This window comes from Demequina maris (genome assembly GCF_000971155.1).
GTDB classification, from domain to species: Bacteria; Actinomycetota; Actinomycetes; order Actinomycetales; family Demequinaceae; genus Demequina; species Demequina maris.
Genome location: NZ_BBLX01000015.1, coordinates 1 through 55,145, shown reverse-complemented (window position 1 = coordinate 55,145; position 55,145 = coordinate 1). Strand labels below are relative to the sequence as shown.

55 protein-coding genes and 3 tRNA genes (1 of these 58 running past the window's edge) are annotated in these 55,145 nt (G+C 73.0%); 21 read left to right on the top strand and 37 right to left on the bottom strand.

From position 1 onward, the window contains the following. The 4 genes from yicI to AOM02_RS13470 all read left to right on the top strand — a co-directional run. Positions 1 to 2,246, top strand: the 3' portion of a protein-coding gene (gene yicI, locus AOM02_RS13485) for an alpha-xylosidase (RefSeq protein ID WP_062300155.1). Its footprint begins 25 nt before the window's first position; only the last 2,246 of its 2,271 coding nucleotides appear in the window; its start codon lies off the left edge, out of view; its stop codon occupies positions 2,244 to 2,246. A 198-nt stretch (positions 2,247 to 2,444) separates the two neighbouring features. Beyond that, positions 2,445 to 3,662 (top strand): O-succinylhomoserine sulfhydrylase, encoded by a 1,218-nt coding sequence (gene metZ / locus AOM02_RS13480; RefSeq protein ID WP_062300153.1) that lies wholly within the window; start codon positions 2,445 to 2,447, stop codon positions 3,660 to 3,662. Between the two features lie 67 nt (positions 3,663 to 3,729). Continuing rightward, complete coding sequence (locus AOM02_RS13475; RefSeq protein ID WP_062300150.1) at positions 3,730 to 4,338, top strand: hypothetical protein; 609 nt, start codon at positions 3,730 to 3,732, stop codon at positions 4,336 to 4,338. After that, complete coding sequence (locus tag AOM02_RS13470; protein ID WP_062300148.1) at positions 4,335 to 5,480, top strand: PrsW family intramembrane metalloprotease; 1,146 nt, start codon at positions 4,335 to 4,337, stop codon at positions 5,478 to 5,480. The genes AOM02_RS13475 and AOM02_RS13470 overlap by 4 nt, the downstream gene beginning before the upstream one ends. A 9-nt stretch (positions 5,481 to 5,489) precedes the next feature. Here the strand turns inward: AOM02_RS13470 and AOM02_RS13465 are convergent, their stop codons facing one another. Both AOM02_RS13465 and AOM02_RS13460 read right to left on the bottom strand, forming a co-directional pair. After that, a complete protein-coding gene (locus AOM02_RS13465; protein WP_062300146.1) occupies positions 5,490 to 7,817 on the bottom strand; it encodes a heavy metal translocating P-type ATPase in 2,328 nt (775 codons plus the stop codon). Positions 7,818 to 7,826: 9 nt separating this feature from the next. Continuing rightward, positions 7,827 to 8,246: a heavy metal-responsive transcriptional regulator gene (locus AOM02_RS13460; protein ID WP_062300144.1), complete on the bottom strand. Its 420-nt coding sequence runs from the start codon at positions 8,244 to 8,246 to the stop codon at positions 7,827 to 7,829. A gap of 87 nt (positions 8,247 to 8,333) precedes the next feature. Between AOM02_RS13460 and AOM02_RS13455 the strand changes: the two genes are divergently transcribed. Further along, positions 8,334 to 9,035, top strand: coding sequence for an aspartate/glutamate racemase family protein (locus AOM02_RS13455; RefSeq protein ID WP_062300142.1), 702 nt, complete (start codon positions 8,334 to 8,336; stop codon positions 9,033 to 9,035). Between the two features lie 45 nt (positions 9,036 to 9,080). Here AOM02_RS13455 and AOM02_RS13450 read toward each other — a convergent pair whose 3' ends face one another. Both AOM02_RS13450 and AOM02_RS13445 read right to left on the bottom strand, forming a co-directional pair. Beyond that, on the bottom strand, positions 9,081 to 10,751 hold the full coding sequence (locus AOM02_RS13450) for an amidohydrolase (RefSeq protein ID WP_062300140.1): 1,671 nt from the start codon (positions 10,749 to 10,751) through the stop codon (positions 9,081 to 9,083). 4 nt (positions 10,752 to 10,755) lie between these two features. Next, positions 10,756 to 11,739 carry a GNAT family N-acetyltransferase gene (locus AOM02_RS13445; protein ID WP_062300138.1) on the bottom strand — a complete coding sequence of 328 codons (984 nt, stop codon included), beginning with the start codon at positions 11,737 to 11,739 and terminating at the stop codon, positions 10,756 to 10,758. Between the two features lie 181 nt (positions 11,740 to 11,920). Between AOM02_RS13445 and AOM02_RS13440 the strand changes: the two genes are divergently transcribed. Then, a complete protein-coding gene (locus AOM02_RS13440) occupies positions 11,921 to 12,949 on the top strand; it encodes an LLM class flavin-dependent oxidoreductase (RefSeq protein WP_169746640.1) in 1,029 nt (342 codons plus the stop codon). 50 nt (positions 12,950 to 12,999) lie between these two features. After that, entirely contained in the window at positions 13,000 to 13,356 is a 357-nt protein-coding gene (locus tag AOM02_RS13435) for a hypothetical protein (RefSeq protein ID WP_062300133.1), read from the top strand. Here AOM02_RS13435 and AOM02_RS13430 read toward each other — a convergent pair. From AOM02_RS13430 to purS, 3 genes are all read right to left on the bottom strand, one after another. After that, a complete protein-coding gene (locus AOM02_RS13430; RefSeq protein ID WP_062300131.1) occupies positions 13,329 to 13,628 on the bottom strand; it encodes an antibiotic biosynthesis monooxygenase family protein in 300 nt (99 codons plus the stop codon). The two genes, AOM02_RS13435 and AOM02_RS13430, sit on opposite strands and share 28 nt — an antisense overlap. Positions 13,629 to 13,731: 103 nt before the next feature. Beyond that, positions 13,732 to 14,436 (bottom strand): phosphoribosylformylglycinamidine synthase subunit PurQ, encoded by a 705-nt coding sequence (purQ, locus tag AOM02_RS13425; protein ID WP_062300129.1) that lies wholly within the window; start codon positions 14,434 to 14,436, stop codon positions 13,732 to 13,734. Then, positions 14,433 to 14,690: a phosphoribosylformylglycinamidine synthase subunit PurS gene (purS, locus tag AOM02_RS13420; protein ID WP_062300126.1), complete on the bottom strand. Its 258-nt coding sequence runs from the start codon at positions 14,688 to 14,690 to the stop codon at positions 14,433 to 14,435. Before purS ends, purQ begins: the two co-directional genes overlap by 4 nt. A gap of 64 nt (positions 14,691 to 14,754) precedes the next feature. Here purS and AOM02_RS13415 point away from each other — a divergent pair, with 64 nt between their 5' ends. Further along, positions 14,755 to 15,462, top strand: coding sequence for a trimeric intracellular cation channel family protein (locus AOM02_RS13415; RefSeq protein WP_062300124.1), 708 nt, complete (start codon positions 14,755 to 14,757; stop codon positions 15,460 to 15,462). Between the two features lie 14 nt (positions 15,463 to 15,476). On the opposite strand, the gene AOM02_RS13410 is transcribed toward AOM02_RS13415, so the two are convergent. Genes AOM02_RS13410 through purD form a run of 3 tightly spaced genes read right to left on the bottom strand, consistent with a single transcriptional unit; the run spans position 15,477 to position 18,168 of the window. Next, complete coding sequence (locus AOM02_RS13410; RefSeq protein WP_156156234.1) at positions 15,477 to 15,932, bottom strand: hypothetical protein; 456 nt, start codon at positions 15,930 to 15,932, stop codon at positions 15,477 to 15,479. A 44-nt stretch (positions 15,933 to 15,976) separates the two neighbouring features. Next, on the bottom strand, positions 15,977 to 16,873 hold the full coding sequence (locus tag AOM02_RS13405; protein WP_062300119.1) for a phosphoribosylaminoimidazolesuccinocarboxamide synthase: 897 nt from the start codon (positions 16,871 to 16,873) through the stop codon (positions 15,977 to 15,979). Next, entirely contained in the window at positions 16,873 to 18,168 is a 1,296-nt protein-coding gene (gene purD, locus AOM02_RS13400) for a phosphoribosylamine--glycine ligase (protein ID WP_062300117.1), read from the bottom strand. Before purD ends, AOM02_RS13405 begins: the two co-directional genes overlap by 1 nt. 308 nt (positions 18,169 to 18,476) lie before the next feature. Here purD and AOM02_RS13395 point away from each other — a divergent pair, with 308 nt between their 5' ends. The 4 genes from AOM02_RS13395 to AOM02_RS13380 are packed head-to-tail and all read left to right on the top strand — an operon-like array spanning position 18,477 to position 22,528. Next, entirely contained in the window at positions 18,477 to 18,794 is a 318-nt protein-coding gene (locus tag AOM02_RS13395) for an ArsR/SmtB family transcription factor (RefSeq protein ID WP_062300116.1), read from the top strand. Between the two features lie 43 nt (positions 18,795 to 18,837). Beyond that, positions 18,838 to 19,473: a TetR/AcrR family transcriptional regulator gene (locus tag AOM02_RS13390; RefSeq protein ID WP_062300114.1), complete on the top strand. Its 636-nt coding sequence runs from the start codon at positions 18,838 to 18,840 to the stop codon at positions 19,471 to 19,473. After that, positions 19,470 to 20,198: an ABC transporter ATP-binding protein gene (locus AOM02_RS13385; protein WP_062300112.1), complete on the top strand. Its 729-nt coding sequence runs from the start codon at positions 19,470 to 19,472 to the stop codon at positions 20,196 to 20,198. Before AOM02_RS13390 ends, AOM02_RS13385 begins: the two co-directional genes overlap by 4 nt. Before the next feature lie 5 nt (positions 20,199 to 20,203). Further along, complete coding sequence (locus AOM02_RS13380; protein ID WP_082105107.1) at positions 20,204 to 22,528, top strand: ABC transporter permease; 2,325 nt, start codon at positions 20,204 to 20,206, stop codon at positions 22,526 to 22,528. Between the two features lie 79 nt (positions 22,529 to 22,607). Here the strand turns inward: AOM02_RS13380 and AOM02_RS13375 are convergent, their stop codons facing one another. The 13 genes from AOM02_RS13375 to AOM02_RS13315 form a co-directional block, all read right to left on the bottom strand. Continuing rightward, entirely contained in the window at positions 22,608 to 23,108 is a 501-nt protein-coding gene (locus AOM02_RS13375) for a hypothetical protein (protein ID WP_062300107.1), read from the bottom strand. Between the two features lie 217 nt (positions 23,109 to 23,325). Next, entirely contained in the window at positions 23,326 to 24,621 is a 1,296-nt protein-coding gene (locus AOM02_RS13370; protein ID WP_062300105.1) for an adenylosuccinate synthase, read from the bottom strand. Positions 24,622 to 24,794: 173 nt separating this feature from the next. Beyond that, positions 24,795 to 25,814 (bottom strand): class II fructose-bisphosphate aldolase, encoded by a 1,020-nt coding sequence (fbaA, locus tag AOM02_RS13365; protein ID WP_062300103.1) that lies wholly within the window; start codon positions 25,812 to 25,814, stop codon positions 24,795 to 24,797. Between the two features lie 143 nt (positions 25,815 to 25,957). Further along, the gene (locus tag AOM02_RS13360) at positions 25,958 to 26,590 is read right to left on the bottom strand and encodes a TrmH family RNA methyltransferase (RefSeq protein WP_228373858.1); all 633 of its coding nucleotides are present in this window, start codon (positions 26,588 to 26,590) and stop codon (positions 25,958 to 25,960) included. Then, positions 26,587 to 27,810, bottom strand: coding sequence for an ABC transporter permease (locus AOM02_RS13355; RefSeq protein ID WP_062300099.1), 1,224 nt, complete (start codon positions 27,808 to 27,810; stop codon positions 26,587 to 26,589). Before AOM02_RS13355 ends, AOM02_RS13360 begins: the two co-directional genes overlap by 4 nt. Next, positions 27,807 to 28,703, bottom strand: coding sequence for an ABC transporter ATP-binding protein (locus tag AOM02_RS13350; RefSeq protein WP_062300097.1), 897 nt, complete (start codon positions 28,701 to 28,703; stop codon positions 27,807 to 27,809). The genes AOM02_RS13355 and AOM02_RS13350 overlap by 4 nt, the downstream gene beginning before the upstream one ends. 19 nt (positions 28,704 to 28,722) lie before the next feature. Continuing rightward, positions 28,723 to 29,418, bottom strand: a complete 696-nt coding sequence (locus AOM02_RS13345; RefSeq protein WP_062300095.1) for a DUF2786 domain-containing protein — start codon at positions 29,416 to 29,418, stop codon at positions 28,723 to 28,725. Between the two features lie 21 nt (positions 29,419 to 29,439). After that, positions 29,440 to 30,645: a formate-dependent phosphoribosylglycinamide formyltransferase gene (purT, locus tag AOM02_RS13340; protein WP_062300093.1), complete on the bottom strand. Its 1,206-nt coding sequence runs from the start codon at positions 30,643 to 30,645 to the stop codon at positions 29,440 to 29,442. A gap of 75 nt (positions 30,646 to 30,720) precedes the next feature. After that, positions 30,721 to 31,434, bottom strand: coding sequence for a hypothetical protein (locus AOM02_RS13335; RefSeq protein WP_062300091.1), 714 nt, complete (start codon positions 31,432 to 31,434; stop codon positions 30,721 to 30,723). Positions 31,435 to 31,439: 5 nt separating this feature from the next. Continuing rightward, complete coding sequence (locus tag AOM02_RS13330; protein ID WP_062300089.1) at positions 31,440 to 31,997, bottom strand: LemA family protein; 558 nt, start codon at positions 31,995 to 31,997, stop codon at positions 31,440 to 31,442. Between the two features lie 56 nt (positions 31,998 to 32,053). After that, positions 32,054 to 32,962 (bottom strand): hypothetical protein, encoded by a 909-nt coding sequence (locus tag AOM02_RS13325; RefSeq protein WP_156156233.1) that lies wholly within the window; start codon positions 32,960 to 32,962, stop codon positions 32,054 to 32,056. Positions 32,963 to 33,017: 55 nt separating this feature from the next. Continuing rightward, positions 33,018 to 33,584 carry an orotate phosphoribosyltransferase gene (pyrE, locus tag AOM02_RS13320; RefSeq protein WP_062300085.1) on the bottom strand — a complete coding sequence of 189 codons (567 nt, stop codon included), beginning with the start codon at positions 33,582 to 33,584 and terminating at the stop codon, positions 33,018 to 33,020. Positions 33,585 to 33,744: 160 nt separating this feature from the next. Next, positions 33,745 to 34,509: an SDR family NAD(P)-dependent oxidoreductase gene (locus AOM02_RS13315; protein ID WP_062300083.1), complete on the bottom strand. Its 765-nt coding sequence runs from the start codon at positions 34,507 to 34,509 to the stop codon at positions 33,745 to 33,747. Between the two features lie 44 nt (positions 34,510 to 34,553). Here AOM02_RS13315 and AOM02_RS13310 point away from each other — a divergent pair, with 44 nt between their 5' ends. Then, positions 34,554 to 35,342 (top strand): exodeoxyribonuclease III, encoded by a 789-nt coding sequence (locus AOM02_RS13310; protein ID WP_062300081.1) that lies wholly within the window; start codon positions 34,554 to 34,556, stop codon positions 35,340 to 35,342. Further along, a complete protein-coding gene (locus AOM02_RS13305) occupies positions 35,342 to 35,944 on the top strand; it encodes a septum formation family protein (protein ID WP_062300078.1) in 603 nt (200 codons plus the stop codon). Before AOM02_RS13310 ends, AOM02_RS13305 begins: the two co-directional genes overlap by 1 nt. A 1-nt stretch (position 35,945) precedes the next feature. On the opposite strand, the gene AOM02_RS13300 is transcribed toward AOM02_RS13305, so the two are convergent. After that, complete coding sequence (locus AOM02_RS13300; RefSeq protein WP_062300076.1) at positions 35,946 to 36,374, bottom strand: septum formation family protein; 429 nt, start codon at positions 36,372 to 36,374, stop codon at positions 35,946 to 35,948. Between the two features lie 18 nt (positions 36,375 to 36,392). Beyond that, positions 36,393 to 36,851: a variant leucine-rich repeat-containing protein gene (locus AOM02_RS13295; RefSeq protein ID WP_156156232.1), complete on the bottom strand. Its 459-nt coding sequence runs from the start codon at positions 36,849 to 36,851 to the stop codon at positions 36,393 to 36,395. Positions 36,852 to 37,102: 251 nt separating this feature from the next. On the opposite strand from AOM02_RS13295, the gene AOM02_RS13290 reads away from it, so the two are divergent. Genes AOM02_RS13290 through AOM02_RS13280 form a run of 3 tightly spaced genes read left to right on the top strand, consistent with a single transcriptional unit; the run spans position 37,103 to position 39,982 of the window. Continuing rightward, positions 37,103 to 37,753: a response regulator transcription factor gene (locus tag AOM02_RS13290; RefSeq protein ID WP_062300071.1), complete on the top strand. Its 651-nt coding sequence runs from the start codon at positions 37,103 to 37,105 to the stop codon at positions 37,751 to 37,753. A gap of 13 nt (positions 37,754 to 37,766) precedes the next feature. Beyond that, positions 37,767 to 38,939, top strand: a complete 1,173-nt coding sequence (locus AOM02_RS13285; protein WP_062300068.1) for a sensor histidine kinase — start codon at positions 37,767 to 37,769, stop codon at positions 38,937 to 38,939. Then, positions 38,936 to 39,982 (top strand): DUF8320 family protein, encoded by a 1,047-nt coding sequence (locus AOM02_RS13280; protein ID WP_062300066.1) that lies wholly within the window; start codon positions 38,936 to 38,938, stop codon positions 39,980 to 39,982. Before AOM02_RS13285 ends, AOM02_RS13280 begins: the two co-directional genes overlap by 4 nt. A gap of 40 nt (positions 39,983 to 40,022) precedes the next feature. Here AOM02_RS13280 and AOM02_RS13275 read toward each other — a convergent pair whose 3' ends face one another. From AOM02_RS13275 to AOM02_RS13265, 3 genes are all read right to left on the bottom strand, one after another. After that, a complete protein-coding gene (locus AOM02_RS13275; RefSeq protein WP_062300063.1) occupies positions 40,023 to 40,412 on the bottom strand; it encodes an SHOCT domain-containing protein in 390 nt (129 codons plus the stop codon). A 93-nt stretch (positions 40,413 to 40,505) separates the two neighbouring features. After that, entirely contained in the window at positions 40,506 to 41,051 is a 546-nt protein-coding gene (locus AOM02_RS13270; RefSeq protein ID WP_062300061.1) for a DnaJ family domain-containing protein, read from the bottom strand. 90 nt (positions 41,052 to 41,141) lie between these two features. Further along, positions 41,142 to 41,217 (bottom strand) — tRNA-Arg (locus AOM02_RS13265). 245 nt (positions 41,218 to 41,462) lie between these two features. On the opposite strand from AOM02_RS13265, the gene AOM02_RS13260 reads away from it, so the two are divergent. Together AOM02_RS13260 and AOM02_RS13255 are read left to right on the top strand one after the other, a co-directional pair. Beyond that, entirely contained in the window at positions 41,463 to 42,449 is a 987-nt protein-coding gene (locus tag AOM02_RS13260) for an NAD-dependent epimerase/dehydratase family protein (RefSeq protein ID WP_062318676.1), read from the top strand. A gap of 84 nt (positions 42,450 to 42,533) precedes the next feature. Then, complete coding sequence (locus AOM02_RS13255; RefSeq protein WP_062300057.1) at positions 42,534 to 43,193, top strand: TetR family transcriptional regulator C-terminal domain-containing protein; 660 nt, start codon at positions 42,534 to 42,536, stop codon at positions 43,191 to 43,193. A 43-nt stretch (positions 43,194 to 43,236) separates the two neighbouring features. Here the strand turns inward: AOM02_RS13255 and AOM02_RS13250 are convergent. The 7 genes from AOM02_RS13250 to AOM02_RS13220 form a co-directional block, all read right to left on the bottom strand. Next, positions 43,237 to 43,326 (bottom strand) — tRNA-Ser (locus AOM02_RS13250). Between the two features lie 77 nt (positions 43,327 to 43,403). Next, positions 43,404 to 43,491, bottom strand: a tRNA-Ser gene (locus AOM02_RS13245). A 21-nt stretch (positions 43,492 to 43,512) separates the two neighbouring features. Then, positions 43,513 to 43,932, bottom strand: coding sequence for a PIN domain-containing protein (locus AOM02_RS13240; protein WP_156156231.1), 420 nt, complete (start codon positions 43,930 to 43,932; stop codon positions 43,513 to 43,515). A 140-nt stretch (positions 43,933 to 44,072) separates the two neighbouring features. Next, positions 44,073 to 44,675, bottom strand: coding sequence for a GTP-binding protein (locus AOM02_RS13235; RefSeq protein ID WP_062300051.1), 603 nt, complete (start codon positions 44,673 to 44,675; stop codon positions 44,073 to 44,075). After that, positions 44,656 to 45,054 (bottom strand): DUF742 domain-containing protein, encoded by a 399-nt coding sequence (locus AOM02_RS13230; RefSeq protein WP_228372746.1) that lies wholly within the window; start codon positions 45,052 to 45,054, stop codon positions 44,656 to 44,658. Before AOM02_RS13230 ends, AOM02_RS13235 begins: the two co-directional genes overlap by 20 nt. Positions 45,055 to 45,056: 2 nt before the next feature. After that, the gene (locus AOM02_RS13225) at positions 45,057 to 45,497 is read right to left on the bottom strand and encodes a roadblock/LC7 domain-containing protein (RefSeq protein ID WP_062300049.1); all 441 of its coding nucleotides are present in this window, start codon (positions 45,495 to 45,497) and stop codon (positions 45,057 to 45,059) included. Positions 45,498 to 45,560: 63 nt separating this feature from the next. Continuing rightward, a complete protein-coding gene (locus AOM02_RS13220) occupies positions 45,561 to 50,393 on the bottom strand; it encodes a sensor histidine kinase (RefSeq protein ID WP_062300047.1) in 4,833 nt (1,610 codons plus the stop codon). A 173-nt stretch (positions 50,394 to 50,566) separates the two neighbouring features. Between AOM02_RS13220 and AOM02_RS13215 the strand changes: the two genes are divergently transcribed. Further along, entirely contained in the window at positions 50,567 to 51,529 is a 963-nt protein-coding gene (locus AOM02_RS13215; RefSeq protein ID WP_062300045.1) for an NAD(P)H-quinone oxidoreductase, read from the top strand. 7 nt (positions 51,530 to 51,536) lie between these two features. Here AOM02_RS13215 and AOM02_RS13210 read toward each other — a convergent pair whose 3' ends face one another. Next, positions 51,537 to 52,391 carry an HAD family hydrolase gene (locus tag AOM02_RS13210; protein ID WP_228373857.1) on the bottom strand — a complete coding sequence of 285 codons (855 nt, stop codon included), beginning with the start codon at positions 52,389 to 52,391 and terminating at the stop codon, positions 51,537 to 51,539. A 76-nt stretch (positions 52,392 to 52,467) separates the two neighbouring features. Beyond that, on the bottom strand, positions 52,468 to 53,739 hold the full coding sequence (gene serS, locus AOM02_RS13205; protein WP_062300042.1) for a serine--tRNA ligase: 1,272 nt from the start codon (positions 53,737 to 53,739) through the stop codon (positions 52,468 to 52,470). 38 nt (positions 53,740 to 53,777) lie between these two features. Here serS and AOM02_RS13200 point away from each other — a divergent pair, with 38 nt between their 5' ends. After that, positions 53,778 to 55,097 (top strand): diacylglycerol/lipid kinase family protein, encoded by a 1,320-nt coding sequence (locus tag AOM02_RS13200; RefSeq protein WP_062300039.1) that lies wholly within the window; start codon positions 53,778 to 53,780, stop codon positions 55,095 to 55,097. Positions 55,098 to 55,145: the final 48 nt, after the last annotated feature.

Below are 55,145 nucleotides of genomic sequence, written 5' to 3'. Positions count from 1 at the left end.
AGCGCCGGCCCGGCGTCGACGCCCTCTACGCGGAGGAGGCCTACGACGTCTGGGCGGAGGGCGACACCCTCACGGTGCACGCGCCCACGCGGGTCATCCGGTCGCGCGGCGACGTCCTCAACCGGGCGATGCTCACCGTCACCCTCACGTCCCCGCTCGAGGGCGTCATCAAGGTGCGGATCGACCACCACCAGGGCGCGCATCGTTCCCCCGGCTTCCGCATGCCGGGCGCCGTCGAGGGCGCGGGCACCGCGCAGGTCGACGATGCGGGGGGCACCCTCACGTCGGGCCGCCTCACCGCGCGCATCGCCAAGGGCGCGCCGTGGCGCCTCGACTTCGAGGTGGACGGCGAGCGCATCACCGGCTCGGGCCACCACTCGGTCGGCTACATGACGCTCGCGGACCACGCGTCGGTCTCCGCGGAGCCCACCGGCGCGACCGGTTACAGCGCGACCGGCCTCGCCCCGCATCGTGCCTACGTGCACGAGCAGCTCGACCTCGACGTCGGCGAGACCGTCTACGGCCTAGGCGAGCGCTTCGGCCCGTTCGTCAAGAACGGCCAGAGCGTCGACATCTGGAACGCCGACGGCGGCACCAGCTCCGAGCAGGCGTACAAGTCGGTGCCGTTCTACCTGTCCTCCAAGGGCTACGGCGTGCTGGTCAACCACCCCGAGCACGTGAGCTTCGAGGTGGGCTCCGAGGCGGTCGAGCGGGTCCAGTTCTCGACCGCGGGCGAGTCCCTCGAGTACCTGGTGTTCGCCGGCCCCACGCCCGCCGAGGCGGTGTCGCGGTACACGCAGCTCCTGGGCCGCCCGCCGCGCGTGCCGGACTGGTCGTTCGGCCTGTGGCTGTCAACGTCGTTCACCACGGACTACGACGAGGAGACCGTGACCTCGTTCGTGGACGGCATGCGCGAGCGCGACATCCCGCTGTCGGTGTTCCACTACGACTGCTTCTGGATGCGCGAGTTCAACTGGACCGACGGCGTGTGGGACGAGCGCGTGTTCCCCGACCCCGACGGCATGCTCCGCCGCATGCACGAGGACAAGGACCTCCACGTGTCCGCGTGGATCAACCCCTACATCGCGCAGCGCGGCCGCATGTTCCGCGAGGGGATGGAGAACGGCTACCTGGTCAAGCGCGCCGACGGCACCGTCTGGCAGTGGGACCAGTGGCAGGCCGGCATGGGGCTGGTGGACTTCACCAACCCCGAGGCGCGGGCCTGGTTCCAGGACTTCATCCGCACCCTGGTCCGCCAGGGCGTCGACGCGATCAAGACGGACTTCGGCGAGCGGATCCCCACCGACGTGGTGTGGCACGACGGCTCGCGCCCCGAAACCATGCACAACCTCTACACGCAGCTCTACAACGAGGCCGTGTGGGAGGCGCTGGTCGAGGAGAAGGGCGAGGGCGAGGCCGTGCTGTTCGCGCGGTCCGCGACCGCGGGCGGCCAGACGATGCCGGTCCACTGGGGCGGCGACAACACCTCGTCGTACGTCTCGATGGCGGAGACGCTGCGCGGCGGCCTGTCGCTCATGAGCTCGGGCTTCGGCTACTGGAGCCACGACATCGGCGGCTTCGAGGGCACCCCCGACGCGGGCGTCTTCAAGCGCTGGCTCGCGTTCGGCCTCATGTCCACGCACTCGCGCCTGCACGGCAGCGGCTCGTACCGCGTGCCGTGGGCCTTCGACGACGAGGCGGTGGACGTCGCGCGGCTGTTCACCAAGCTCAAGCTGTCGCTGATGCCGTACCTGTACGCCGCATCGGTCCAGACCACGCGGACCGGCCTGCCGATGATGCGCCCGATGTTCCTCGCCTTCCCCGGCGACCCCGCCACGCAGCACCTCGACCGGCAGTACCTGCTGGGCGACTCGCTGCTGGTGGCGCCGGTGATGTCGGCGTCGGGCGAGGTGACGTTCTACCTGCCCGAGGGCACGTGGACGTCGCTGCTCGACGGCTCTCGTGTGGAGGGCGGCCGCTGGGTGCGCGAGACGCACGGCTTCGACTCGATGCCGCTGTACGTGCGCCCCGGCACCGTGCTCGCGCGCGGCACCCGCGACGACCGTCCCGACTACGACTACCTCGACGAGGTCGAGCTGGTGGTCTACCCCGGCGGCTCCGACGAGAGGACCGTCGAGCTCCACGCGTCCGATGGCTCGAGCGACACCGTCACCGTCGTGTCCCGCGACGGCTCGCTCACGGCCACCGGCGCCTCCGGTCGCGCGTACGCGGTCCGCGAGGCCTGAGGACGATGCGGCGGCCGGGCCCCACTCCTTCCTGGCCGCCGCATCGTCCTCCCCGTCGCATCCCCGCCGCGCTGCGGGGAAGTGAGCGACGGTTCTGAGAGGTTCTGGACTCCTGCGGGGAGCTGAGCGACGCGCGCGCTGAAAGAGGGGTGCCATCGAGGGCTGGGGCGGCCCGCGACGCGCCGGTAGCCTGAGCCCATGACCTCGGAAGACGCCCCGCAGCTCCGTCCCGACACCCTCGCCGTGCGCGCCGGCCACGTCCGCACGCCGTTCGACGAGATGTCCGAGGCGATCTTCATGACGCAGGGCTACGTCTACCCCACCGCGCGCGAGGCGGAGGCGGCCTTCGCGGGCGAGATCGAGCGCTACCAGTACTCGCGGTACGCGAACCCGACGGTCACGATGTTCGAGACCCGCCTCGCCGCGATCGAGGGCGCCGAGGACTGCTTCGCTACCGCGACCGGCATGGCGGCCGTGTTCGTCGCGCTCGCGTCGATCCTGCGCCAGGGCGACCGGCTGGTCGCGTCGCGCGCGCTGTTCGGCACCTCGATCGCGACGTTCGACGAGTACTTCGCCGGCTGGGGCATCCGCATCGACTACGTCGACGGCCACGTCAACGAGGACTGGGAGCGCGCGCTGGCCGAGCCCGCGACCGCGGTCTTCTGCGAGTCCCCCACCAACCCCATGCAGGACGTCGTGGACCTGCCGTTCGTGGCGGGCCTCGCGAGGAAGGCGGGCGCGCTGTTCATCGTCGACAACGTCTTCGCGACGCCGCTCGGGCAGAAGCCGCTGCAGCTGGGGGCGGACGCGGTCGTGTACTCCGCGACCAAGCACATCGACGGCCAGGGCCGCGTGCTCGGCGGCGCGGTGCTCGGCACCAAGGAGTACGTCGACAAGGTCCGCCAGATGGTCCGCACCATGGGTGCCACGATGTCGCCGTTCACCGCGTGGGTGCTCGGCAAGTCCCTCGAGACGCTCGCGGTCCGCGTCAAGGCACAGGCCGCCTCGGCCCTCGACCTCGCGCAGTGGCTCGAGGCGCACCCCAAGGTCGCGATCGCGCGCTACCCGCTGCTGCCCTCGCACCCCCAGCACGAGCGCGCGAAGAACCAGATGACGCTCGGCGGCACGCTCGTCACCATCGACATCGCGCTGCCCGAGGGCGTCGACCCGCACGGCCCCGAGGCCAAGGCCGCCACCTTCCGCTTCCTCGACGCGCTCCAGGTCATCGACATCTCGAACAACCTCGGCGACGCCAAGTCGATCGCGACGCACCCCGCCACCACGACGCATCGCAAGCTCGGCGCGGAGAAGCGCGCCGCCGTGGGCATGTGCGAGGCGACGGTGCGCCTCAGCATCGGACTCGAGGACGTCGAGGACCTGCGCGAGGACCTCGCGCGGGCGCTCGACGCCATCTGACGCGCGCCCGACGTGGGAGGCCACGGCACCCGGAGAGGGCACGGCCCCGCGTGCTAGCGTCGCGAGCATGAGCAGCGGCGCCTCTTCCGCCGCTGATGCGGCCTCCCAGGGCCAGGCCCAGCCGCTCTCCGTGCGGCTCATCGGGCGCGGCTCGCTCGCGGGCGCCGTCGTCATCGTCGCCGTCGCGCTGATCTACGCGGTGGTGCTGCCCGCGGTCGCCGACGTCCTGTCCGCGCCGCCCCCGCCGCAGGTCATCGACATCGGCGCCGGCGCGACCGTCACCACCTCGGAGGACTGGTCGGTGTCGGTGTCGCACCCGGGCGTCACCACCCTGACCCAGGACGGCGCCACGCTCGCGATCACCACCCCCCACGCCTCGGACCTGCACCCGGCGCAGTCGATCGCGACGGTCACCGAGCAGTGGGTCGCGCGGGCGCAGGCCGACGGCCAGGGCATCGTCGCGCCGCAGCCGCGCGCCTTCACCACCACCGCGGGGGACGATGCGGCGACGGTCACCCTCCAGGAGCCGCTGCAGACCCGTCAGGCCTGGGCCGTGTCGGACGGGTCCCAGCAGGTGCTCATCCTGCTGACGGCGCCGCCGGCCGCGTGGGAGAGCACCAACGCGTCCGCGCAGTCGCTCGTGCGGTCGCTGCGCTTCGCGGAGGCGACGCCATGACGACCGCGCCGCGCACGCGCGGCACGTTGCCCCGGCCACGCACCGCGACCTTCATCGACACCCGCTCGTGGGTGTTCTGGACATCGATCGCGCTGGGCGTCGGCGCGTTCGCGCAGGTCGCGCCGCTCGTGCTCGAGTCGCTGCTCGCGAACCCCGCGTCGGGCGCGCTGTCCGCGGCCCTGTGGACCGCGTACGGCCTCGTCTTCGCGACGACGGTGTACCTCCTCGAGCTGTACGAGAGGCGGCAGCTGGTCAACGTCGTCGGGGCCCTGCTGTGGGGCTCGATCGTCGCGGTCGGGGTGTCGCGCATCGGCGGGCCGGCGATGCACTCGATCGTCGGCGACTGGCTCGGTGACGGCTCCTCGTGGGTCTCCGCGATCGCGGCGCCGCTGGTCGAGGAGCCGCTCAAGGCGCTCGGCATCGTCGCGCTCGCGCTGATCCCCGGCGCGCGCATCCGTACCGTCGCGGACGGCGCCTTCTACGGCGGCATGATCGGGCTGGGCTTCCAGGTGGTCGAGGGCTTCCTCTACACCGCCCGCACGGCCGCGCTGTCCGGCGACGCGATGGACACGGTGTGGCAGATGTTCGTGCTGCGCGGCGTCGTCGCGGGCCTGTGGAGCCACGCCGCGTTCTCCGCGATCGCGGGCGCCGGCATCGCGTACTTCTTCGTCTCGACCGGTCCCGCGTGGCGCCGCTGGACCCTCGCGCTCGGGTCGCTGGGCGCGGCGATGATCCTCCACGGCTTCCTCAACTCGCCCCTCATCCACGGCTCGCAGGTGACGGCGGCGCTCATCAAGGGCGTGCCGATCGTCATCGTGCTCGCGACCACCATCCACGTGGGCCGCCTGCGCGAGCGCGCGATCTTCGCGCGGATGGCACGGGTCACGGTGCCCGACCACCTGGTGAGCCCCGCGGACTTCGAGATCCTCTCGACCCGCGGACGCCGCCGCCACGCGCGCGCCGACATGCGCGAGCGGCACGGCGCGCAGGCCGCGCGCGACCTGCATCAGCTGCAGCGGGCGCAGCTCGCGCTGCTCGTCGCCGCGCACTCGGACGGCATGGTCTCCGCCCGTGCGGCCGAGGCCGCCGGCCGGGTCACCGCCGCGCGCTCGGCGCTCGCGTGGTCCGTCGTGGGGCGCTGAGCGCGGGAGTCACCGCCGCTGGAAGCCCCGCAGCCGCAGCGAGTTGCCCACGACGAACAGGCTCGAGGCGCCCATCGCGGCCGCCGCGAACATCGGGTCGAGCACGCCGACCGCCGCGAGCGGGATCATGCAGACGTTGTACGCGAACGCCCAGAAGAGGTTGCCGCGGATGGTCGCGTAGGTGCGGCGCGACAGCGCGATCGCGTCCGCCGCGGCGCGCGGGTCGCCGCCCACGATCGTGAGGTCGGAAGCCTCGCGCGCGACGTCCGCGCCGGTGCCGATCGCGATGCCCAGGTCCGCGGCCGCGAGCGCGGGGGCGTCGTTGACGCCGTCGCCGACCATCGCGACCCGCCGGCCGCCGTCCTGCAGCGACCGGATCACGTCCTCCTTGTCCGCCGGCAGCACTTCCGCGATCACCCGGTCGATGCCGAGCGACGCGCCCACGGCCTCGGCGGCCCGCCGGTTGTCACCGGTGAGCAGCGCCACGTCGACGTCGAGCGCGTGCAGCGCCTCGACGGCCTCCGGCGCGGTGTCCTTGATGCGATCGCGCACGGCGATCGCGGCCTCCGCCGCGAGCGCGGTGCGGGTGAGGGTGGACGATGCGCCGGGGGCCGAGCCGCCGAGCAGGCCCCCGCCGAGGGGCGCCTGGCGTCCCGCGAACACGACCGTCTCGCCGCGCTCCTCGCGCTCGACGGCCCACGCGGCGAGCGCGGGCGACAGCTCGTCGAAGAGCCGTCGCGACCCGACCGTCACGTCGGCGTGCGCGCCGTCGGCGCCGGCGCGCTGCACGGTCGCGGTGACGCCCTGGCCGGGCGTCGAGCGGAAGCCCTTGAGGGGGATCCGGCCCTCGCGGGAGGCTGCGATCGCGACGGCGACCGGGTGCTCCGACCGCGCCTCGACGGAGGCGACGGCGTCGAGCAGCGCGGCCGCCGCATCGTCCCCCAGCCCGGGCGCCGTGGAGGCGACGACCTCCATGCGCCCCTCGGTCACGGTGCCGGTCTTGTCGAGCACGACGGTCTGGAGCGAACGCGCGTCCTCGAGGGCCTGCGCGCCGCGCACGAGGATCCCGAGCTGGGCGCCGCGGCCGGTGCCGACCATGATCGCGAGCGGCGTCGCGAGCCCCATGGCGCACGGGCAGCTGATGATGAGCACCGCGACGGCGGCGGTGATCGCCGCGGCGACGTCGCCGGTGACGGCGAGCCAGGCGAGCAGGGTGACGGCGGCGATCCCGATCACCGCGGGCACGAACAGCGCGGAGACGCGGTCCGCGAGGCGCTGGAGCCTAGCCTTGCCGGCCTGCGCCTCGTCGACCATGCGGGAGATCTGCGCGAGCATCGTCTCCTCGCCCACGCGGGTCGCCTCGACCGTGAGGGCACCGTCCGCGGCGAGCGTGCCGCCGACCACCTCGGTGCCCGCGCGTGCGGCGACCGGCACGGGCTCGCCGGTGACGAGGCTCGCGTCCACGGCCGCCTCGCCCGCGACCACGATGCCGTCCGTCGCGATGGCCTCGCCCGGGCGGACGAGGAAGCGCATGCCCACGCCGAGGTCCTCGCGCGGGATCTCCGTGCCGTCCTCGAGGGTGACGGTCGCACTCTGGCGGGCGCCGAGCGCACGGATCGCGTCGCCGGCGCGCGCGGTGGAGCGCACCTCGAGCCACTTGCCCAGCAGGATCAGGGCGACGATCACGGCGCCGGTCTCGAAGTAGACGTGCGCGTGCGCGGGGCCGGCCACGAGCGTCCACATCGACCACAGCCACGCCACCGAGGTGCCGAGGCTCACGAGGGTGTCCATCGTCGTGGTGCGGTGGCGCGCGCCCTTCCATGCCGACACGTGGAACGGCCAGCCGGACCACCACACGACCGGCGTCGCGAGCGCCGCGGCCCACCACTCCCAGCCCGGGAACTGGAGCGCGGGCACCATCGACAGGAGCATCACGGGGATCGCGAGCGCGGCGGCGACCAGGAAGCGGCGCCGGTAGTCGGCGATGCGGCGCGCGTCGTTGGCGGCCTGCGCGGCGGCCTCGTCCTCGCGGGACAGGGGACGATGCGCGGCGTCGTCGGCCTCGCCGGCCGCCGCACCCGCGGGCCGGGTGAGCACCTGGTAGCCGAGGCCGGTGATCGCGGCGCGCATCGCGTCCTCGAGCTCGTCGCGGTCGAGCGTGCCGTCGGGCCGGACGGTCGCGCGCCGGGTGGCGATGTTGACGGCGGCGTCGCCGACGCCGGGCAGCACCGCGAGGCCGCGCTGGATGCCGGAGGCGCAGCCGGCGCAGGTCATGCCGCCGACGGCGAGGTCGATGGTCGGCTCGGCCGGGGTCTCGGGGGCGGTGTCGGTGCTCATGCGGGCAGGCTAGACCTTGCCGTGGGCGGGAAGGTCAACCGCGAGCACCTGGCAGCGGTTCGGGTCGGTGCAGTCGGCGGGGTCGAGCGACTCCGCGCGGCGGGCCAGCGCGGTCAGCTCGGCCTTCGCGGCGAGCAGGCTCGCGATCTGCGCGTCGATGTCGTGGAGATGCCGCTCCAGCGTCGCGCGGCTATGCGCGCACGTGCTCTCGCCGCGCTCCTTCATGTGGAGGATGCCGCCGGTCTCGGCGAGCGTCAGCCCCGAGGCCTGAGCGTCGCGGACGAAGCGCAGGCGCTCGAGCGCGTCCTCGTCGTACTCCCGGTAGCCGTTCGAGCGGCGGTCGGGCGCGGGCAGCAGACCGATGCTCTCGTAGTACCGGACGGTCTTGGCGGTGACGCCTCCGCGCGAGGCGAGCTCTCCGATCTTCATCGTTACAGCGTACTGGAGGGTTGCGCGGCCGCCTAGGGGCCAACGGCCCGCCCCGTGGCACCGGGGTGCGTCGCTAGGGTCGGGAGCATGCGCACCGCTCCCCGCCGCATCGGCCTGCTCGGCGGCATCACCTGGCACTCGACGCTCGCCTACGAGTCCCTGCTGCACGAGGGCGTGGCCGCGGCCCTGCCCGGGCGCACCGCGGACCTCGTGATCCGCCACTACGAGTTCGGCGGCGTGGCCGCGGCGCAGGAGGCGGGCGACTGGGACGGCCTCGCCGCGAAGTTCGGGCGCGACGCGCGATGGCTGGTCGACGGCGGCGCCGAGGCGATCCTCATCTGCGCCAACACGATGCACGTGATCGCGGACGAGGTGCAGGAGGCCGCCGGGGTGCCCGTGATCCACATCGTCGACGAGACCGCCGCGGCGATCCGGGCCGCCGGGCTCGACACGGTGGCGCTGCTCGGCACCGGCTTCACGATGCGCATGCCGTTCTACCGCGAGCGCCTCGCGTCGCGCGGGGTCGCGGCGATCGTCCCGGACGAGCCCCGGCTGACCGAGCTGCACGACCTCATCTACGGCCGGCTCGCACGAGGCATCGTGGACGACGCGGGCCGCGCCCTCGCGCGCGAGGCCACCGACGAGCTCGTGGCGAGAGGCGCGCAGGGCGTCATCGCGGGCTGCACCGAGATCCCCATGGTGATGACCGCGGACGACGTCGACGTGCCGTACTTCGACGCGCTCGCGCTGCACGCCGAGGCGGCCGTGAGGTTCGCGCTGGCGGACTGACCGGGTCGCGCCGGGTGCCCGCAGCCGGGTGCCCCAGGGCACCCGTCAGGCCGGCGCCGGCTCCGCGGCCTCACGGTGGACGATGCGGCCGCCGAGCACGGTCGCGACGGTGCGGGTGGTGGCGATGTCGCGCGGGGCGCCCGCGAACGGGTCCCGCGAGGCGACGCACAGGTCGGCCCGCGCGCCCTCCTCGAGCACGCCCGAGCCGTCGAGCCCGAGCAGGCGGTGCGAGCCCGCGGTGTACGCGCGCAGCGCGACGTCCAGGGACAGCGCCTCGTCGGGAAGGAGCGGGTCGCGGTCGGAGCCGGGGTACTGGCGGGTGACCGCGACGTGGATCGCCTGCCAGGGGTCATAGGTCGACACCGGCCAGTCCGAGCCCATCGCGAGCGCGGCACCGGCGCGCGCGAACGACGCGAAGGGGTACTGCCACGCGGCGCGGCGCTCGCCGAGCACCGGGATCGTGAGGTCGTTCATCTGCTCGTCGTGGCAGGCCCACAGCGCCTGCATGTTGACCGTCACGCCGAGCGCAGCGAAGCGGGGGACGTCGGCGGGGTCGACGACCTGCACGTGCGCGATGTGGTGGCGGCGCAGGCCGCGCAGCCCCTCCGGGAGCGCCGCGACGGCGTCGAGCGCGTCGGTGACCGCGCGGTCCCCGATCGCGTGGAAGTGCAGCGCGAAGCCCTCCGCGGCGACCGCGGCGGCCACCGCGGACAGCACGTCGCGGCCGAAGTACGCGATGCCGCGCCCGTCGCCGTCGTCAGCGCCGCAGTCGCAGCCGTCGACCAGGTACGGCTCGGCGAGGGCCGCGGTCCGGTTCTCCGCGACCCCGTCGACCATGATCTTCACGGTCGAGGTGTCGAAGCCGCGCGCCGCGTCCCGGTCGCGGCGACGGACGAGGTCCGCGACCAGCGCGGGCACGCCCTCGAGGGTGACGTCGCGCGGGATCCACAGCGCCCCCGACACGCGCGCCGTGAGCGCGCCCGTCTCGATGAGGTCGCCGTAGGTGGGCGAGGCGTCGACGTGGCCGCCGTAGTCGCCCACGATCGCCTCCTGCCAGGCCGTCACGCCCGCGCGCAGCAGCGCGTCGGCGCCGGCGGCGAGACCGGCGCGCAGCTCGTCGTCGGTGTGCGCGGGCAGCAGCGCCGAGACCAGGGACATCGCGCCCTCGTGCAGCGTGCCCGTCGGGTGGCCGTCCGCGTCCCGCTCGATGCGCCCGTCCTCGGGGTCGGGCGTGGAGGCGTCGATGCCGGCCGCCCGCAGCGCGGCGCTGTTGACCCATGCGCCATGGTGATCGGCGTTGACGAGGAAGGCGGGCACGTCGCCGGTGACCGCGTCGAGCGCCGCGGCGGTCGGGGTGCCGCCCGCGTAGTCGAACATGTGCCAGCCGCCGCCGACGATCCAGCCGCCGTCGTGCGTGGCGGCGTAGGCGGCCACCCGCGCGAGGCACGCCTCCTCCCCGTAGGCGGCGCTCACGTCGAGGCCGATCGCCTCGAGGCCGCCCATCGCGGTGTGGACGTGCGCGTCGGCGAAGCTCGGGTGGACCAGGCCGCCCGCGGCGTCGACGACGTCGGCGCCCGCCGCATCGTCCCGCGCGGCCAGCGCGTCGCCGTCGCCGAGCGCGCGGATCACGCCGTCCACGACCAGGACGGCGTCGCCGTCGAGGCACGCGCCGTCGGACCAGAGCACGCCGTCCCTGATGAGCAGGGCGTCCGTCATCGCGTCACCATCCCGCCGCGTCGAGGGCCTCGGCGGCGGACTCCGCCGGCATGCGTCCGCTGTTGTCCACCACCGCGTCCTCGATCCCGAGCGCCTCGAGCTCGTCGCCCTGCTCGGCGGTGCGCGGCACCGCCCAGTCCAGCCACCTGGCGGACGTCTCGCGCCGGCGCAGGCGCGCGACGCGCTCCTCCAGGGGCGCCGTCACCCGCACGACGGTCACGTCGGCCGGCCCGCCGGGACCCGCGAGCGCATGCGCGATCGCGACCCGGTCCGCGGCATCCTCGAGGATCCGCGGCATCACCAGGAGGCCGTAGCCGCGCCCCCGGTGGACGGGCGCGAGCGCGGCCAGCGCCTCCATGAGCAGCGCCTGGTTGACCATGTCCCCGGGCGGCGACGGGTACGCCTCGCACAGCGTGTCCGCGTCGATGAAGACGGTGCGCGCGCCGCGTAGCGCGAGCTCCGTGTGCGCGGCCTCGGCGACCGCGGTCTTCCCCGCCCCCATCGCCCCGGTGAGCACGAGGACCCGGACCGGCAGGTCGAGCGCGTAGCAGACGGAGTCCGGCTCGTCCTTGTACTCCCCGTACGAGGCGATCCGGTCGTAGCCGAGGCGCTCGTAGAGCGCCAGCGCCTCGGGCTGCGCGGTCCCGGTCTCGAGGACGATGCGGGTGGCGCCCGCGCGGCGGGCGATGGCCTCCGCGGCACCCATCATCACCTTCGAGTGGCCGTGCCCGCGGTGCCCGGGCCGCACGAACAGCCGCTTGAGCTCGAGCGAGCCCGCGCCGGTGGCGTACGGCGACCAGCGCAGCACGACGCTTGCGACGGGCTCGCCGTCCTCGGCGTAGCCCACGAGCGAGTCGACCATCGTGGGGAACGTCGTCTCGAGCACGAGGTCCGGGCTGTCGTAGCGGCGCGCGAGGTCCTCCTGCTGCTCGGCCCACAGCGCGTGCGCGTCGGGATGGTCGGGCGCGACACGGTGGACGGAGATCATGCGCTCAGGCTAGCGACGGACGCCCGCCCCGCCCGAGGACATTCCGCACGGAGTTGGCCGCGACATGCCGCGGATCGCGCGGAAGAATGGGCAGGGAGGCGGCGTGTCGCCCCGGAATCCGTGCGCACCGTCGGGCGTTGCGGTGCACACGAAGATGACACGTCAACCAGAGGAGGCGCGCGTGCGCAAGGTCGGGTTCCTGAGCTTCGGGTGGTGGTCCGCCGCGCCGGGCTCCAAGGTGCGCACCGCCGGCGACGTCATGCAGGACACGATCCGGCTCGCCGAGGCCGCGGAGGACGCCGGCATGGACGGGGCCTGGATGCGGGTGCACCACTTCGAGCAGAACACGTCATCGCCCTTCCCGCTGCTGGCCGCGATGGGGGCACGGACGTCGCGGATCGCGCTCGGCACCGGGGTCATCAACATGCGCTACGAGAACCCGCTGTACATGGCCGAGGCGGCCGCGACCGCGGACCTCATCGCGGGCGGACGGCTCGAGCTCGGCGTGTCGCGCGGCAGCCCGGAGCCCGCCGACGACGGCCCCGCGGAGTTCGGCTACCCGCTCGGGTTCGGCGACAGCCCCTCCGCCGACGCCGCGCGCCGGATCGCGCGCTTCCGCGAGGCGATCTCGGGTGTCGGCATCGCGCCGGCGGGGCCGCGGGCACACGTCCGCGCGGGCGAGCTGCTGCCGATCCAGCCGCACTCCCCCGGGCTGTCGCGGCGCATCTGGTACGGCGCCGGCGGCATCGAGTCGGGCCGCCGCGCGGGCGAGCTGGGCATGCACCTCATGTCCTCGACCCTGGTGCTCGAGGCGACGGGCGAGCCGCTCGGCGTCGTGCAGGCACGGCAGATCGAGTCGTTCCGCGCCGCGTGGCGCGAGGCCGGCCACGACGGCGAGCCGCAGGCGTCGGTGTCCCGCAGCATCATGCCGATCGTCGACGACGCCACGCACACCTACTTCAACCCGTACCTCGAGCGCGACCGCCTCGGCGGCAACCGCGACCAGATCGGCGAGATCGACAACACCGTCTCGACCTTCGGGAAGACCTACGTGGGCGACCTCGACAAGCTCGAGCGCGAGCTGCGCGAGGACGATGCGGTGATGACCGCCGACACCCTGCTCGTGACGATCCCGAACCAGCTCGGGGCGGACTTCAACCGCGTGACCTTCGGTGCGCTCGCCGAGCTCCGGGACCGGCTCGCGCGCTGAGCGCGCATCCGACCCTTGAGCCAGGGACGATGCGCCGCTAGCGTCGGAGCATGATCGCAGCGATGGAGCGGCTCACCGGACCGCTCGCGGCCGCGTCGACCCTCGCCCTCGCGGGGGCGGGCGCGTGGTTCGCCGTCGACGCGTGGTCGTCGCTCGACCCGGCGTGGAGGCCCGTCGTGGTGGCCTGCCTCGTCGCCGGCCTCGCCGCATCGGTGCTCGCGCTCGTGGGGGCGGTGCGCGGCGCGTGGCCCCTGGTGGCACCGGCCGCGGTCGTGGCGATCGTCGTCCCCACCGGCTTCGCGTACGTCGGCAACGCGCTCACGCTCGCGCTCGCCATCGTCGCGGGCGTGCTGGCGGTCGCGACCCGGACGCGGAGGCGTCAGCCTGCGAGGTCGATGTCCCGGTAGTGCGGGACGGGCGGCAGCTCGACGTAGAACGGGTGCAGCAGCCTGCGCCACTCCTGGTAGTCCGCTGAGCCGCGGAAGCCGGTCTCATGGTCCTCGAGCGTCTCCCACCCGACCGTGAGCAGGTACGTCGACGGGTCCTCGATGCCGCGTTTGAGCGAGTGGGACAGGTAGCCGGGCTGGCGGGCGATGATCGGCGAGGCCTCCCGTAAGGCGGCCTCGTACGCGGCCTCGCGTCCGGGGTGGACGCGGAGGACGACGGACTCGGTGATCATGGGGCTCCTTGAACGTCGCTCAGCTCCCCGCACGAGTCGGGAACCTCGCGAAACCGTCGCTCAGCTCCCCGCAGGGGGGTACGGCTCGGCAGCGCGAGCGGGATCAGGCAGTCGCGAGCAGGTTCTTGATCGCCGAGGTGAAGAACGCGAGGCCGTCGGTGCCGGTGCGGCCCGACTCGCGCGAGTCGGGGCCGAAGCCGGCCTCGACCGCGTGCTCGGGGTGCGGCATGAGCCCCACCACGTTGCCGCGCTCGTTCGTGATGCCGGCGATGTCGCGGCGCGAGCCGTTGGGGTTCCAGCCGACGTAGCGGAACGCGACGCGGCCCTCGGCCTCGAGCATGTCGAGCGTGTAGTCGTCAGAGACGTACTGGCCGTCCTGGTTCTTGAGCGGGATGACGATCTCCTCGCCGTCCCGGTACTCCGACGTCCAGGAGGTCTCCGCGTTCTCGACGCGCAGCGTCTGGTCGCGGCAGATGAAGTGCAGGTGCTCGTTCTTGATCATCGAGCCCGGCAGCAGGTGCACCTCGGTGAGGACCTGGAAGCCGTTGCAGATGCCCAGCACGGGGAGGCCGCCGTTGGCGCCGTCGACGACCTTCTCCATGATCGGCGCGAAGCGCGCGATCGCGCCGGCGCGCAGGTAGTCGCCGTACGAGAAGCCGCCCGGCAGCACCACCGCGTCGACGTCCTTGAGGTCGCCGTCGTTGTGCCACAGCGGCACGGCCTCGGCGCCGGCGAGACGCACCGCTCGGGTGGCGTCGCGGTCGTCGAGCGTGCCGGGGAAGGTGACGACGCCGATGCGCGCGGTCACGCCGTCTCCTCGGCGACCGTCACCTCGACGACATCCTCGATGACGGGGTTGCTGAGGAGGGTCTCGGCCGCCTGGCGGACCTTGGCGAGGACCTCATCGGTCACCTCGCCGTCGACGGTGAGCTCGAAGCGCTTGCCCTGACGGACCTGCGCGACGCCGTCGAAGCCGAGGCGGGGAAGGGCTGCGCCGACCGCCTTGCCCTGCGGGTCGAGGATCTCGGGCTTGGGCATGACGTGGACGAGGATCGTGGCCATGGCGTGGATTCTACCGGCGCCCGGAGGCGCACGTACCCTTGAGGGTCGTCCGAACGGAGAACCCATGACCGACCTCGTCACCGCCGTCGCGCCCGACGCGATCCTCGAGCACGCGCTCGTGACGCTGCGCGTGGTCCTCGAGTACCTCGGCACGGTCGCCTTCGCGATCTCGGGCGCCGTCGCGGCGAGCCGCCGGCGCATGGATCTCGTGGGCGCGGTCGTGCTCGCGAGCCTGGTCGCGGTGGGCGGCGGCACGATGCGCGACCTCCTGCTCCGCCAGCCCGTCTTCTGGATCGAGAACCCCACGCTGGTGCTGGTCGCCGTCGCGACCGCGCTCGCGATCGCGCCCGCCGCGCGGCGGCGTGACCTGGGCGCGTTCGCCCGCCACCGCATCGTCGAGTACTCGGATGCGGCGGGCCTCGCGATCTTCGTCGTCATCGGCACCGGCATCGCGCTCGACGCGGGTGCGAGCCCGGTCGCCGCGATGATCGTCGGCGTCGCCAACGGCGTCGGCGGCGGCATCCTGCGCGACCTGTTCGCGGCGCAGGTGCCCGAGGTGTTCTGGAACGGCCAACTCTACGCGACCGCGGCGCTCGGCGGCGCCTTCACGCTGTGGGCGCTGTGGGCGCTCGGCCTGCCGCCCGAGGTGGTGTTCTGGGTGCCGCTGCTGGTGATCCTCGCGCTGCGCGCGCTGTCGCTCACGCGCGGGTGGGGCGTGCCGTCGGTAGCCGTGGTCCAGAAGCGCGAGCTGCAGACCGAGAGCCACGCATAGGCCTCAGCCGACGCTCAGCAGGCCCACCAGTACTCGAGCGGCTGGTCCGTGAGCCACGTCTCGAGGTCGCCGCTGTCGGACTCCCAGTGCGCGAATCCGCCCTCGTAGATCACCAGGGTGCCAGTGTCGTCGCCCGGTCCCGGCTCGACGACGCCCGGCAGGACGATGCGCATCGTCCCGCCGCCCAGGCCGCCTCCGGCGAGTGCCGCGACGTCCGGGAACTCGTCGAGGTTCGCGGGCTCGAACGGGTACCACGTCACGCCGCCGTGCGTGATGGGCTCGTTGCCGCACGCGGGGTAGCCCGCGACACCCTCGACGACCTCGATGACCGCGCCCGGCACGCCGAGGTCGAGTGTCTCGCCGTACTCGACGCCGTCGTCGGCGCCAGGCGAGGCGCAGCCGGCGAGCAGCGTGCCCAGCACCAGCGCGCCCATGACCGCGATCGCGGCCACCCGCGGAATGCGTCCCATATCGATAGGACGCATGCCGGCCGGGTTCCGTTGGGTCGGCGCGCTCAGTGCTTCGCGAGCCGGTCGAAGGCCTCGACGTAGCGGGCGCGCGTGCGCTCGACCACGTCGTCCGGCAGCGCGGGCGGCGGGACGTCGGACCTCTTGTCCCAGCCCGACTCGGGCGAGGTCAGCCAGTCGCGGACGAACTGCTTGTCGAAGCTCGGCTGGGCATGGCCCGGCTCCCACTCGTCGGCGGGCCAGAAGCGGCTCGAGTCCGGGGTGAGCACCTCGTCGCCGAGGATGATCGCGCCCGAGCCGTCGCGGCCGAACTCGAACTTCGTATCCGCCAGGATGATGCCCTTCGCGGCCGCGATCTCGTGCGCGCGCACGTAGAGCGCGAGGGTGAGGTCGCGCAGCGCCTCCGCGTCCTCGCGGCCGATCAGCGCGACGACGGCGTCGAAGTCGACGTTCTCGTCGTGCTCGCCCACCTCGGCCTTGGTGGCCGGCGTGAAGATCGGCTCCGGCAGGCGCGACCCGTCGACGAGGCCCGCGGGCAGCGGGATGCCGCAGACCGTGCCGGACTCGTTGTACTCGACCAGGCCGGAGCCGGTGAGGTAGCCGCGGGCCACGCACTCGACGGGGAACATGTCGAGGCGCTTGCAGACCATCGCACGGCCCTCGACCTCGTCCGGCACGGGCGCCTCGACGGTGTGGTTCGCGACGATGTCGAGCACCTGGTCGAACCACCACAGGCTCAGCCCCGTGAGGATGCCGCCCTTGCCGGGGATCTCGGTGGGGAGGACCCAGTCGTACGCGCTGATGCGGTCGGAGGCGACCACGAGGACCACGTCGCCGCGCGGGTGCGGCTCGATCGGCTCGTACAGGTCGCGCACCTTGCCCGAGTAGACGTGGCGCCAGCCCTTGAGCTCGAGGTGCTGCGGCGGCGTCGCGTGGCCGGGCATCAGGCGGCCCCGTCCGCGTCGGCGGCGGCCTTCGCCGCGATGTCGGTGCGGTGATGGCTTCCCGGGAGGACGATGCGGTCCACGCCCTGGTAGGCACGCTCGCGGGCCTCCGTGAGGGTCGCGCCGAGCGCCGTCACCGAGAGCACACGGCCGCCGTTGCTGAGCAGCGCGCCGCGGTGGTCGAGGCTCGTGCCCGCGTGCAGCACGTGCACGGTGTCGACCTGTTCCGCCTCGTCGATGCCGGTGATCGGGTCGCCCTTGCGCGGGGTGTCGGGGTAGTTCTGGGCCGCGACGACGACGGTGACCGCCGCATCGTCCCGCCACTCGAGCGGCGGGATCTCGCTCAGGCGTCCCTCCGCCGCGGCGAGCAGGACGGCCGCGAGCGGGGTCGCGAGGCGGGCGAGCACCACCTGGGTCTCGGGGTCGCCGAAGCGCGCGTTGAACTCGACGACGCGCACGCCCTTCGAGGTGAGCGCGAGGCCGCAGTAGAGGACGCCGATGAACGGCGTCTCGCGGCGGGCCATCTCGTCGACCGTGGGCTGCGCGACGGTGCGGACGACCTCGTCGACCAGGTCCGCGGGCGCCCACGGGAGCGGGGTGTAGGCACCCATGCCGCCGGTGTTGGGGCCGGCGTCGGCGTCGTAGGCGCGCTTGAAGTCCTGCGCCGGCTGCAGCGGCACGACGGTGGTCCCGTCGCACAGGCAGAAGAGGCTGACCTCGGGTCCATCGAGGAAGTCCTCGACCACCACGACGCCGCCCGCGTCGAGGATCGCCTCGCCGTGCGCGAGGGCCGCGGCGCGGTCGTCGGTGACGACGACGCCCTTGCCCGCCGCCAGGCCGTCATCCTTGACCACGTACGGCGCGCCGAAGGCGTCGAAGGCCTCCTCGAGCGCGGCGCTGGTGGTGCACACGCGCGGCTCGGCGGTCGGCACGTCGGCGGCGGCCATGACCTCCTTGGCGAAGGCCTTGGAGCCCTCGAGCATCGCGGCCTTGCCGCTGGGGCCGAAGACCGGGATGCCCGCCCCGCGCACGGCGTCCGCGACGCCGGCGACCAGGGGCGCCTCGGGGCCGACGACCACGAGGTCCGCCTTGACCGCGGCCGCGAGCGCGGCGACGGCGACCGGGTCCGTCGCCTCGACGCCGTGCAGCGTGACGGGGGTGCCCTCCACGGTGCTCAGCGTGGCGATCCCGGGGTTGCCCGGAGCCGCGTGGAGCTGGGAGACCGCGGGGTCGAGGGACAGGGCGCGGGCGAGGGCGTGCTCACGGGCGCCGGAGCCGACGAGAAGGATGATCACGCGTGCGAGTCTAGGCGGTGCGGGGTGGGCGCCGGGTGTCGAGCGCCGCCTGCCGCCTGCCGCGGCCATGGTCTCTCTCGCGTGTTTCACGTCAGCGCGAAACAGCGGCCTGCGCCGGGCCGCGCCGTGCGGGCGAGCCCCGCCGGGCCGGCTCCTGTTTCACGCAGGAGTGACATACGGGAACGGACACACCCTCGGGTGCGCGGTGCGCGCGCGAACGGTGGGCCGCGCCGGCTTTCGGGCACGGCGCAAGCGACGGTTCTCCCCAGGCCATGGCGGACGCCGCGCGCCGCGCCTAGCGTCGGCTCATGGACCTCGGCACGCCCGACGTGGACGCGACGCTCGCCGCGCTCGCCCACCCGGTGCGGCGGTCGATCCTCGAGTGGCTCGTGCCGGGCCCGGCGGCCGCGGGCGACCTCGCCGCATCGGCCTGCGCGGCCTTCGGGATCTCCCGCACCCGCGCCTCCCAGCACCTCGGCGTCCTCGCGCGCTCCGGGCTGGTCACGGTCTCCGTCGACGGCCCGTGGCGGTGGTACGCCCTGTCCGACGGATCCGCCGACGACCTCGACGCCTGGTTGCGCCGCCTGCGGCTCAGCGGATGCCGGCCGTCGCGAGGATCCGGCTGAGCTCCCCCTTGCGGGCTGACCAAGCGTTCAGTAGCGTGAACGTGTGGTCAGCACCGACGATCTCACCGCACGCGCCAAGATCCGCGACTGCGCGCTCGCGCTGTTCGGCGAGCGCGGACCGGACGCCGTCACGGTGCGCGACATCGCCGCCTGCGCGGGGGTCTCCCCCGCGCTCGTCCTCCACCACTACGGCAGCAAGGACGGCCTCCGCGAGGCTGTCGACGCACACGTGGCCGGGATCTTCGACGGCCTGTTCGACCAGACCGCGGAGGACTTCGACGCGATCGCCGCCGGCGGCGGGTCGGCCGCCGCGAGCTTCGCCGAGATCCTGCTGCACGGGCTGCCCGCCGGGTCCGCCATCCCCGCCTACCTGCGCCGCCTGCTGCTGAGCGGCGACCCCGTCGGGCACCGGCTGTTCCGCCAGTGGTTCGAGATGACCGTCGCGACGATGCGCGACCTCGAGCACGCCGGGGGTGTCAGGCCCAGCTCGGACCCCGACGTGCGCGCCGCCTTCCTCATGGTCAACGACCTCGCCATGGTGCTCCTCCGGGAGCACCTCGCCGACGTCCTCGGAGTCGACCCGCTCGCGCCCGAGGGGATGGCCCGCTGGGCCGCCGGCGCGATCGACGCCTACAGCACGGGCATCTTCGCCCCCGCCTCACGAGAGGACCGATCATGACCGCCACCGCCGTCGAGACCGACCGCAGCGTGCGCCTCACCGGCGTCACCAAGACCTTCGGCGAGGGGGACGCCGCCGTCCATGCGCTCAAGGGCATCGACCTCGAGATCGCCTCGGGCGAGCTCGTCGTGGTGCTCGGACCCTCCGGGTCGGGCAAGACCACCATGTGCAACATCATCGGCGGCATCGAGTCGGCGACCGGCGGCTCCGTCGCGATCGCGGGCGAGGACATCTCGGACCGGAAGCCCTCGCAGCTCGCCGGCTTCCGGCGCGAGCACGTGGGGTTCATCTTCCAGTTCTTCAACCTCATCCCGACGCTGACGGCGCGCGAGAACGTCGAGATCATCCTCTCCCTCACGGGCAAGGCGGACGGCAGCCGGGTCGAGGACCTGTTGGACGCGGTGGGCCTCGCCGACCGCGCGGACAACTTCCCCGCCACGCTGAGCGGCGGCCAGCAGCAGCGCGTCGCCGTCGCCAGGGCGCTCGCGACGGACCCCGACATCCTGCTCGCCGACGAGCCCACGGGCGCGCTCGATCTCCCGACCGGGCGTCAGATCCTGGGGCTGCTGCAACGCCTGAACCGTGAGGGCAGGACGGTGGTGATCGTCACGCACAACTCGTCGGTCGCGCGCATCGCGCACCGCGTCGTCACGGTGGTGGACGGCGCGATCGAGTCGGCCGAGGTCAACCCGGCGCCCGCGGACGCCGCCGACGTCACCTGGTGATCGCGATGCGCGTCACCACCCGCAAGTCGCTCCGGGACCTCCGGCGATCCCGCGCCCAGGTCATCGCGGTCGCGGTCACGATCCTGCTCGGCGTGATGATCTTCGTGGCCACCGCCGGCGCGTTCGAGAACCTCACCGCCTCGTACCACCACACGTACGAGCGGCTCGCGCTGCCCACGTACATCGCGACGGGCGGCGACGCGGACGAGGTCGCGAGCGCGGCGGACGATGCGGGCGCCGCCACCACGGGGACGCGCGCCCAGTACGACCCGCCGATGCTCATCGAGGACACCAAGCTGCTCGGCCGGGTGGTCGGGATGCCCACCGGCGACCAGCCCGAGCTCGGCGCGATCGACGTGACCGAGGGCTCCTACCTGAGCGCGGGAGCCACCAACGAGGCGGTGGTCGAGACGCACGCCGCCTCGACCTTCGGCCTCTCCCCCGGCGACACGCTGCAGGTCTATGCGGCCGACGGCTGGCACGAGGTCACCGTCGTCGGCATCGCGGTCTCCGCGGAGTACATCTGGCCCGCGCGGAGCCGCCAGGACGCGGTGAGCGACCCGCACTCGTTCGCGGTGGTGTACCTCCCGGAGGACACGGTGACCGGCTGGTACGGCCCCGACAACCAGGCCCTCGTCGCCATGCCCGACCGGCTGACCGCATCGTCCGACAACGAGGTCACCCGGGCGATGGACCAGGCGGGCGCGACCGCGATCCAGTCGTGGGAGGACATGCCGTCGCAGGCGACGCTCAACGAGGACCTCGACGGCTTCGACGAGATGTCCAAGGCCTTCCCGGCGCTGTTCCTCACCGCGGCGGGCGTCGCCTCGTACGTGATGCTCTCGCGGCGGATCCTCATGGAGCGGCCGATCATCGCGACGCTCATGGCGGGCGGCGCCCGGCGCGGCCGCGTGCTGCGGATGTATCTGCTGCAAGGGCTGATGATCGGCACGCTGGGCGGCGTGGTCGGCGTGATCCTCGGCGCGCTCGCCAACGGCGCGGTCACGTCGGCCTACACGTCGGGCCTGGGCATCCCGGACACGATCGTCGAGAACTACCCCTGGATGATCGCGAGCGGCGTCATCTTCGGCGTGCTCGTGGGCCTGATCGGCGCGTTCTTCCCCGCGCTCGCCGCGGCGCGCACCGACCCCGCCGCCGCGATGCACGCCGCGGCACCGCTGCGACCGCCGGGCCCGTGGAGCCGGCTCGTCGCCCGCCTGCGGTGGCTGCCCGTGCCCGCACGCATGGCGCTCCGCGACGTCGGTCGCAGCCCGCGCCGCACGATCGCGACGATGCTCGGCGCGGTGCTGTCGATGGTGCTCGTTCTGGCGTCGGTCGGGATGATGACGACGATGGTCCACGCGCTCGAGACGCAGTACGACGTGATCGACAACCAGGACGCGTCCGTCGCGGTGTCAGGCGGCACCGACGCGGCGACGCTCGAGGCGGTCGACGGCGTCGAGACCGTGGAGGCGACCGTCGCCGGCCAGGTCACCGCACGCGCCGACGGCACCGGGTACGCCACGGTGCTGCGCGGCTTCCACCGCGACACCGCGATGCACACGTTCCTGCTCGAGGACGGCTCCACGACCACGCTGCCCTCCTCGGGGGTGCTCGCCGGCTCCGGGCTGGCCGACGTGCTCGGCGTGGACGTCGGCGACGAGCTCACGATCTCGACCGATGCGGGCGACACGAAGGTGACGCTCCAGGGCTTCCTCGCCGAGCCGATGGGCACGTACCTCTATGCGGCGGAGGACGTCGCGCGGGGAATGCTGCCCGACAGCCAGGTCGCGACCTACGACGTCATCTTCGCGGACGGGGCCGACCGCGACACGATGCGCGAGGACATCACCGCGCTCGACGGCGTGGTCGCGTACGAGGACTCGAAGGCGCTGCTCACGACCGTGCAGCAGTACCTGGGCCTGTTCTGGGCGTTCATCGGGGTGATGATCGCGCTCGGCGGGGTGCTCGCGCTGGCGGTGATGTACGTGACGCTCGCCGTGAACGTGGTCGAGCGCACCGGCGAGCTCGCGACGCTGCGGGCCGCCGGCGTACCCGTGCGGAAGGTGGCGGGCACGATCAGCACCGAGAACGTGGTCTCGACCGCGCTGGGGCTGCCGTTCGGCCTGGTGCTCGGCACGATCGCGGCGGCGGGCTTCCTGTCGACGTTCTCGAGCGACCTGTTCACGTTCGACCTGTGGTGGTCGTGGTGGGTGCCGTGGCTCGCGGCGGCCGGGGTGCTGGTCGCCTCCGCGCTGTCACGGATCCCCGCGGCGCGCGCCGTGCGGCGGGTGGATGTCGCGCGCGTGGTGCGCGAGCGGGCAGTGTGACGCTGGCGGGTCGGCGCCGGGCATGGTTGAGGGCCGCGCCCAGGGGAATGGACGCGGCCCTCGTCGGGGGATCAGGCGGTCAACCGGCCACGACGTCGACGTGCACGGCGTAGTACGCGGCCTTGTCGACCAGGATGTCGAAGTGCAGCGGATCGGCCGGATCGCTCGGATCCTCCTTGTACATGAAGTGCCCCGGCGAGGGGTTCTCCTTGGGGATCGCTTCGTAGCTCTCGTAAGCCTCGATCTTCACGGCGTCACCGTCGGCGAACGCCGCGCCCTCGTAGAGCCTGATGTGGATGAGCACCTTGTCACCCGCCGGGAAGAACCCGACGACACCGGCCTTGTGCTTCTTGCCGGCCAACAGGGGCACGGTCTTCCCCACGCCGCCGTACTGGGTGAATGTCGCCCAGTTGCCCCGGTCGACGAACCGCTCGCCGGCGGCCCAGGCTGTGTTGTCGCCAGCCTTATAGACCATGCATGTGCACGGATCATGGATGGTCGTGTCGGTCGCGGACGCGGCCGTGGCGGGGATCCCGATCGCCAAAAGGGCGGCGAAAAGGGTCGCGAGAATCTTCCTCATTGAAGTACCCCCAGAACTTTCGCGAGGCCCCCCTCTGAAGCCCGCGGGGACCTTGGTCCCATTTCGGACGGTATATCCGATTTGTCACGCGCGCAATACGAGGAGGTTAACGATCCACGGCAGGGGGCACGCGTGGCGCCGATGTCCACACATGTACATGACCTGCACGCACGTTTCGTGCACGCGCCGACGGGCGCGCTCCGCGCCCGCGCCGGCCTCAGCCGCGCTCGTGGAGCAGGTCGTTGATCTGGATGATCTCGTCGCGGCCCGGGCCCACGCCGATCGTGGAGATCCGGCAGCCGGACAGCTCCTCGACCGCCTTGACGTAGTCCTGCGCGTTCTGCGGCAGGTCCGCGAAGTCGCGGCAGCCCGAGATGTCCTCGTCCCAGCCGGGGAAGGTCTCGTAGACCGGCTCGGCCGCGGCGAAGGCCGCCTGGTCGAGCGGCAGGTCCTGGTAGCGCACGCCGTCCACGTCATAGCTCACGCACACGGGGATCTCGTCGATGCCCGTGAGGACGTCGAGCTTGGTGAGCACGATGTCGGTGAGGCCGTTGATCCGCGAGGCGTAGCGGGTGATGACCGAGTCGTACCAGCCGCAGCGGCGCGGACGGCCCGTCGTCGTGCCGAACTCGTGGCCGACGTCGCGCAGGCGGTCGCCCCACTTGTCGAGCAGCTCGGTGGGCATCGGACCCTCGCCCACGCGCGTGGTGTACGCCTTCGCGATGCCGATGACCGAGTCGATGCGGGTGGGGCCCACGCCGGATCCGGTGCACGCGCCGCCGGCGGTCGCGGACGACGAGGTGACGAACGGGTAGGTGCCGTGGTCGACGTCGAGCATGGTCGCCTGGCCACCCTCGAACAGGACGGTCTCGCCGGCCTCGAGCGCGTTGTTGAGCACGAGCGACGTGTCGGTGACGTGCGGCGCGAGGCGGTCGCGGTACGCGAGCAGCTCGTCGGTGACCTCGTCGACGGTGATCGCGCGGCGGTTGTAGACCTTGACGAGCAGGTGGTTCTTCGCGACGAGAGCGCCCTCGATCTTGTCGCGCAGCACCGTCTCGTCGAACAGGTCGCCCACGCGGATGCCGAGGCGGTTGATCTTGTCGGCGTACGCCGGCCCGATGCCGCGGCCCGTGGTACCGATCTTGCGCTTGCCGAGGAAGCGCTCGGTGACGTTGTCGAGCGTGCGCGCGTACGGCGCGATGATGTGCGCCGCGTTCGACACGAGCAGGTCGGAGGTGTCGACCCCGCGCTCGTTCAGCGCGTCGAGCTCCTGGAACAGCACGCGCAGGTCGACGACGACGCCGTTGCCGATCACGGGCGTGCAGCCCGGGGTGAGGATGCCGGACGGCAGCAGGTGCAGCGCGAACTTCTGGTCGCCGATGACGACCGTGTGGCCCGCGTTGTTGCCGCCGTTGAACTTCACGACGTAGTCGACGCGCGAGCCGAGGAGGTCCGTCGCCTTCCCCTTGCCCTCGTCGCCCCACTGGGCTCCGACGATCACTGCTCCGGGCATCGTGCCCTCCCCTTCGCCCGGCATCCGGCCGGGACTTGAAATCTTGTGAGGCGCGAACGCCCCTCACAGGCTATCGGCCGATGGGCGCCGCGCCTGCAGCGCGCATCGTCCCCGCACGTGCGAAGGCCTCCGCAGTCAAGCGACCGCGGAGGCCTTCCTCACGATCGGGTGACTCAGATCTTCTTGCCGGCGGAGCCGAGCTGCTGGCAGGCCTCGACGACGCGGGCGGCCATGCCGGCCTCGGCGAGCTTGCCCCAGGCGCGCGGGTCGTAGGCCTTCTTGTTGCCCCACTCGCCGTCGACCTTGAGGACGCCGTCGTAGTTCTTCATCATGTGGTCGACGACCGGACGCGTGTACGCGTACTGGGTGTCGGTGTCGATGTTCATCTTGATGACACCGTGCGAGACGGCCGTGGCGATCTCCTCGGCGGTCGAGCCGGAGCCACCGTGGAAGACGAGGTCGAACGGCTTCTCCTTGCCGAACTTCTCGGCCGCGGCGGACTGGATGTCGCCCAGGATCTCAGGACGGAGCTTGACGGCGCCCGGCTTGTACGCGCCGTGCACGTTGCCGAAGGTCATGGCCGTCATGTAGCGGCCCTTCTCGCCGAGGCCGAGGCGCTCGATGGTGGCGATGCCGTCCTCGGGGGTCGAGTAGAGCTTGTCGTTGACCTCGGCCGAGTGGCCGTCCTCCTCGCCGCCGACGACGCCGATCTCGATCTCGAGGATCGTGTCGGCGGCCTGCGACAGCTCGAGGAGCTCCTCGGCGATCGAGAGGTTCTCGTCCATCGGCACGGACGAGCCGTCCCACATGTGCGAGTTGAAGATCGGGCCGTTGCCGGAGGCGATCGACTCGGCCTCGAGCTTCAGCAGCGGCTTGAGCCACTCCTCGAGGTAGACCTTGTGGCAGTGGTCCGTGTGGAGCGCGATGGTGACGCCGTACTTCTCGGCGACGACGCGGGCGTAGGCCGCGAGCGCGAGCGAGCCGACGACCGCGTCCTTGATGGTCGAGCCGGAGGCGTACTGGCCACCGCCCACCGAGACCTGGATGATGCCGTCGGACTCGGCCTCCGCGAAGCCCTGGATGGCGGCGGTGACGGACGACGACGAGGTGATGTTGATCGCGGGGAACGCGTAGCCGCCGGCCTTGGCGGCGTCCAGCATCGCGGCGTACGACTCGGTGGTGGCGATAGCCATGGGTTACTCCTGAGCTTGTGCGGATGGAACCGCCGTCCATTCTGTCAGAAATCGCAGGCACCCGTGCGGCTAAGGTCCCGGGGCCCTCGCGGCGTCCCTGCAGGTAGGGACGATGCGCGGGGAGCCGCCCCCGGCCGCGGCGCTCAGGCGTGCCCGGCGGCGATGTCCCCGTGCCGGCCCACCCACGCGTGCATGGCGATCGCGGCGGCCGCGCCGGCGTTGATGGACCGGGTCGAGCCGTACTGCGCGATGGCGAGCGTGGCCTCGGCGACCTCGCGCACGGCGTCGGACAGGCCCACCGACTCCTGCCCGAAGACCAGCACGCACGCACGCGGCAGCGGGTAGGTCTCGAGCGGCACGGAGCCGGGCAGGTTGTCGATGCCGATGACCGGCAGACCCTCCGCGACGGCCCACGCGGCGAGGTCCTCGACGGTCGGGTGGTGGCGGATGTGCTGGTACCGGTCGGTCACCATGGCGCCGCGGCGGTTCCAGCGGCGGTTGCCGACGATGTGCACCTCGCGCGCGAGGAACGCGTTCGCGGTCCGCACCACGGAGCCGATGTTGAGGTCGTGCTGCCAGTTCTCGATGGCGACGTGGAACGGGTGGCGGCGCGCGTCGAGGTCCGCGACGATCGCGTCGTGCCGCCAGTAGCGGTAGCGGTCGACCACGTTGCGGCGGTCGCCGTGCTCGAGCAGCTCGGGATCGAGGCGCGGGTCATCGGGCCACTCGCCCTCCCAGGGGCCGAGCCCGTGCTGCGGCGGCTCGTCGGTGCTCACGCCCGACCGCCCGCGGCCCACGCGCCACCGAGCCTGGTCCGCGTGGACGTGTTGAGGACCGAGCCCGAGTACAGGCGGGCGCCGACCCCGATGAGCAGGACGGCCGTCGCCGAGACGATCACCATGGCGACCCACGGCTCCCACGCGGCGGCGTCTCCGGTCGCGACCCGAGCGGGCATCATCAACGGCGCGGTGAGCGGGAAGTACGAGAGCGCGACGCGCGCCGGCCCCTCGTCGCGGATGAGGATCGCGCTGAAGAACGGCGTCATCACCGCGAGCTGCATGTACAAGGTGGTCGACTGCAGCTCCTCGATGCGCGATGCGAGCGAGCCCGCGACGGCCCACAGGCAGGCGAGCATGAGGAAGCCGAGGACGAAGAACGCGAGGAACCACCCGCTCACGCCCAGCACCTGCGCCACGATGTCGCCCTCGCCGATCGCCTGCGCACCCACCAGGCCGGCCCCGACGATGAGCACCACCTGACCGAGCGCCATCGCCGCGTTGCCGAGCACCTTCCCCGCGAGCAGCCAGCGCACCGGTACCGCGGCGACGAGGATCTCGACCACCCGCGAGGTCTTCTCCTCGACGACGGACTGCGCGATCGACGCGCCGAACGTCAGCACCGTGAAGTAGAAGAGGAATCCGAAGATCACGATGACGAGCTCAGGGGGCACCGGCAACGACGGCTTGGGATCGAGCAGGTCGATGCGGGGCTGCGGCGGTGACGTGAGCGCCGCGAGCTGATCGGCGGAGAGCCCCGCCTCGACGGCCACGTCCTGCGCAGTCACGGCGGACGATGCGGCGGCGATCAGCTCCTCGAGGTCGCCGGGCACGTTCTCCTGCGCCGTGATGACGACGGTCCCGTCCGGGTCGCTCGACAGCACCGCGTCGGCTCCACGCAGGAACGCCTCGTCGACCGGGTCGCCGCCGGCTCCGGCGGTGGGGTCCTCGAGGCCGATCACGGTGATGTCGGCGGCGGGCAGCCCAGGGACCTCGGCGCCGCCGAGCTCGACCGCGACCTCCGCCACGGCGCCGGCGTGGCCCGTGGCGGCCACCGTGTATTCGGGGGTGTCCCCCTCGAGCATCACCGGCACCACGACGGCGAGCACGATGATCGCGATGAACACCGCGGTCGACGCGAGGAAGCCCTTGTCGCGCAGCTTGACGGAGATCTCACGGCCGGCGACCAGCCGGACCAGCGCCGTGCGCGGCGTGCTCATCGGACCACCTCCGCGAACAGCTCGGCGAGCGAGGGGACGGTGCGCGCGAAGTGCTCCACGGGGCCGGCGGCCTGCGCGGCGGCGAGGAGCGCCTGGGGGTCGGCGGACTCGTCGAGATCGACGAGGGTGCCCTCCGGCCCGGACCCGACGACGGTCATGCCCGCAAGCGCGGGCATCCACGCGTCGGTCCCGCCGACGTCCACCCGGTAGCGCCGGCCGGCGCGCTGCTCGCGCAGGGCGCGCGCGTCGCCGGCCGCGACGACGCGCCCGTGGTGGATGACCACCAGGTCGTCGCACAGCCGCTCGACGAGGTCGAGCTGGTGGCTGGAGAACAGCACGGGGACACCCGCCGCGGCTCGATCCCGCAGCCGCTCCGCCATGGCGTCCATCGCGATCGGGTCGAGGCCCGAGAACGGTTCGTCGAGGATCAGCAGGTCCGGCTCGTGGATGAGGGCGGCCGCCACCTGGACGCGCTGCTGGTTGCCCAGCGACAGCGTGTGGAGCAGGTCGTCGCGTCGCTCGGCGAGGTCGAGCCCCTCGAGCAGCGATGCGGCGCGCGCCTGCGCGTCGTCCTTCGTGACGCCGAGCACACGCGCCAGGTAGACGAGCTGCTCGGCCACCTTCATCTTCGGGTAGAGCCCACGCTCCTCCGGCATGTAGCCGATCCGGCGGCGCACCTCGAGGGTCATGGACGCACCACCGAACGTGACCGTGCCGGCGTCGGGGCGCAGCACGCCGACGATCGCGCGCATCGTGGTGGTCTTCCCGGCGCCGTTGGCGCCGACGAACCCGGTCAGCCGTCCGGGCCGCACCTCGAAGGAGACGTCGTCGAGCGCGCGCCTCTGTCCGAAGTCATGGGTCAAGCCCTGCACGGCGAGCGTCGCATCGGTCACCCGGGCGACGCTACCAACCTCACGCCCCCAGCTCGCGCCGCCCCGCCTCGTCCACCTTGCGTCCGAGCGAGATGTCCGCGCGCTGTCCCGCCTCGGCCCCCTCGCCCCACCCCTCCCAGGACGTGAGCACGCGGCGCCGGGCCGCGCGGAGGTTCGGGAACATCTCCTGGTAGGCGACAGCGACCTGCTGCGCGCGGTCGAGCAGCACCACCGCGGAGCCGGTGCCCTCCTCCTCCGCCTCGCGCAGCGCCCCGGCGTAGAAGTCCCGGAGACGCTGCGTCACGGTGGTGGTGAACGACGAGGCGAAAGCCTTCTTGCGCGACTGCGAGCCGCCGTAGACGTCCATCTCGAGGCGCATCGCAGGAAGCAGCGTGTCGACCAGCGCCGCGACGATCGCGAGATCCGCGGCGAAGCCCACCGTGGTGACGCGCCGGCCGCCGTGGATGACGGACCGGCACGAGAACACCCGCGCGATCCCGCACACGAGGATGATCTGGTCCTTCACGTACGGCGCGACGAAGTCGAACTCACGGATGGTGGGCGTCTCGGCCTGCTCGCGGCTCATCCGCGCGCCGGCCTCGTCGATCGCGTAGCGGACCATCAGCTTCTCGGCGCGCTCGCGTGCGAGCTCCCGCTCGGCCGGGTACGGGGAGCCGCCGTCCGCGATCGCGAGGAGCGTCCGGATCTGGTCGAGGATGGCGTCAGGAGCGGTCACCCGACCAGGGTCGCACCGCCGTCAGACAGCTTCGGGGTTCTCCACAAGCTCGATCCGCAGCGCCGCGGCGGCCGCGCGCGCCGTCGCCCTCGCCTCGTCGACGGAGGCGCCTCGCGCGACGGTGACCGCGACGCGACGGCGGCCGTCGACCCGCGGCTTGCCGAACAGGCGCACGTCGGTGCCCGGCGCGGCCACCGCATCGTCCACGCCCGAGAACACCGGCACGCCCGCGCCCTCCGCGAGGACCGCGCACGACGCGCTCGGCCCGAGCGGCAGCACGGCGGGCACGGGCAGGCCGAGCACCGCGCGGGCGTGCAGCGCGAACTCGCTGAGATCCTGCGAGGCGAGCGTGACGAGGCCGGTGTCGTGGGGCCGGGGCGACACCTCGGAGAACAGCACCTCGTCGCCGCGCACGAACAGCTCGACGCCGAACACGCCGCGGCCGCCGAGCGCCTCGGTCACGGCCCCGGCCACGCGTCGCGACTCGGCGAGGGCGGCCTCCGACATCGGCTGCGGCTGCCACGACTCGCGGTAGTCGCCGTCCACCTGGATGTGCCCGATCGGGTCGAGGAAGGTCACCCCGCCGGCGTGACGCACGGTGAGCTGGGTGATCTCGTAGTCGAAGTCGACGAAGCCCTCGACGATGATCCGGGTGCCGCCGGCGCGGCCGCCCTCGACCGCGTACGTCCAGGCGGCGTCCACGTCGTCGAGGGTGCGGATCACCGACTGCCCCTTGCCTGACGACGACATCACGGGCTTGACCACGCACGGCAGCCCCACCCGGTCGACCGCGCCCCGCAGCCCCTCGACCGTGTCGACGAAGACGTACGGCGAGGTCGGCAGCCCGAGCTCCTCGGCGGCCAGGCGGCGGATGCCCTCCCGGTCCATCGTGAGGATCGTGGCGCGCGCCGTCGGGATCACCGTGGCCTCGCCCGCCTCCTCGACCTCGGCGAGCACCTGCGTGGCGATGGCCTCGATCTCGGGGATGACGAGGTGGGGGCGCTCCGCCGCGATGAGCGCGCGCAGCGCTACGGGGTCGAGCATGTCGAGCACGTGGGAGCGGTGCGCGACCTGCATCGCGGGGGCGTCGGCGTAGCGGTCGGCGGCGATCACCTCGACGCCGAGCCGGGTCAGCTCGATCGCGACCTCCTTGCCCAGCTCCCCGCTGCCGAGCAGCAGCGCGCGGGTGGCGGTGGGCGTGAGGGGGGTGCCAAGGGTGACGGTCATGCGCTCATCCTCCCAGCGATGGCCCGGGACCGTCGCCGGGAGGGACGATGCGCGGGCGCCGTCGGCGCGCGAGGCTCAGCGCCCGTAGTCGGCGAGGACGAAGGGCGGGATCGTGCCGGTGAGGGCCTCGAGCCGGTCGAGCGTCGCGTCGAGCGTGCGCAGGTCCGGGTACCCGCGGCGCACGACGGCGACGAAGCGTCCCTCGACGACCACCGTCGCGCCCGCCCACGCGGGCCGCAGCAGCTCCTCGATCACGTGCGGCGCGAGGATCGCGTGCGCGTACGCGTCGTCGCGCGTGCTGACCCGCCACCGCTGGTTGAACTCGTGCGACTCGGTGTCCACGTCGCCCCAGCCGAGGCCCGTGAGCACCCGCTGGAACGCATCGTCCGGCGCGAAGCGCAGCGCGGGCAGCCCGCGCGGCAGCGTCACCCACACGACCTGGTAGTCGTCGCGCGTGGTCCGGCGACGGCCCTTGGAGTCGCGCGAGTGCTCGACCACGACGTAGCGGAACGCCTGGAACGGGCGGCCGTCGCGGGCCCCGGTGATGATCTCGCGCGCCTCGCGCTCGTCGCCCATCCCGAACGGGCGCGTGCCGAGGAGCTCCGCGACCGAGTCGTCCCGCGCGGTCCAGGTCCAGCCCCGCGAGGCGGCCCACGCGCGCAGCCGCGCGAGGCGCGCCTGCTCGGCCCGCTGGTAGGCGATCGCGCCGGCCACGACGACGCCGGCGGCCAGCGCCGCGACGAGGAGGAAGAGGACGACGGTGCCGCCGTCGCCCACCTCGACCGTCATCGCCGCTAGAACTGCACGTTCGGCGCCTGGCGGGCGATGTCCTCGGTCTCGAAGTACTCCTCGCGGTGGAAGCCGAACATGTTGGCGATGATCACCGTGGGGAACGTCTCGATCCGCGTGTTGAGGCTGCGGACGTTCGCGTTGTAGAAGCGGCGGCCCGCGGCGATGCGGTCCTCCGTGTTGGTGAGCTCCTGCTGGAGCTGCATGAAGTTCTGGTTGGCCTTGAGGTCCGGGTACGCCTCGGCGACCGCGAACAGCCGGCCGAGCGCCTGGGTGAGCACGTTCTCCTGAGCCGCCTGCTCCGCGGGCGACGAGCCGGGCGCGGCGGCGATGGTGCGGGCCTGGGTGACCGCCTCGAGCGTCTCGCGCTCGTGCTTGGCGTAGCCCTTGACGGTCTCGACGAGGTTGGGGATGAGGTCGTGCCGGCGCTGCAGCTCGACGTCGATCTGGCGCCATGCCTCCTGCACCAGGTTCCGCAGGCGGACCAGCCCGTTGTAGGCGGCGATCGCCCACAGGACGATGATGACGAGGATCACGGCGAGCGCGATGAGGAACCATTCCATGTGTCTCTCCTGACGTCTGTGGCGACTCTAGCGGGGCCGGGGCGGGGCCGACAGGGTCACGCGCGCGGGTCGCCCGCCTCGGGCTCGTCCTCGGGCGAGGCCCACCGCTGGGCCTCGTCGCTGCCGATGCCCGTGTAGCGCCGCGAGTTCAGCACGCCCGGGGTGGTGGCCCAGGCGGGGCCGGCCAACGGCGCGTCCGGGTCCGCCATCGCCGCGCCCTGCTCCCGGAAGCGGCGGACCACGTGGTCCGGGATGCGGCGGGCGACGCCGGCGACCACGTCGAGGCGGCGGCTGAGCGTGTCGACGCCCTCGCGTCCGGCGGACCACATCAGCACCGCGCCGCCGTCGATGCGCAGCGAGCATCCCTCGACGTCGTGCGCGAGCAGCCGCTCGATCATCCGGGGGTCGATCACGTCGTGGCCGTACCTGCGGTCGCGCGCGATGACGCGCCAGCGCGCGTTGAACGCGTGGGACTCGACCTCGATGTCGGTGCCGCCGAGCGCCTGGGCGAGGTGATGGCCGAGGTGCTCGGGCACGATGTCGAGCCGCGGCAGCCGCACCGGAAGCTCCGCGAGGGTCACCTGGAACACCTGGGCCGAGGAGCGCTCGCCGTCGGACTGCTGCTCGACGACGTGAGTGAAGGTCGCGCAGTCGATGCCGCCGTACCTGCCCTCGAGCACGTCCTCCTGGCGCACGCTCGACCCGCGCAGGTCGAACGGCGTGCCGGAGAAGCGCAGGGAGTACTTGGCCGTGCGCGGGGTGTGCGACCAGCCGTGCTCGAGCGCGAAGCGCGCGGCCGCGCCGCGATGGCGGGCATGATCGACGTACTCCCAGACGGCCAGCGCGGCGACGACCGCTCCGACGAGCAGCAGGATCCACGCGGCCTGGCCGCCGAGGACGTACGCGATGACACCGAGCGCGACCAGCGCGCCGGTGCCCATGCGCATCGCGGACATCCCTCGCATGGCGGCCACCCTAGCGAGGGGGGCGCGGCGCGTGAAGGGCGCCGCGCGACCGGGCTCAGCTCAGCCCGAGGTCCTCGAGCCCGTACAGGTAGAGGTAGGGCAGGCCCTCCTCCTCGATGACCTGGCGCGCGCCGGTGTCGCGGTCGACGATCACGGCGACCGCGACGACGTCCGCACCGGCCTCGCGCAGCGCGCTCACCGCGGTCAGCACCGAGCCGCCGGTGGTCGAGGTGTCCTCGACGGCGACCACCGTGCGGCCCGCGACGTCCGGGCCCTCGATCCGGCGCTGCAGGCCGTGCGCCTTGTTCTCCTTGCGGACCACGAACGCGTCGAGGTCGAGCCCGCGCGACGCGGCGGCGTGCATGAGGGCCGTCGCGACCGGGTCGGCGCCGAGGGTGAGGCCGCCCACCGCGTCGACGTCGGCCGGGCCGAAGCCGGCCTCCTCGAGCGCGTCGAGCAGCACGTGGCCCACGAGCGGCGCGGCACGGTGGTGCAGCGTGATGCGGCGCAGGTCGACGTAGTAGTCCGCCTCCTTGCCCGACGCGAGGGTGATGCGGCCGTGGACGACGGCCAGCTCCTTAATGAGGTCGCGCAGCTGCTCGCGCGGGGTGCCGGTGGTCATGGGGTCAAGGGTAGCCGGGGACGATGCGCGCTCCCCTCGAAGCGCCTCTCCACACATGGCGCGGGAGGAGAGCGCTCTCCGATGCAACTTCGGCCGGAGGACGCGGGTTTCGGGTGGCTAGTTGCATCTCTCGTGTGGAGAGGCGCGCCAGACGACGGTTTCAGTCGCGCTGCTGGCTGCGGCGGCCGCGGGTGACCCGCTGCGGGACGGCCCGCAGCACCGAGCCCGCGAGCGCGTAGCCCACGGACGGCGTCACCACGGTCTGGCCGCGGCGCACGGCCGCGAGCGCGGACGTCACGACCCGCTCCGGGTCGAGCCAGACGGGCTCGGGGAACTCGTGGCGCATGTGGCTCAACGCGTCCGAGTCGTGGAAGCGCGTGCGCACCAGGCCCGGCAGGACGGCCGTGGCGGTCACGCCCGTCCCCGCGAGCTGACCGGCCAGCGCCTGCGTGAAGTCGACGGCCCAGCGCTTGTGCGCCGCGTACGTCGAGTTCCCGAGGTGCGCGGCCACCGAGGAGACGTTGAGGACCGCGCCGTGGCCGCGCGCCACCATCCCGGGCAGTGCCGCGTGGGCGAGCCGCATCGGCGCGGTGACGTGGATGTCCAGCAGCGCGCGCTCCTGGTCCCACGTGGAGTCGAGGAACGAGGCGCCGATGCCGAAGCCCGCGTTGTTGACCAGCAGGCTCACGGGGCGCTCGTCCGCCGTCAGCCGCGCGGCGACCGCCTCGCGGCCCTCCTCGGTGGTGAGGTCCGCGGGCAGGATCTCGGCGCCGCTCCCCGTCGCGGAGGTGAGCACCTCGGCGACCTCGCTGAGCCGGTCGCGCGAGCGCGCCACCAGCACCACGTCGTGTCCCGCGGTGGCGAGCTGCCACGCGAACTCCTCGCCGAGCCCGGCGGAGGCTCCCGTCACCAGTGCGATGGCCATGCGACGAGGCTACCGGCGCATCGTCCGCCGGTAGTTTGGTCCCCATGCGCCTCGCCACCTGGAACGTGAACTCCATCCGTGCCCGCGTCGACCGTGTGGTCGACTGGCTCGAGCGGTCCGAGACGGACGTGCTCGCGATGCAGGAGATCAAGTGCAAGCCCGAGCAGTTCCCGCGGGAGGCCTTCGAGGCCGCCGGGTACGAGCTCGCGATCCACGGCCTCAACCAGTGGAACGGCGTCGCGATCGCGTCGCGCGTGGGGCTGACCGACGTCGAGACCTCGTTCCCCGAGCAGCCCGGCTTCGCGAAGACCGGCGACCCGGTCGTCGAGGCGCGCGCGCTCGGGGCGACCGCCGGCGGCGTCCGCGTGTGGAGCCTGTACGTGCCCAACGGGCGCGGCCTCGAGGACCCGCACTACACGTACAAGCTCGACTTCCTCGCGCGCCTGCGCGAGGCGGCGACCACCTGGGCGGACCTGCCGACGGCGCTCGTCGGCGACTTCAACGTCGCGCCGCTCGCGACCGACATCTGGTCCGAGGAGGACTCCGAGGCCGTCACGCACGTGACCCCCGAGGCGCGCGCCGCCTTCCACGCCTTCGAGGACGCCGGCTACACCGAGCTGTCGCGCCGCTTCATCCCCGCGGAGCGCACCTACACGTTCTGGGACTACAAGGCGCTGCGCTTCCCCAAGGGCGAGGGCATGCGGATCGACTTCGTGTACGCGTCCGCGCCGCTCGCGGAGCGTGCCACGGGAGCGTCGATCGTGCGCGACGAGCGCAAGGGCAAGGGCGCGTCGGACCACGTCCCCGTCGTGGTCGAGATCGCGGACGCCTGATGACGGGGGACGGCTTCGCGCCGCCGCCCACCCTCGGCGAGCGACCGCCCGCCGCGCCCCCCGCGCCGACGGTGGCCGCGCCACCGGCCCGCCGCCCGCATCGTCGCCGCCGCGCGCGGCTCGCGTGGATCGTGGGCGGCGCCGCCGCGGTGGCGATCGTCGGGGGCGTCATCGCCGACGTGGCGCTCGAGGCGCACGCCCGTGCGGTCGAGCCCGCGCAGCGGGGCGCCACGGGCGGCCTCGAGTCCGTCGCGGTCGTCGCGGGGCTGTGCCTGCAGGAGGCTCCCGCGGACGGTCCGTCGGCAGGCCGCGTGACCGCGGTGCCGTGCGCGGAGCCGCACCGGGCCGAGACGGTCGCCGACCACACGTTCACCGACGCCGCCTGGCCGGGCGCCGACGCGGTCGCCGCCACCGCGCTCGACTTCTGCGCGGCCCGCGTGGCGCGCATCGTCCCCACCACGCTCGCGGCGGACCTCGCGTGGCGCGCGTGGGCGCCGTCCGAGGAGACGTGGGCGGACGGCGACCGGCTCGCGGTGTGCGTCGTGACGTCGGACCGGCCGCTGGTGGGCTCGCTCGAGCGCGGGGACGCGGCCCCGGCCTGAGTCAGCCCGCGAGGGTGCCCTCGAAGGCCACGGGCTCGCCCGAGTCCGGATCCGGCGCGTACGCCGCGCAGACCGCCAGGCGGTCCCCCTCCGCCCAGGCGTCCTCCAGCGGGTACGTGTAGAAGACATCGAGCGACGACGTGCGGTACGGCTCGCCGACGTAGTCCTCGAAGCCGTCGACGCAGTGCTCCTCGACGGTCGCGATCACCGCGTCCTCGTCGTAGTCGCCCGGGTCGAGGTCGAACGTCGCGTAGACCTCGGCCTCGTGCGCGTCCTCGCAGTCGACGACCGGCACGTCGCCGACCGTGTCGCCGGTGCCGGAGATCGTGAGGCAGTCCCCCACGGCGAGCTCCTGACGCTCGCCGTCCGAGCCGGAGCAGCCCGCCAGGACGAGCACGGCGACGGCGGTCAGGACGATCGGGCGCAGCATGCGTGCGACAGTACCCGGTCAGCCGAGCAGTCGGCCCCGCGCGGAGATCGCGGCCAGCACCGCCGGCTCGCCCTGCTCGATGAGCCACTGCAGGAGGCTCGCCGGCGCGGAGGGGTTCGCCGCGATCGCGGGCCGGAGCTCGGGATGCGTGTAGGCGAGCTCGGACAGCTCGGCGGCGGTCGCGTACGGGCTCGCCGCGAGGAGGCGCTCGGCGCCCGCGCCCGCGGCGCCGAACGGGGTCGGCGTGACCGCTCCGGGCCTCGCGGCGGCGACCGCGGTGCCCGCCGCCGGATGCGGATGCGCCTCGTGCAGCAGGCGCCGGACGATGACGAAGATGATCGCGACCGGCACGAGCGGGAGCACGAGCACGATCGGCGGCACCGCCATGTCGAGCGAGTACTCGGCGAGGAGCGCGAAGGCGATGAAGGTGACGGCGCCGACGAGGAAGATGATCCTCGAGCCGGCGGTCAGGGCCACGCGAGAGTGGAGAGAGGCGATGACGACGAGTGCGAGCATTCCCCCCGTGACGACGAGAGCCACAGACTCCGTCGACCAGCCCATCACCCGAACCCCTCTCCACCTCCCGCGTGTACCTCGAGATGAGCGTCTCGTGACGGGCAGGCCCGGACAAGCCCCCATTTATGGGGGTAGGCGCCCGGATCGGGTCCGCTTCCAGGGAATTCACCGCCGATTCGACTAGAATCCCGTGGCAGGAAAGGGGAACCGTCATGACCGCCGCGAAGGAGCGCCGGGTCATCGCTCTCGTCGAGGACCACGCGCTCATCTCCATCGGCTTCCGCGACCTGGTCGAGGGGGCGCAGGACCTCGAGCTGGCCGGACTGGTCGAGGGCGTCGACGCGCTCCCCGGCCTGGGCCGGACGCTCGACCTCGTGGTCCTGGACCTGCGGCTCGCCGACGGGTCCACGCCCGAGGCCAACATCGCCGCCATCCACGAGATGGGCGCCCACGTGCTCATCTACACCGGGGGCGAGGACCGCCGCCTCATCCAGTCCGCCGCACGCGCCGGCGCGCTCGGGCTGATCCGCAAGTCCTCCGAGCCCGACGTGCTGCTCGACGCGATCCGCACCGCCGCGGCCGGGCAGGAGGTCTTCGGCACGGACTGGGCCGCCGCGATCGACTCCGACGACTCGCTCGCCGACGCCCGGCTCAGCGCGCGGGAGCGCGAGATCCTGTCGCTCTACGCCTCGGGCCTGACCGCCTATTCGGTGGCGCGCCACCTCGGGGTGTCGCGCGAGACCGTCGCGGACTACGTGAGCCGCATCCGGCGCAAGTACGCGGACGCGGGCAGACCCGCGCAGTCGCGCGTCGACCTGTACAAGCGCGCGCTCGAGGACGGGCTGCTCGAGGGCCCCCAGTGAGCGAAGGCCGGGCGTGAACGGCGCCGCGAGACCGGCCCGGGAGCGCATCCAGCGCACCCTGCTGCTCGCGGTCGGCATCGGCGCGATCATCTTCGGCCTGCTGCTCGCCTCGGGGTCGAGCGGCTTCCTCCGCCAGATCGACCAGCTCCACGCCCCGCTCGGCGTCCTCACGGTCGTCGTCGGCGTGATCGTGCCGGCGTCCTACCCCCTGCTGTCGCGCGTGCTGCCGATCCGCCCGATGCTGCTCATCGCGGGCTGGACGTCGATGGTGTTCATGGCGATCCAGATCGCCTGGCCCCTGATGATGAAGGAGCCCCTGCTCGCGGACGATGCGACGCCATGGACGCAGGGCATCAACGCCATCCATGCGACCGCCGCCGCGATCGCATGGCCCCGCATCGCCGGATGGGTGTACCCGCTCGTGCAGGGCCCCGTCGTCGCGTTCACGCAGATGCAGGTGCGGGACGATGCGGCGCTCGAGGCGACCCTCGACGGCCTGGGCGCGATCATCTACTGCCTCATCCTCTGCGGCGTGTCGATCGCGATGATCTCCGCGGGCGACCGTCAGGACGCCGCCGCCGTCCACGCGCGGGAGCAGGCGGCGCTCGAGGCGAGCCGTCGCACGCGCGAGGCCGAGCAGACGCGCATCAACGCGATCGTGCACGACGACGTGATGTCCGTCCTGCTCGCCGCGTCACGCCCCACGCCGCCCGACTCGCTCGCCGAGCAGGCCCGCCACGCGATCGCGAGCGTCGACTCGCTCGTGAGCGGCCGCACGGAGACGCGCGACTACGACCCGGAGGAGTTCGTGGCCGTGATCCGCTCGACGGCCTCCGCCGCGGATCCCGCCATCCCGGTCCGCTACGCGGTCGAGGGCGACCTGCCGCTGCCGGCCGGCGTGGTCGCGGCCTTCGCCGAGGCGACGGCCGAGGCCCTGCGGAACGCCCTGGGCCACGGCGGCCCCGACTGCGAGCCGCGCGTCGAGTGCGACGTCGACGACGGCTCGGCCCGCGTGGTGGTGACCGACCACGGCTCGGGCTTCGCCGCCTCCCGCGTCTCGCAGCGTCGGCTCGGGATCCGCGTGAGCATCCTCGAGCGGATGCGCACGGTCGCGGGCGGCGACGCGGACGTCGAGTCGACGCCCGGCGTCGGCACCACCGTCTCCCTCACCTGGAGCCGCGCATGAGCCTCGGACATCCCGCACCCCCGCAGGCCTCGCGGACGGTCGACGTGAGCCGGCTGCTCGCGCTCAGCTCGGAGGGCGCGAGCCTGATCCTCGGCGTGTTCATCGTCACCAACGTGGTCTTCACGATCGCCACGATCCACACGCTGAGCGTGCGCTGGCCCGCTTACGTCGCGGCGGTCATCGTGAGCGCCGCGGGCGTGCTCCTCGGGCGCCCCCACCCCGACCCGTTCCCGCTGCGCGACTCGTGGCTCGTCGTCGCATCGGTCGTGGTCTCCACGGTGCTGATCTCGTGGGCGCTGCCGACGGACGGATCACCTGGTCGCGCGGCATGGCACCTCGGGTCGAACACGTGGCTGCTGTGGTTCCTCATCCTGCGCGGCAGGACCGGCCTCGCGTGGGCCGCCGCGGCGGCGATGACCGCGATCACCGCGACCTGGACCGCCACCACCGGGCGCTCCGCGCTGACGGGGCTGCTCATGGTCGACACGCAGCTGGGCCTGCTCGTCGTGGCGACGCTGTTCGTCACGAGCCTGCGCCGCACCGCGCACCGCATCAACGAGCTCACCGAGCGGTCCGTCGACGCGGCCGCGGCGGCGGCCACCGCGGAGGCGGGCCGTCAGGTACGCCTGCAGCGCGCGGCCGAGGTCGCCTCGGCCTCGATGCCGCTGCTCCAGCGCGTCGCGACCGGGGTGCCGCTCTCCGACGACGAGCGCGCCGAGATGCGCAAGGCCGAGGCGCGGCTCAGGGACGGCGTGCGCGGGCGCGCGCTCGCCACCCCCGCGGTGCTGGACGCGGCGGCGGAGGCGCGGGCGCGCGGCGTCGAGGTCACGCTGCTCGACGACCGCGGTTCCGGGCTCGGCTCGGGCGACGCGATGGCGCGCGTGGACGATGCGGTGGCGGCGGCGCTCGCCGACGCGAGCGGCACGATCACGGTGCGTCTGCTCCCGCCCGACCGCGACGAGGCGCTCACGATCGTCAGCGTCGACGGGGACCACGTGCACCGCATCGTGCTGGACGCCGCGGGAACGGCAACGGCGGTCTGACCCCGAGGGGCCAGACCGCCGTGAGCAGGTGGAGGAACGCTCAGCCGAGCGCCTTCGCCTTGAGCTTCTCGTACTCCTCGGGCGAGATCGCGCCGGAGTCGAGGAGGTCCTTGGCCGCCTTGATCTCGGAGGCCGAGCCGGCCTCGCTCATCAGTCCCTTGGTGTACTCGACCTGGGCCGAGCGCATCGACTTGGCAGCCTCGACGTCGCGCTCCGCCATGCCGCGGCCGCGCGCGAAGATGTAGATGAGCGCGCCGAGGATCGGGAGGAGGACCAGCACCAGGGTCCACAGGATCTTGCCGAACACCGAGAGCTTCTCGTCACGGAAGACGTCGAAGACGAACCGGATGATGAGGAAGATGAACGAGATCCAGATGAAGAACCACAGCGACCACAACAGGATGTTGAGGAAGTTCTCGAAGAAGTCCATGGGAGTGCCTTTCCGCAGCGGGGCCCCATGCCCGGGCTGGCAATTCCCACATTAGCGGGGATGACGACGTCCTCGCGCGCGTTCACCGCGCGTTCAAGGACGACGCCGCTCGCGCCACCGCGCGACCTCGGCGTCGACGTCGCGGACGGGTGTCACGAGCGGGGGGCCGTCGGCGGGCCGGCAGCGTGCCGTGAGCACGCGCGCGTTGAAGTCCTCGAGCGCCGCGCGGACGTCCGCGGGATCGTGGAGGGCGTCCAGCCGCGCGTCGAGAGCGGCGTCCTCGCGGCGCAGGAGCACGGACTCCGGCGCGAGGCCCGAGAGCTGCTCGCGCTCGACGAGCCCGCGGGTCCACCAGTCGGGGTCGTGCCGCGTGAGGCCCGGGATCGGCTTGCCCGCAAGCGGGAGGTTGTCGAAGTCGCCCCGCTCCTGCGCCTCGACGATGCGCCGCTCGACCCACAGGTGCTGCGTCACGGCACGGTCGCGGCGTCGCCGTGCCGCCCGGCGCTCCTCGCGAGCGCGCTCCTCGCGATCGGCGGCCCGGCCCGCCACGTCCACGACCGGCGCCTCCTCGGGCGCGCCCTCGGCGGCCCGCTCGCGCTCGAGCGCGTAGCGGGCGGCGTCCAGCGAGGGGTCGCGCATCGGTCCATCGTGGCACGATGCGCGACTGGCGGACGATGCGCGGGCCCGGAGACGACGAAAGGCCGGACCTGGCGGTCCGGCCTTCGTGTGTGGCGCGCCCGGAGGGATTCGAACCCCCAACCTTCTGATCCGTAGTCAGATGCTCTATCCGTTGAGCTACGGGCGCGTGACCCTCGCGGGCCGAGACACAACTATACAGGCTTCTGAGGGTGCTCCCGTACACACGAGGGCGACGCATCCCCGCGCAACGGCGGGACGCCCGGCTCGCCGGTGCGAAACCCCTGGCTGTCCGGGCAAGTGTGGACATACCACTTCACAACACCCCGTCCGCGAGGCATGATCGGGAGTGATCGGGCGGACCGCGAGGGCGCCGGCCGGTCAGGTCGCTGGGGATCTCGGAGGGGGCCGGAGATGACCGACATGTGGCAGGGACGATCATGCCTGGTGACAGGCGGGGCGGGGTTCGGCGGCAGCCACCTCGTCTCCGAGCTGGTGAGCAGAGGGGCGCGGGTCACCGTCATCGACCGCGATCCGATCGAGGGCAAACCCCTCGAGGACATGGGCGTCGAGGACGACATCGACTTCGTGCTGGGCGACCTGCGCGACGGCACGCTCGTGCAGGACGTCGTGGGGAAGGGCGCGTTCGACGTCGTCTTCCACCTCGCGGCGGATCCGATCATCATGAACAGCCTGAGCAAGCCCGCGTCCGTGGTGGACGACAACGTGCGCGCCACGACGCTCGTGCTCGAGGCGTGTCGCACCGCCGGGAACGACCCCGTCTTCGTCTTCGCGTCGAGCGGCGCCTACTACGGCGACAGCTTCGAGCCCGAGCCCATCCCCGAGACCCGCGAGCCGCGCCTCGCCTCGAACCTCTACGGGCCGTCGAAGATGGCCGCGGAGATGATCGTGCGCGGGTACGGCACCACGTTCAAGATCCCGCACGCCTCGTGCCGCTTCATGAACACCTACGGACCGGGCGACCGCCATGCCTCGCGTCTGGTCCCGCGCGCGCTGGCGCAGTTGGCGGCGGGAGACGGCTACGACTTCGGCGACCGGGACGACGGCTCGACCCGGCTCGACTTCCTCTACGTGGGTGACATGGCGCGCGCGTACATGAGCGCGGCCGACCACCTCATCGCCGGCGGCGAGCCCGGGGCCTTCAACTTCGGCAACTCGACGCTGAACTCCGTGCGCGACGTGGCGGAGCGCGCGAGCCTCGCCTACGACGGCATCGCGCGTGAGCCGCAGTTCCGCGGCGTGCGCACGGGCCCGCCGCGGCAGCGGTGCCTCGACGTGACGAAGGCGCGGACCGTGCTCGGCTGGAGCGCGTCGACGCAGCTCGACGAGGGCCTGGCGAAGACGGTCGCGTGGTTCCGGGCGGGGGTCCCCGCCTCCTGACGCTCCTCCCGGCCCATCTCCGGCGTCAGCGCTGGTGCGGGGCTACAGTCGAAGGACCGGGACGACGACGTTCGGGAGGCGGCGATGACGCACGACACCGGCATCCAGGGACCCACCGGGGCGCGGCTCCGGCTCGAGCAGGACGAGCACGCGCTCGCGGCGGCCGCGCTCGACGAGATCAGGGACGGCGGCTGGCGCGAGCGCTCGCTGGCCCGGGTCGCCGAGGCGGCGGGCGTGTCGCTCGAGGCCGCGCGCGCGACCTACCCCGACGAACGCGAGCTGCTGGTGGACGCGCTGAGGCTGCGCGACGACCTCGGCATCGACCTCCTGCCCGACACCCCGCGCGACGGCCGGGCCATGCTGCAGGCGTTCATCGACGTCGCGCGCTTCGGCACCGAGACGCCCGGGACGATCGAGCTGTTCGGGACGCTCGCGACCGCCGCGACCGCGCCCGACCACCCGGGCCACGAGTACTTCCGCGCCCGCTACGAGTGGCTCCGCGGGCTCCTCGTCGACGCGCTGCGCGAGCTCGAGGAGGAGGGCGAGCTCAAGCGTCGGTGCGACCCGCAGGCCGTGGCCGCCCAGGCGATCGCGCTGCTCGACGGGCTCCAGATCCAATGGCTGCTCGACCACGAGGCGATCGACGTGGAGGGGCTGCTGCGGTCCTTCCTCGACCGCAACCTGCACGACCCGCTCGAGCCGGCCCGGCCCATCGTCGCCCCGCGCGCGACCGCGTCGGCCTGAGCCCGGACGCGCGGAAGGCCCCGACGATGTCGGGGCCTTCCTGTGGCGGAGACGGTGGGATTCGAACCCACGGATGAGTTGCCCCATCACATCCTTAGCAGGGATGCACCTTCGGCCGCTCGGTCACGTCTCCTGGGCGCGCGGGCCGGGGACCAGGGTACCGGTCCCGCGCGGTGCCGGGCAACGCGCGGCCGGCGCGCGCCCCCGAGGCGGAGAGTGTGGGATTCGAACCCACGGAGACGGGTTACGCCTCAACGGTTTTCAAGACCGTCACCTTCGGCCGCTCGGTCAACTCTCCCGTGCCCGGACGTGCCAGGCGTCAGCCATTGTGCCAGCCCGGGACGAGGCCCGGGCTCAGCACCTGCAGCTCGTACAGCTCGGCGGCGCGGGCGAGCTCGGCGTCGTACGTGAGGATCGCGTGGATCTCGGGGTGTGCGACCGCGGCCCCCAGGTGCAGCGCGGCGAAGGGCTTGAGCACCGCGACCGCGTGCGTCGACACCGACACGTTGTGCTCGGAGAAACGGATCACCGGGATCGAGCTGCGCACCATCTCGACCACGTCGAAGGCCTTCGACTTCTGCTCGCGCGGGTACAGCTCCGCGGCCTGCCGCAGCTCGGTGAAGCCCAGCTGCGTCGTCGCGAGCTCGTGGATGCGCGGCACGGCGAAGTCGTTGAACTCGTCGAAGTAGCGCACACCCGGCAGGAACCGGCACAGTGCGGAGCCGTCGACGTAGATCACGGTAGAAGGGTAGCGCCGCATGCACGGAGGCCCCGTGCATCGTCGCCGTGACGGGACGATGCGCGGGGCCTCCGGCGCCGGGAATGGGAGAGCCCCCGCGGCGCGGGGGCTCTCCCTGCCTCAGCTGGGATCGGGTGGGATCAGCGGTCGCGGATGCGGCGCATCGCGAGCTGGACGACCGAGATGAGCGCCTGCTTGGTGGCGGCCTTCTCACGGGCGTCGGTGTACATGACGGGGACGTCGGCCGAGATGCCGAGCGCCTCGCGCACGTCCTCGAGGGTGTGGCGTGCCACGCCGTCGAAGCAGTTGACGCAGACGACGAACGGGATGCCCCGGCCCTCGAAGTAGTCGACCGCCGGGAAGCACTGGTCGAGACGCTCGGTGTCGACGAGCACGACGGCGCCGATCGCGCCGCGCACCAGGTCGTCCCACATGAAGAGGAAGCGGTCCTGGCCCGGCGTGCCGAACAGGTAGAGCCACAGCGAGCCCGGCAGCGCGATGCGGCCGAAGTCCATGGCGACGGTGGTGGTGGTCTTGCGATCCGTGACACCGCCCGCGTCGTCCACGCCGACCGAGTGCTCGGTCATCGCGGCCTCGGTGTTGAGCGGGTCGATGTCGGAGATCGAGCCGATGAAGGTCGTCTTGCCGACGGCGAAGCCGCCCGCGATGACGATCTTGACGACGGTAGGCGCGGTGGTGGCCGCCGGCGCGGCGACGGCCGCGTTAGAGGGCTGCGATGCCATCGAGGACACTCTCCAGGAGACTGAGGGACAGGCCGCCGGACGCATCGTGCGTGGTCGCGTCGTCGGCCGTGCCGCCTACGTGGATCTTCAGATAGTTGACTTCGGCAAGATCCGTCACCAGCACCCGGACCACACCCAGCGGAAGGCGGGTGTGGGCCGAGAGCTCGGCCACGGACTGGAACTGACCCTGAGCGAGCTGCAGGATCTTCTTCTTCTCCGGGGTGAGCCCGGAGGAAGCCTGGGGGTCGGCCGTCGCCTCGACCAGCGCCTCCATGGGGAGGTCCTTGCTGGCGGCGCTCACGCGCCCGCCGGTCATCGCGTAGGGACGGACCGTGTACGCCTCTTCCTCGCCGTCGTGCGGCATCGTGGCATCGGTCATGATCAGGCCCGGGTCTGGCCGTCCGTCGGCAGGTTCTGGCGCATCTCCGTGATGAGCTGCGGGGTCAGCGCGTTCTCGAAGCGCGACACCAGGAGCGTCATCTCGTAGCCCACCAGGCCGACATCGCAGGTCGAGTCAGCGGCGACCGCCAGGACCGAGCCGTTGGACACGCTCATGAGGAACAGGAAGAGCTCGTCCATCTCCACGATCGACTGGCGCACCTCGCCGGCGTTGAGCTGGCGGGCGGCGCCGCGCGTGAGGCTCGACATGCCGGCCACGATCGCGGCGAGGGTGTCGCCCTCGGTGCGGTCGAGGTTCTTCGACATCGCCATGAGGAGGCCGTCGGCGCTCACCACCAGCGTGTGGCGCGTGCCGGGCACGGACTCGACGAAGTTGTCCAGGAGCCACCCGAAATTGGTGGCCTCGGTGCTGAGGGCGGTCACTTGTGCTCCTTGTGGGTGGTGCGGGGCCGGTAGGCCTGAGGGGTGTCGTGGGTGGTCATGGGTCTACTCGTTCGCGGGCTGCGGGGACGAGTGGAGGTCGAGCTCGGCGGCGTCGGTCCGGGCGCGCTGGGTGCCCGAGTAGAAGCTGCTGAACCGGCTGCGGACGGCCTCCGCGTCGCGCTCCTTCGGGGAGAGGGTGACCTCCTCCTCGAGAGGCGTGGCCTCGACGGGCGGCTCCTCCGCGCGACGACGCTTCTGCAGGCCCGCCTTGGTCTTCTCGACCTTGGGGCGGGACGCGGACAGCGAGCTGAGCTCGGAGAAGACCGCGCGCTGGAGGTCGGCGTCGTCGTCCCAGGTGCGGCCCGACGAGTGCTCCGTGTCGAGCACCGGCTCGTAGCTGGTCTCGACGGTCTCGTCCGTCGCGGCGGCCAGGGCCGACGCACCGGCGGCCTCCCAGCCGTGCGCCTCCGCGAGGTCCTCCGGGGAGAACTGCTGCGGCTCCGGACGGAACAGCTGCGACTCGGGGGCCGCGGCGTACGAGGGGTCGGCGGGCTCGGGCTCGAACGACTGCGCACGGGCGGGCTCGGGCTGACGCTCGGGTATCGGCTCGGGCTGCGGCTCGGGCTGCAGCGCGGGTGCCGGGGCGGCGGGGACCGGCGGGGAGTAGGACCACTCCGCCTCCGGCATCGTCTCCTCGCCCGGCTCGAACTCGGCGGGCTCGAACGACGTCGGCGCGCTCGGCTGAGGCTCCGGCTGCGGCTCGGGCTCGACAGGCGCGACGTCCACGGGCTCGACGGGGGCGAACGCGGCGTCCTCGGCCGGCGCGAAGGCCGCCGGCTCGACGGCGGGCTCCGGCTCGGCGGGCACCGCCGCGAACGGCGCACGGCTCGGCAGCGCGGCCGGCTTCTCGGCGTCGTGGTGCTTGCCGCGGCCGAACAGGCGTCCGAAGAAGCCCGTCCGCCCGGACTCCTCGCCCGAGGCCTGCGCGATGATGTCGTCGAGGCTCGGGTGGGCCGGGTCGTCGAGAGCGACGTCGGTCACGCCCGCGTCGTTGTCGTCGGCGGGCACGTACGGCACAGGCTCGAGCGCGGACTCGTGCGCGGCGGCCGCGGCGGCGAACGCCGCGGCGTCCATCCACGGCGCCGGCTGCTCGTGCTCCGGCTCGGGCTCGACCTCGGGGGCCGCCTCCGGGGCCGCGGCCTGGGCGACGGGCTCCGGGTCCGGCTCGAGGGTGGGCTCGAGAGCGGGCGCGGTCGCCGCCTCGGCATCCGCGACGGGCTCGCTCACGGACTCCCAGGGCGCCGGCGGCGTCCAGGGCGACGCGGCGGGCTCGGGAAGCTCGACCTCGGTCACGCTCGCCCACGGCAGCGGACGCTCCTCCTCGACCGCGGGGGCGGCGTCCTCGACGCCATCCTCCGGCTCGAGCATCGGGATCGTGAGCGGCTCCGGCTCCGCCACGGCGGCGGGCTCCGGCTCCGGCGTCACGTCGGGCTCGAACGCGGGGATCTCGGGCTCGAGCGCGGCGACCGGCTCGGGCTCGGCGATCGGAGCCGTCTCGGGCTCCGGGGCGGGTGCCGCCTCGGGCACCGCGAACGCAGCACCGTACGGCGAGCGGGCGAACGGCGACGCCGGCGTGAGCCGCTCGGCGTCCACGATCGGGATCTCCGCGGTCGCGAGCTTGGGCATCGAGAACGTCGGCAGCGCGGGCTCCGCCGGCGCCTCCTCCGGCTCCGGCGCCTCGGCGGCCTCCGCGGCGGACGCGTCGTCCAGCCCGTCCGGCTCGAGGCCCACGGGCTCGAACACGGCGGTCTGCTCCTCGGCAGTCTCGGGCTCGATGGCCCGCTCGGCGTCGCGGGCGACGGACTCGGAGGCACGGCGCATCGCACCGAAGGCGGCGAACGCACCCAGGGCCGAGCGCGCCGCCAGCTCCGGCGCCTGCTCGTCCTCGACCGGCTCTGCCTCCCCGACCGGCTCTGCCTCCCCGACCGGCTGCTCCGGCTCGTCGAGCGCATCGGCCATGATCTGCGGCACGGCCTCCGGCAGCGGCTCGGCGGCGGGCACCGGCTCGGCGTCGCGACGCGAGCGGAAGCCGCGGAACATCGAGGCGCGCTCCTCGGGCGTCTGCGGCGCCACCTCGGCGGCCGCGACGCTCGGCGTGAACGCCGAGGCCTCGGCGTCGAGCGCGCTCAGCTGGTCGGCGGTCGCGCGCACCGGAAGGCCGATGACCTGCGTGCGCTCGTCGGTCTTCTCCTCCGGGGGCTCCTCGACGGGCTCCTCGGCCGCGCGGCGGCGACGCGTAGGCAGGCCGCCGGAGCCGGTCCCGGCGGTGAGGTCGGGATCGATCGCCTCGGCGACGGGGGCCGCGGCGGCGTCGGCGGCGATGAGCGCCTCGATGCCCACGGGCAGCGGGATCGAGTCGTCCTCGACGACGGGCTCGTCGGCGTCCCGTCCCGCGAGGCTCGTGCCCTCGACGACGGTGGTGGGGGCGTAGGCCTCGATCTGCGGGGCCTCGGCGCGCGGGGCCTCGACCACGGGCGCCTGCTCGGCCTCGTCGACCACGTGGAACAGCGACGACGGGAGCAGGACCGTGGCGACGGTGCCGCGGCCCTCGACGGAGGACACGGCGACCTGCGCGTCGAGGCGCCGGGCGATGCGGCCGACCACGAAGAGGCCCAGACGCTGGGCGCCGAGGATCTCGGAGGCGGCCGACGACTGCACGCGGCTGTTGGCCTCGGCGAGCTCGGGCACCGTCATGCCGATGCCGGTGTCGATCACCTCGACGGTGAAGCCGGCCTCGGTGCGCCCGGTGCGGACGATCACGCGCGAGCCCGGGTCGGAGAACACCGTGGCGTTCTCCAGCAGCTCCGCGAACAGGTGCGCGGCGGTGAGGGCCTGGTGGCCGAGCATCGCGGGGTCGACCACGAGGTCGAGGTCCACGCGCTCGTACAGCTCGATCTCGGACGATGCGGTGCGGATCACGTCGGACAGCGGCATGGGGCGGCGGAGGCGGCGTCCGGTGTCGATGCCCGCGAGGACCAGGAGCGACTCCGAGTTGCGGCGCATCCGGGTCGCGAGGTGGTCCAGCGCGAACAGCTTGGTGAGGCGGTCCGGGTCGTCCTCGCTGCGCTCCATCTCGTCGATGCTCGACAGCTGGCGGTTGAGGAGCACCTGGTCGCGGCGCGCGACGTTGACGAACATCTCGGAGATCGAGCCGCGCAGCGCGGCCTGCTCACGCGCGATCTCGATGGTGGCCGCGTTGACGCCGTTGAACGCCTCGGCGAGGCGTCCCACCTCGTCCTGCGACTCCACCGAGATCTGCACCTCGGAGACGTCGACGTCCTCGCCCGGCTGCGCGACGCGCTCCACCAGGCGGGGCAGCTCCTCACGGACCGCGGTCGCCGTCGTGGTGAGGCGGCGGAGCGGGTTGACGATGCGGCGGGAGATCGCGAACGCGATGAGCAGCGAGCCGATGACCGCGCCGATGCCGATCGCGAGGGTGATGTACGTAGCGCCGAGCGCGTTGCGGGTATTAGCGGAGATCGCGCTGGCCGAGCGGTTCCACGCCTGGTCGCGGAGCGGCTCGTACTGCTCGAGCTCGAGTGCGACCTTGCCGGGCCAGTCGGCGGGCCCCGCTGCCACGAGCGCCGAGTCGAGGCCGGTGAGGATCGAGTTCTGGATCGTGTTGAACGACGTACCCGTGGTCGACGCCGAGGCGCCGAAGTCAGGCACCTCGATCGCGGGCGTGAGGCCGGCACCGCTGGCCTGCGCGTCGTCGAGCGCGAGCTTGGTGCGCTCCACGAGCGTACGGGTGGACGCGATCTCGGCGGTCACGAACGAGCCCTGGCGGATGAGGCGCTCGAAGACGTCGCCCTCGTAGCGGATGCGCTCGATGAGGAGATCGAGGTCGGCATACGCCTGAAGCGTCGCGACGATGTTGCGGTCGGGCACCGCGAGCGCGACCGCGTCGGTGGCGCCCACGAAGGTGTCGACGACCTGCGTGTAGTAGTTGAGGATCGTCGTGGTCGACACCTGGGCGGTGCGGACGCCGGCGCGGATCTGCGGCAGGGAGTCGCGCAGCTCGCTTCCCGCTGCCACGGCGGCGAGCGCGGCGCTGTTCTCGTCGGTCGCGTCGACCTCGGCGGCGGCCGCGGCGATCTCGTCGAGGCCGTCGTCGACGGCCGGGAAGATGGTGTCGAGGGCGTCGCGGTACTCCTGGGGCGCCGTGAACAGCGTGTGCGCGTACGAGGCCTCCTGGTCGACAGTGTGAGCCAGCGTGGCGATGCGCACGTTGAGGGTGGGATCGGCGTCCTCACGGCCGGGCGCCTTGGACTTCGGGGCGTCCGCGGCGACATCGTCGAGGCTCGCGACCACGTCGGCGTAAGCGGTGTCCATCGCCGCGACCTCGTCCTCCGCGGGCATGGTGAGCCATCCGCCCTCGGACTCGGGTGCGGCGATCGCCACCGCGCGCGCACCGTCGAGCGCGGCGGTCGCCACCTCGCGCTGGTCGTCGGACCCGATGACTTCCCCGGTGACCTCAACGCCCAGCACGGCGTCCAACTCCGCCAGGGCGGCGGCGGCGCGGTCGTCCTCGATGAGGTCGACCTCGTCGAGGATCGCCAGGTAGAGCGGTTCGATCTCCTCGCGTGCGGCCGCCATCTTGCCCGACGAGTCCTGAATCAGGTGCACGTACGACAGCGCGGCGGAGCGCTCGTCCTGGAGGTCGGCCTCCGTCTCCCGTGCCTGCCCGAGCGTGTCGATCAGCCTCTCGGCGTTCGAGTTCTCGGTGTAGTCGTTCACGGCGCTCAGGGTGATGTAGGTCACCGCCGAGACGAGCACGAGAACGGGCACCATGACGACGGCGAGGAGCTTTCCCCGGATGCCGAGCCTCTGAAGCATGGACCTTTCCCTCCCGAACCGTCGCGCATGGTGGACGACCCTGTGCATGGAGTCCAGCGACTGCTCCCCCGGTTTATCGGCCGCACCTGGGGGAACATGAGCCTTCATCCTCGCGCGATGTTTGTTGAGAGGATATTGGCGCCGCGCTATGACGGAGGAAATCGAAGAAAGTGATGAAGGCCACTATCGTGACCGCGCCCGGGGGTCCGGAGGCGTTGTCCCTGGAAGATGTGCCCGCACCCGTCCCGGGCGTCGATGACGCTGTGATGCGGATCACAGCGGCCGGCGTCAACAGGGCCGACATCCTGCAGCGCGAGGGGCGCTACCCGTCCCCTCCGGGGGCTCCCGACTGGCCCGGGCTGGAGGCCGCGGGCGTCGTCGAGCAGGCCCCCGCATCGTCCCCGTGGCGGCCCGGCGACCGGGTGTGCGCGCTCCTCCCCGGCGGCGGCTATGCCGAGCGCGTCGCGGTCGACGCCTCGCTGCTCCTGCCTGTGCCCGACGGCCTCACGGGCGTCGAGGCCGCCTCGCTGGTCGAGGCGGCCTGCACGGTCGTGTCGAACCTCGACGCCGCGCGGGCGAGGGCAGGCGAGACGATCCTCATCCACGGGGGCTCGGGCGGGGTCGGCACCGCGGCCATCCAGATCGCGAAGGCACGCGGCCTGCGCGTCCTCACGACCGCGGGCGGGCCGGAGCGGGTGCGGCGGTGCCTCGAGCTCGGCGCCGACGAGGCCTTCGATCACCGCGCGCAGGACTGGGCGGCGGGGGTGCGCGCGCTTGGCGGGGCGGACATCGTGCTGGACGTGGTGGGCGCCGCGTACCTCGCGACGAACGTGGCCGTGCTGCGCACCGGCGGGCGACTCGTCGTCATCGGGATGCAGAAGGGCGCCCGCGGCGAGCTCGACCTCGGTGCGCTGCTCGCGAGGCGCGCCTCCGTGATCGGCACGACGCTGAGGGCGCGGCCGCTCGCCGAGCGCGCCGCGATCGTCGCCCGCGTGCGCGAGGAGGTGTGGCCGCTCGTCCCCGCACGGGTCCGCCCCGTGGTGCACGCGACCTACCCGCTCGCGCGAGCGGCGGACGCGCATCGTGCCCTCGAGTCGGGCGAGGTCTTCGGGAAGGTCGTCCTGACGGTCGGCTGACCGCCGGCTACAGCACGGCCAGGCGGTCCGGGTCGATCAGCCGGTCGAGCACGGTGAGGATGCCGTCCTCCTCGACGGAGCCGACCACCTCGTCGGCGGCCTCCTTGACGTGCTCCGGCGCGGTACCCATCGCGGCGGACCGGCCGGCCCACTGCAGCATGTCGATGTCGTTGTTGCCGTCGCCGACCGCGACCGTGTGGTCGGGGTAGACGCCGAGGTGGCGGCGCAGCGTCTCGAGCGCCGACGCCTTCGAGACGCCGGGCGGCGTGAGGTCGAGCCAGGCCGACCAGCCGACCGCGTACGTGACGTCGCTGAGGCCGATGCGGTGGACCAGCCCGTCGAAGTGCGACACGTCCACGCCGGGGGCGCGGATGACCACGCGCGTCGCCTCGTCGTGGCACAGCTCGTCGAAGTCGGAGACGACCCGCTGGCGGCCGATGAGCTCGCCGTCGGGGAACTCACGGTTGACGAGGAAGCCGACGCCGAGGTCCTCGACGGCGTAGAACGCGTCGGGCAGCTCCTCGCGCACGAGCTCGAGCGCGGCCCGCGGGTTGAAGGTGACCTTCTCGATGATGTCGTAGCCGCCAGGCGAGCCGGGGTTGAGCTTGACGGTCACGGCGCCGTTGGAGCAGACCGCGAAGCCGCGGCGGATGCCGAGCTGCTCGGCGACGGGCAGCATCCCGAGCACGTTGCGCCCGGTCGCGAGCACCACGTGGTTGCGGCACATGCGGGCGCGCTCGACCGCGTCGATGACGGTCGGCGAGATCTCGCCGCCCCAGTGCATGAGCGTGCCGTCGATGTCGAGCCCCACGAGGCGCCAGAGGTCCGGGGACAGCGGGGGACGCATCTCGCGGTCGTTCATGCCTCGACCTTACGACGCGCGCGGAACCGGGCCGACACCCCGCGGGTGACGGTCCGGTGAACGGCGGCGGCGCGGATCAGCGCACCGGCTCCAGCACCTCGAGGCCGCCCAGGTACGGGCGGAGCACCTCGGGGACGTGCACCGAGCCGTCCGCCTGCTGATGGTTCTCGAGCAGCGCGACGAGCCAGCGGGTGGTGCCGATGGTGCCGTTGATGGTCGCGACCGGCGTCGTGCCGTTCTCCACCCGCTCGCGGGTGTTGAGGCGGCGCGCCTGGTAGGTCGTGCAGTTCGAGGTCGAGGTGACCTCCATCCAGCGCTCCTGCGACGGCAGCCACGCCTCGCAGTCGAACTTGCGCGCCGCGCTCGAGCCGAGGTCGCCCGCGGCCGTGTCGATCACGCGGTACGGCAGCTCGAGCGCCTGGAGCATCTCCTCCTCGATGCCGAGGAAGCGCTCGTGCTCGGCGGCCGCGTCCTCCGCGTGGGCGTACGCGAACATCTCGACCTTGTGGAACTGGTGGACCCGGATGATGCCGCGGGTGTCGCGGCCCGCGGATCCCGCCTCGCGGCGGTAGCAGGCGCTCCAGCCCGCGTATCGGAGGGGGCCGTCGGCCAGGTCGACGATCTCGTCCGCGTGATAGCCCGCGAGCGCGACCTCGGAGGTGCCGACCAGGTAGAGGTCGTCGCGCTCGAGGAAGTAGATCTCGTCGGAGTGCTTGCCGAGGAAGCCGGTGCCGGCCATCGTCTCGGGGCGCACGAGCGTGGGGGTGATCATGGGGCTGAAGCCGCGCCGGTACGCGAGGTCCATCGCGGCATTCAGCACCGCGAGCTCGAGCCGCGCGCCGATGCCGGTGAGGAAGTAGAAGCGGGCGCCGGAGACCTTCGCGCCGCGCTCCATGTCGATCGCCTTGAGACCCTCGCCGATCGCGAGGTGGTCCTGGACCTCGACGCCCTCGGCCGCGAAGTCGCGCGGGGTGCCGACGTGGCGCAGCACCGTGAAGTCGTCCTCCCCGCCCGCCGGGACGCCCGGCTCGGGGATGTTGCCCAGCGAGCGCGCGAGCTCGACCGCGCGGGCGGCCGCCGCATCGGCCGTCGCCTGCAGCTCCTTGACGCGGGCCGAGAGCTCCTTGGTGCGCGCGAGCAGCGCCTGCTTCTCCTCGCCCTGCGCACGCGCGACGTCCTTGCCGAGCGACTTCTGCTCGGCGCGGGCGACCTCGAACTCCTTGAGCGCCGCGCGGTTCGCGGCGTCGGCCTCGAGCACCTGGTCCACGACCGCCGGGTCGTCGCCGCGGGAGCGCTGGCTGTCCCTCACGACGTCGGGGTTGGCACGCAGGAGCTTGAGGTCGATCATGCCTGCCAGTCTATCGACGGCGGACGTAGGCTCTCCCCATGGCCCTCGAGACCGCGATCGCGCTGATCGCGCTGCTGATCGCGCTGTTCACGCTGATCCTCGCGGTCAGCGTGACGCGCCACATCGGCAAGCGCGACCCGGTCGCGGTGCCGCGCCGCTGGCGCCGGGTGCTACTGATCAAGCCCATGCCGTCGATGGACCTCGGCGCGGCCACCAAGCGGTCGGATGCGCGCGAGCGCGTGGCGTTCATCGCGAACCCGACGAAGGACGGCGTCGCCGAGCTGCGCGAGCAGGCGCTGCGCGCGTGCGCGATCCGCTACCTCCCGCAGCCGATGTGGCTCTACACCACGCCCGACGACCCCGGCACGGAGATCACGCGCGAGGCGATCGCCGCCGGGGCGGACCTCGTGGTCGCGGTCGGCGGCGACGGCACCGTGCGCGCGGTGGCCGAGGGGGTCGCCCGCACCGGCGTGCCGATGGGGATCCTGCCGATGGGCACGGGCAACCTCTTCGCGCGCAACCTCGACCTGCCGCTCGGCGACACGGCGGCGCTGCTGCGGACCGCGCTCGAGGGCGCCGAGCGACGCTCGGACGTCGGCTGGCTGCAGCTGGTCCGCACGCCGGACGGCGAGGGCGAGGGCGAGCGCCACATCTTCCTGGTCATCGCGGGCGCGGGCCTCGACGCCGAGATGGTCGCGGGCGCCAACGACCGCCTCAAGCAGCGCATGGGCTGGGTGGCCTACTTCTTCGCCGCTGTGCGGCACCTCGGCAAGCGCATGGAGGCGCGGATCACGGTGGACGACGGCGAGCCCGTCACCAGCCGCATGCGCACCGTGCTGCTCGCGAACGTCGGCAAGCTGCCCGCGGGCATCCAGCTGATCCCCGACGCGAGCTACGACGACGGCAGCCTCGACGTCGCGACGCTCGACGCGCGCGGCGGCATCGTGGGCTGGACCGAGCTGTTCGGCACCGTGGTCGCGCAGGGCGCGGGGATCCGCGAGCCGTGGCTGCTGCGCGTGTGGAAGACGTCCCGCATCGACCACGTGCGCGGGCGGACGGTCGACATCAAGGTGACCGAGCCGCAGAAGGTCCAGGTGGACGGCGAGTCGCTGGGCCGCGCGACGCGGCTGCGCGCCGAGGTGGACCCGGCGGCGCTGGTGCTGCGGGTGCCGCACAGCAGCGCGACGGCGTCCGGCGACTCGGAGAGGGCCGCCAAGGTGGACTCCGCCGAGCCCGCCCCGTCGGTCGCGCCCGCACCTGCCCCGTCGGTCACGCCCGCGCCCGCCCCGTCGGTCACGCCCGAAGAGACGCCCGCGGACGCGCCCGAGGAGCCCGCCAAGGAGCCCGCGGAGTCCTGACCACCGCCACGCCGGTGCGCCCCGCTGACACATGGGCGCAGGTTCTGG

Excerpts from the sequence above, each read along its gene's own strand:
- metZ (WP_062300153.1), top strand. The coding sequence starts at position 2,445 with ATGACCTCGGAAGACGCCCCGCAGCTCCGTCCCGACACCCTCGCCGTG.
- AOM02_RS13475 (WP_062300150.1), top strand. The coding sequence starts at position 3,730 with ATGAGCAGCGGCGCCTCTTCCGCCGCTGATGCGGCCTCCCAGGGCCAG.
- AOM02_RS13470 (WP_062300148.1), top strand. The coding sequence starts at position 4,335 with ATGACGACCGCGCCGCGCACGCGCGGCACGTTGCCCCGGCCACGCACC.
- AOM02_RS13465 (WP_062300146.1), bottom strand. The coding sequence starts at position 7,817 with ATGAGCACCGACACCGCCCCCGAGACCCCGGCCGAGCCGACCATCGAC.
- AOM02_RS13460 (WP_062300144.1), bottom strand. The coding sequence starts at position 8,246 with ATGAAGATCGGAGAGCTCGCCTCGCGCGGAGGCGTCACCGCCAAGACC.
- AOM02_RS13455 (WP_062300142.1), top strand. The coding sequence starts at position 8,334 with ATGCGCACCGCTCCCCGCCGCATCGGCCTGCTCGGCGGCATCACCTGG.
- AOM02_RS13450 (WP_062300140.1), bottom strand. The coding sequence starts at position 10,751 with ATGACGGACGCCCTGCTCATCAGGGACGGCGTGCTCTGGTCCGACGGC.
- AOM02_RS13445 (WP_062300138.1), bottom strand. The coding sequence starts at position 11,739 with ATGATCTCCGTCCACCGTGTCGCGCCCGACCATCCCGACGCGCACGCG.
- AOM02_RS13435 (WP_062300133.1), top strand. The coding sequence starts at position 13,000 with ATGATCGCAGCGATGGAGCGGCTCACCGGACCGCTCGCGGCCGCGTCG.
- AOM02_RS13430 (WP_062300131.1), bottom strand. The coding sequence starts at position 13,628 with ATGATCACCGAGTCCGTCGTCCTCCGCGTCCACCCCGGACGCGAGGCC.
- purS (WP_062300126.1), bottom strand. The coding sequence starts at position 14,690 with ATGGCCACGATCCTCGTCCACGTCATGCCCAAGCCCGAGATCCTCGAC.
- AOM02_RS13415 (WP_062300124.1), top strand. The coding sequence starts at position 14,755 with ATGACCGACCTCGTCACCGCCGTCGCGCCCGACGCGATCCTCGAGCAC.
- AOM02_RS13410 (WP_156156234.1), bottom strand. The coding sequence starts at position 15,932 with ATGGGACGCATTCCGCGGGTGGCCGCGATCGCGGTCATGGGCGCGCTG.
- AOM02_RS13405 (WP_062300119.1), bottom strand. The coding sequence starts at position 16,873 with ATGCCCGGCCACGCGACGCCGCCGCAGCACCTCGAGCTCAAGGGCTGG.
- AOM02_RS13395 (WP_062300116.1), top strand. The coding sequence starts at position 18,477 with ATGGACCTCGGCACGCCCGACGTGGACGCGACGCTCGCCGCGCTCGCC.
- AOM02_RS13385 (WP_062300112.1), top strand. The coding sequence starts at position 19,470 with ATGACCGCCACCGCCGTCGAGACCGACCGCAGCGTGCGCCTCACCGGC.
- AOM02_RS13380 (WP_082105107.1), top strand. The coding sequence starts at position 20,204 with ATGCGCGTCACCACCCGCAAGTCGCTCCGGGACCTCCGGCGATCCCGC.
- AOM02_RS13375 (WP_062300107.1), bottom strand. The coding sequence starts at position 23,108 with ATGAGGAAGATTCTCGCGACCCTTTTCGCCGCCCTTTTGGCGATCGGG.
- AOM02_RS13370 (WP_062300105.1), bottom strand. The coding sequence starts at position 24,621 with ATGCCCGGAGCAGTGATCGTCGGAGCCCAGTGGGGCGACGAGGGCAAG.
- fbaA (WP_062300103.1), bottom strand. The coding sequence starts at position 25,814 with ATGGCTATCGCCACCACCGAGTCGTACGCCGCGATGCTGGACGCCGCC.
- AOM02_RS13355 (WP_062300099.1), bottom strand. The coding sequence starts at position 27,810 with ATGAGCACGCCGCGCACGGCGCTGGTCCGGCTGGTCGCCGGCCGTGAG.
- purT (WP_062300093.1), bottom strand. The coding sequence starts at position 30,645 with ATGACCGTCACCCTTGGCACCCCCCTCACGCCCACCGCCACCCGCGCG.
- AOM02_RS13335 (WP_062300091.1), bottom strand. The coding sequence starts at position 31,434 with ATGACGGTCGAGGTGGGCGACGGCGGCACCGTCGTCCTCTTCCTCCTC.
- AOM02_RS13330 (WP_062300089.1), bottom strand. The coding sequence starts at position 31,997 with ATGGAATGGTTCCTCATCGCGCTCGCCGTGATCCTCGTCATCATCGTC.
- AOM02_RS13325 (WP_156156233.1), bottom strand. The coding sequence starts at position 32,962 with ATGCGAGGGATGTCCGCGATGCGCATGGGCACCGGCGCGCTGGTCGCG.
- pyrE (WP_062300085.1), bottom strand. The coding sequence starts at position 33,584 with ATGACCACCGGCACCCCGCGCGAGCAGCTGCGCGACCTCATTAAGGAG.
- AOM02_RS13315 (WP_062300083.1), bottom strand. The coding sequence starts at position 34,509 with ATGGCCATCGCACTGGTGACGGGAGCCTCCGCCGGGCTCGGCGAGGAG.
- AOM02_RS13310 (WP_062300081.1), top strand. The coding sequence starts at position 34,554 with ATGCGCCTCGCCACCTGGAACGTGAACTCCATCCGTGCCCGCGTCGAC.
- AOM02_RS13305 (WP_062300078.1), top strand. The coding sequence starts at position 35,342 with ATGACGGGGGACGGCTTCGCGCCGCCGCCCACCCTCGGCGAGCGACCG.
- AOM02_RS13300 (WP_062300076.1), bottom strand. The coding sequence starts at position 36,374 with ATGCTGCGCCCGATCGTCCTGACCGCCGTCGCCGTGCTCGTCCTGGCG.
- AOM02_RS13290 (WP_062300071.1), top strand. The coding sequence starts at position 37,103 with ATGACCGCCGCGAAGGAGCGCCGGGTCATCGCTCTCGTCGAGGACCAC.
- AOM02_RS13280 (WP_062300066.1), top strand. The coding sequence starts at position 38,936 with ATGAGCCTCGGACATCCCGCACCCCCGCAGGCCTCGCGGACGGTCGAC.
- AOM02_RS13275 (WP_062300063.1), bottom strand. The coding sequence starts at position 40,412 with ATGGACTTCTTCGAGAACTTCCTCAACATCCTGTTGTGGTCGCTGTGG.
- AOM02_RS13270 (WP_062300061.1), bottom strand. The coding sequence starts at position 41,051 with ATGCGCGACCCCTCGCTGGACGCCGCCCGCTACGCGCTCGAGCGCGAG.
- AOM02_RS13260 (WP_062318676.1), top strand. The coding sequence starts at position 41,463 with ATGACCGACATGTGGCAGGGACGATCATGCCTGGTGACAGGCGGGGCG.
- AOM02_RS13255 (WP_062300057.1), top strand. The coding sequence starts at position 42,534 with ATGACGCACGACACCGGCATCCAGGGACCCACCGGGGCGCGGCTCCGG.
- AOM02_RS13235 (WP_062300051.1), bottom strand. The coding sequence starts at position 44,675 with ATGGCATCGCAGCCCTCTAACGCGGCCGTCGCCGCGCCGGCGGCCACC.
- AOM02_RS13230 (WP_228372746.1), bottom strand. The coding sequence starts at position 45,054 with ATGACCGATGCCACGATGCCGCACGACGGCGAGGAAGAGGCGTACACG.
- AOM02_RS13220 (WP_062300047.1), bottom strand. The coding sequence starts at position 50,393 with ATGCTTCAGAGGCTCGGCATCCGGGGAAAGCTCCTCGCCGTCGTCATG.
- AOM02_RS13215 (WP_062300045.1), top strand. The coding sequence starts at position 50,567 with ATGAAGGCCACTATCGTGACCGCGCCCGGGGGTCCGGAGGCGTTGTCC.
- AOM02_RS13210 (WP_228373857.1), bottom strand. The coding sequence starts at position 52,391 with ATGAACGACCGCGAGATGCGTCCCCCGCTGTCCCCGGACCTCTGGCGC.
- serS (WP_062300042.1), bottom strand. The coding sequence starts at position 53,739 with ATGATCGACCTCAAGCTCCTGCGTGCCAACCCCGACGTCGTGAGGGAC.
- AOM02_RS13200 (WP_062300039.1), top strand. The coding sequence starts at position 53,778 with ATGGCCCTCGAGACCGCGATCGCGCTGATCGCGCTGCTGATCGCGCTG.